Here is a 56,740-nt window from a genome sequence, read left to right on the forward strand (position 1 = left end):
TTTGCCGCAACACCCTCCCAAACGAAAAGACCTGATCATGCTGCAGCCGTGCAGGCCAAAATCGAAGAGGAGGCCAATCTCATTTTTTTATCGGGAACTGCGGCTCTCGACCTCTATCACCGCCACCCTCATGTGCCTCAGGATGAAGTCTTACCCTCCGACGCGGAGGCGCAAACGCATATGGCCTTACGTAACCTATATGAGGTGCTGCGGGTGGAAGGCCTGGAATGGACCAACATAACCAGCCTTATTTGTTACCAACAAAATATGGCTGACCAAAAGGTTATCCGGAAAGTCTTAAATCAGCACTTTCAAGGCTGGAGCCCGGCACTTTCTTTCGTAGAGATCCGAAAATTAAGCGCCCCCAACTCCTTATTGGAGCTGGAAGCCATCGCTATTGCGCCACGCCCAGCCCGCAAAGACAGGAGCACCGCAGACATGACCGACCTTGAAATCATACACACGCGCCCAAAACTTGCGGACAGCATGATTTTTGCGCCGGGCATTCGGGTCGATGCCCAATCTGATCTCATTTTTTTATCAGGAATCACGGCAGCAGACTTAGAAGAAACGGAAAAAAATGTGCCTTTGCCCAACGATTTTGGAGAACAGGTCCGCATGGCAACGCGCAATATCGATCGCATTTTACAGGCCCTAAATGTAGGCAAGGATCGAATCGTGCGAATCGTCTCATTTTATACAGATGATTTCGATGGGCGAGAAATGGGGCGCTATCTCGAAGGTTGGCGTCCATGCAGTTCCGCCATCGGCATTAGCGCCCTGCCCCAGCCCGGTGCCAAGATCATGTTTGATCTGATCATTGCAGCATGAAATAGCTTTCTGTATTGCCGCCAAGCATAGTCAAGGTGAAGCATCGGGAAAGGGGTGCCCCTAGCCCTTCAAATCCCCGGATTGGGCGCGCAAAAAGCCCAGCAGATCATCCGTTTCATGGTGCACCGCCGCTTTTACATGGTCCACATGCCCCCATTGATAAGCGGTTTTCAACCACACAGTGGTCATGCCCAATGCCGCAGCTGGCACCAGATTGCGGGCCATATCTTCAAACATCGCAGCTTTTTTGGCCTCCACCCCATAATGGCGGAGAAAGCGATCATAGGTAATGGCGGCGGGCTTGGGATGATAATCGGCAGCGGCAATATCGAACACATCCTCCATCAGATGGTCGATGCCCAGCCGCTTCATCACCCGCTCGGCATGGGGGACCGATCCATTGGTAAACACCAGCTTGCGGCCGGGAAGAGCGGCCAAAGCCTCTGCCAGATGCGGATCGGGCGGCACCGGCGACACATCGATATCATGCACATGATCCAGAAAATCTTCCGGCCGCACCCCGTGATTATCCATCAAGCCGCGCAAAGTGGTGCCATAAGTCAGGAAATACTGCTTTTGCAGTTTGCGGGCCTCGATCAGATCCAGGCCCAGAAGGTCCGCCACAAAGCCGCTCATTTTTACGTCAATCTGGCTGAACAGATCGCAATCCGGGCTATAAAGCGTGTTATCCAGATCAAAAACCCATGTTTCGATGCCACAAAGTCGGGGCGGCACCGATAAGCCCGCCTGACCGGCAGGGATGTTTCGATCTGTTTTTTTCACAAGGTCCTCATCAAGTTAAGCCGGTTTTAAGAACAGGCGGCGTATTTTCCGTACTATGAATGCACCTGATATCTCAACGAAAGTGGCGACCGACGTCTCCGCCTTCAAGGGCGAAGACAGAGATGCCCGCCATTTGATCGCGCGCGCCAGCGGTCCCGCCATGCTTGTGCATGCCAGCGGCAAAGTGATCGACCATAATCCCGATGCCGCCATTCTGGCCGAAGCCATGAAAGCGCGCGACCCCGATCTGCGCGGCCTGATCTTCAGTGCCGCGGCATGTGGTGCGCCGGTTGGCGGGCGGATCACGCTGGGCGAGGATGAAGCGGACCACCAAGCCTATGAGGTACAGGCCACGCCCTTTGGCGGTGACCATCTGCTGATCACGGCACGGGATGTCACCTTTGAAACCAATCTCACCCGCGCCCTTTTGAAAAGCCGCGATCTATACAAGGATCTGATGCATTGTTCCGCCGATTTTGGGTGGGAAACCGATGCCCATGGAACCTTTTCCTATGTGAGCCCCATGGGGGCTCTGGGGTGGTCGGCACAGGATATGAATGGCCGCAGCGCCCAATCCTTGCTGAAATTGGCCCCCGAAGATACCAGCATCGTTTTTTCCACCCGTATCCCCCAAAAAGCGACAAAGGTTTGGGCCAGCAACAAACAGGGTGAATCGGTTTTGCTCTTGGTGTCGTGCGTGCCGGTTTTTGACGCCCAGGGCGATTGGCGGGGCGCACGCGGTGTGGCCCGCGATATCACCCGCGAACATGAACGGGATAAAGCCTTAAAGCTGGATCAGGCCCGCCAAAGCCTGCTGGCACGCATTGTTCTGGATATCCGCACCGAAGCAGACCCCTTGGAAATTTTGAGTTCGGCAAGCGCTGCAGCGGCTCAGGCCCTGCGCACCGACAAGGCCTGGGCCTTACGCCGCCGCGATGCCGACAATGAAGACACGATCAATCGCAGCCCCGAAGACACACCGCTTGTCCAATTGGCCATCAAAGCGCTGGAACGCCCCGGCCATGAAAGCGACGAGGATGCCTTTGTGGAATTGGGCCAAGGAGACCATGCCAATTGTTTGATTGCTACGGCAGGATTGGCACAAGGTATTTCCGCCACTTTGGCTTTTTCCCGCGACACCATGACCGAGCCATGGCGCGCCCATGAAGTGGAACTGATCCACGGCATTACAGGCCATTTGGCCATTGCGTTGAAACAGGCAGAGATGATGCGCAAGCTGCGTATTCTGTCACGGGTCGATGATCTGACCGGACTGTTAAACCGCCGTGCGTTGTTTGAAGAAATGGCAAAGCGTCTGGGCCATCAAAAGCGCAGCCGCCGTCAGGGCTGTTTCTTGTTCATTGATCTGGATTATTTCAAACAGGTCAATGACAGACTGGGCCATGCAGCCGGTGATGCCGTCCTTCGCAAGCTGGGTCAATTGATGCGTGAACAAAGCCGGGTCGGTGATCTGGAAGGCCGGATTGGTGGCGATGAATTCGGCCTGTGGCTGGAAGATACCGATCTGGCTGGCGCCCATCACAAAGCCCATAGCTTATTGGCGCAGGTGCCTAACTTGCGCAAAGCGGCGGGTGATCCCGCCTCGCCCTTGTCCATGTCGATCGGCATTGCCCAAACCGCACCGGAATTCATCGAAACCCCCGACATGCTGGCGGATGCCGCCGATGAAGCGCTTTATAAGGCCAAGAAAAACGGGCGCTCCACCATCGTTGTTGCCGAACCGCGCTCTTATCCCGGCATGCCCGATACCAACAGCCAAGGCCGATGATATGACAGGAAATAACGATACCGGCCCAAACGCACCGGCGCAGCGCACACCCCAACAGCCTGCGCAAAAAGCACAAAAGGACCAGCGCTATCTGGAAGCCCGCCGCCTGCTGGAAGCCGGTGCCGTGGCCGACCGCCGGGCCTTGGCGGAAAATACGAAAACCCGCCCCGAAGTGCTTTATTATCTGGCGGAAGATGCGGATCGTCAGGTGCGCAAAAAGGTGGCGACCAATGACAATACGCCCCATCAGGCGGATATGATTCTCACAACCGATCCGGATGAAGAGGTGCGCGTTGAACTGGCACGGAAAATCGCCCGCCTTGTGCCCGGCCTGCCCGATCTGGAACAGGAAAAACTGCGCACCCGCATCTGCACAGTGATCGAACGATTGGCGCAAGACAGCCTGCCCAAAGTGCGCGCTATTCTGGCTGAAGAGATCAAGAATTCCACAGCCGTCCCCAAATCCGTGGTGCTGCAATTGGCCCGCGATGTGGAAGAAACCGTCGCCTGCCCGATCCTTGAATATTCGCCGCTCCTGAATGATGACGATCTGAAGGAAATCATCGCCGCCGGGCTGACGGAAAATGCGTTGGTTTCTGTGGCACGGCGCGAAACTGTCAGCGAAGACCTGGCCGATGATGTGGCCGCAACACTGGAAATTCCTGCCGTGGCCGCCCTTTTGGCCAATCCCAATGCCCAAATCCGCGAAGAAACGCTGGACAGCATTATCGACCAGGCCCGCGAGGTGAAAAGCCTGCATCGCCCCCTTGCCATGCGTCCATCCCTGTCGATCCGCGCGATGAAACGCATTGCCGGCTTTGTGGCCAGCGCCCTTGTGCATCATATGATCAATGCCAATGCTTTGGAAAACAGCGCCGCCGAGAATATTCTGGAGCGGGTGCGGGCGCGCATCATGTCCGAACGGGTGGACGACACGGAAGCGCAAAGGCTTTTGGAACAGGCCCGCGATTATCATGCACGCGGAATGTTGGACGATGCATTCATCGTGAACGGCATCGAAAACAACCAGCGCGAATTATTGATTCAATGCCTTGGGGTCATGGCCGACATAGATGCCAAAGTGGTGCGGCAGATCCTGCATTCCAAAAGCGGGCGCGCGGTCACGGCCCTTGCCTGGAAAGCGGGCCTCAGCATGCGCACAGCCTTTCAGATTCAAACGGAACTGGCGTTGGTTTCGCCGTCTCAGCTTGTGGCGGCCAAAAACGGCGAAACCTATCCTTTGGATGATAGCGAGATGGTCTGGCAGCTCAGCTACTTCACCGAATGAAGTGAATTAATCGGTGGGCAAAAAGCCTTCGATCGACAAATAGCGTTCGCCGGTATCATAGCAGAATCCGAGAACCGTGCTGCCATGGTCCATATCGGGCAGCTTTTTGGCAATGGCCGCCAAAGTGGCACCCGATGAAACACCAACCAACATGCCTTCTTCACGGGCGGCACGGCGGGCCATATCCATGGCTTCGGCTGGCGTTACCTGCACCACGCCATCCAGCAAGGACACATCCAGAATTTCGGGAATAAAGCCGGCGCCGATCCCTTGGATGCTGTGCGGGCCCGGCTTGCCGCCAGACAGCACCGGAGAACCATCGGGCTCCACCGCGAGAACCTGCAAATCGGGCATGGATTTCTTCAATGTCTCGGCACAACCGCCAATATGGCCGCCGGTGCCAACGCCGGTGATCACATAATCAAGGCCGTCGGAGAAATCGGCGAGGATTTCCTTGGCGGTGGTTTCCCGATGGACGGCGATATTGGCCGGGTTTTCAAATTGCTGCGGCATCCACGCACCGGGAGTTTCCACCACCAATTCACTGGCGCGGGCGATGGCCCCGGACATGCCCTTTTCACGCGGCGTCAAAATAAATTCCGCACCATAAGCCAGCATCAGGCGACGCCGTTCAATGGACATGCTTTCCGGCATGACAAGGATCAGCTTATAGCCCTTCACAGCCGCCACCATCGCAAGGCCAATGCCCGTATTGCCCGATGTGGGCTCAACGATCACGCCACCGGGCTTCAAAGCACCGGATTTTTCCGCAGCCTCTACCATGGACAATGCAATGCGGTCCTTGATGGACCCGCCGGGATTCACCCGTTCTTGCTTGATCCACACAGAATGGTTGTCACCAAACAGGCGATTGATCCGCACATGAGGCGTATTGCCGATAGTATCGAGAATGCTGTTGGCGCGCATAATTGGTTTCCTCTCATCTTCCGGTCATTTTGGCACCCATAAATCTGGGCACCGCTTCGTCAAATGGTAAAATCGTCTGCCCGTTCCGGCTCTGGCTCCGACAGGCCCTGCCACCCCACCGAGCGGTACATCACCCGGCTTCCCGGCGGCACACTTTTGGTCACCCACACATTGCCACCAATCACCGATCCACGGCCAATGACCGTATCTCCACCCAAAATCGTGGCATTGGCATAGATCACCACATCATCTTCGATGGTCGGGTGGCGTTTCACATGGCGCAATGTCCGCTTGACGCTTAAAGCGCCCAGCGTAACACCTTGATAAATCTTTACATTATTGCCGATTATAGCCGATTCACCGATCACAATGGCGGTGCCGTGATCCAGAAAGAGCCCCTGCCCGATGGTGGCACCGGGATTGATGTCAATGCCAGTCAAGCGATGGGCATATTCCCCCATCAGACGCGGCAAAAGCGGCACATCCTCATGGACCAGAAGATTGGCCAGCCGATAGCTGGCAACCGCATAAACGCTGGGATAGGCAAGAATCACCTCATCCAGAGAACCCGCTGCCGGGTCGCCATCCATCGCGGCTTGTGCATCAAGGCGCACCTGATCGGCAATTTTTGGCAGCGCCATGGCAAACCGCATGGCAATGCCTTCGGCCCGTGTGCATTGTTCGGGCATCACCTCGCACAAAGTATAGCGCAATTTCCCGATCATCTGGATTAGGCGCGCTTCCACCTCACGCGGGGATTTGGGGCGCTGGCGGGCCATTTGCGGAAACAGCAGGCCCAAACATTCATCCAGAAAAAGGCCCGCTTCTTCCATATGAATATCGGGCACGGCGCCATAGCTGCGCTGGCGTTCGATCAGCCCGGATGCCACGTCGAAAAGAGCAGAAGGATTGATTTTCAACGTCTTGTTCATAATCGTCAATCTTTCCGGGTTTTCTTTGATACACACCGCATGGGGAATACGCATCCAGCCACACGGTCCAATATGCAGCCCTTCTTGTTACTATGCATCACAACGGCGATCCGCAAGGCAGCCCACCCCCATCATCACGAGAGCGTGACCTCTGCCCTTTCTGGCAATGCTTTGGAAAAGCATCTTATCCTTTTGAATAGACAGGATCTTCTTGCATCAATTGTTCAGAGCGCATTATCACTTTTTCTTCCACCTCTGCCATGAAGGACGCTTTGTTTTTTGTATGGGCAAGCGGCGCCCCGATTTCATAGACCACCGTTCCCGGCATTCTCCGGAACCGGCCCTTGGGCCAATGCAGCCCGGAATTGGTGGCCATCGGAATAGCGGGTAATACCCCGTCTTCCTGCAAATAAAATGCCCCGCTTTTCAGTCGTTTCTTTTCACCAACGCGGGCGCGCGTGCCTTCAGGATACACCACCAAAGGCCGTTTGCCTTCCCGGATATTGCGCACCACACGGGGCATTTCCTGATGGGCCGTGCCTGATTGACGGTCGATCCGGGCCACTTTAAGCTTGCGCAACAAAAGGCCGATAACGGGAATCCGGAACAGCTCTTTCTTCGCCAGTGCTGTCATATTGGGAGCCACATTATAGGTCACGATCGGATCAAGATCGGACATATGTTTGGACACAATGATCAACGCCGTGTCTTTGGGTAAATGCTCGGTGCCGCGCACGTCCACCTTGATTCCGGCCACCACCCGCAACAACCACAAAACCATACATGTCCATAACCAAATGCCATAGGCCAGAGGTTTGCGGCCACGCATGGGCAAGGTGATCAACAACCCTGTCGCCCAGACCAGCGTAAGGATATAGAAACTTGTATTATATAGAAGTGAACGCACGGGGTTTCCTATTCAACTGCTGTCAAAACTGCACGCCGCCTCACATTCATCGCGCCCATCCCGGCGAATGGGCCAACAAGAAGGTTATGGCCCTTCTTGCAAAGCGTGTTTGATCAATGAAGGCAAATGTTTTTTAGATAACGAATGCCATAGAGATTAGAATAGAAGGCAAGGGCATGGAAACAAAAAGGCCGTCACGCTCCATCGACAGTCCCCGGATGGTTGCGGCCATATTCCGGCCTTTTGACCTTTTTGCCCGGCATTCCCAATGGCAATGGGGAAAGCCCTGGCCCAAAAGCTGGTGGCAATGTGGCTTACTGATAGCGGCTTATCTTCTTGTCCATGCCTTTTTTGATGCCCATGCAAAAGCCTTTCAAACGCCTTTGAATGTCACCACTTGGTATCCATCCATCGGCTTTACTTTAGCATTCATGCTGTATTACGGGCCAAAAAGCCTGCCGCTTGTGGCTTTTGGCTATCTGGCGCTCAATTTATTGATCTGGGAAAACGGGGCGTTCACTATCTATACGATTTTGCCCCCCCTTTTAAACAGCATCGCATCTTTGGCGGGCGCACAATATCTGCACAAACATATCGAACCCATCTCTCGCCCCTGGACCCTGCAGGTGCTGGCCCATTTCGGTGTGGGAACGCTTTTAACCTCGACTCTGGCTGGTATCAGCATCATCGGATTCTGGATTTCTTCCGGCTTGCACCCCAGTTCGGTGTTTTTTCCTTCTCTGGCAGAATGGATGCTGGGGGATGTGATCGGCATTTCAATCGTAACGCCGTTCATGCTGGTCATTTTCATCCCGGCCCTGACCTTATTGGCCCGGAACGGTATCCAAACCGTGCTGCGCCAGAATATCCGGTTTCTAAAGAAAAATTTACTTTTTCTTTTCGATCTTTTTGTCGGGGGAAGCTTACTTGTCTGTGTGGTCTATCTGGTGTTCTTTTCCAGTTTTGGCCAAACTTACAATCTATTATTCCTGAATGCGATCCCGGTATTGTGGGCCGTGCTGCGGCATGGCTTTCGCGCCGCAGTTCTTGTGGCGACAACCATTGCCATATCCGGTTTGGCCTCCGTCCTTTATCTGGATGAGAGTACCCGGTTTATTTCCAGCCGCACCGACATCTATATTTTCCAGCTTTTCACCATGATCCTGACTTTGGCCTCCTACACATTGGGGACGGCCATCGATGAATTACGCCGCGCCAAAAAATCCATCGAACGCCATCGCCGGGAACTGGAAGAAACGGTCCGGCATCGCACCATGGAACTGGTACAGGAAAATGCCGAACGGCGACGGGCTGAAGACAACCTGATACGGATCAATGACATGCTTGAACAGCGTGTTCTGGAGCGCACAAAGGCGCTGAATGAAGCCCGTTTGCACGCCGAAAATATGAGCGAAGCCAAAACGCAATTCCTGCAAAATATGAGCCATGAATTACGCACCCCCTTGAACGCAGTCATCGGGTTTTCACAACTTTTGACGCGAGAAGAATTGGGGCCTATCGGGCAGGCAAAATACCGCGATTATGCGCAAAACATCCATTCGGCGGGCAGCCATCTGCTGTCCCTTGTTGGTGATCTTTTAGACATGGCGTCGCTCACCGGCGAAGAGCGTCCTTTGCAAAAAACATCCCTGAACCTGCGCACTCTGGCGGAAGAAGCTTTATCTATGAGCAAGCCAAGAGCAGACGCCAAAAATATCCGACTTGTGATCTCCTCGCATGACACTGCCATTTATGTCGAGGCAGACCAGCACCGCCTGTTGCAGGTTTTGCTGAATCTTATCGGCAATGCCATAAAATTCTCGCCCGAAAACAGCGTAATAGAGATACACCTCTCTCAAGAAAACCGCGATGCCATTGCCCAGATCATCGATCAAGGCCCCGGCATTGCAGAAGCGGACCTGCCTTTGGTGTTTGAACGATTTTGGCGGGGCAATCGCAGCGATATATCCGGCGTAGGGGGTATGGGATTGGGATTGTCCATAGCCCATTCACTCATCCAGAAACACGGGGGCAGCCTATCGCTTGAAAACGTCCCCGATAAAGGACTTTGCGCCACCATACGCCTGCCGCTTTTGGCGCATCGGGCCGCATCATCCGATGCAAAAACGGCACACAAAACAATGCTTTCGTAACATCCCCATATGGCTGTGGGCGGCGAATACATGACAAAGAAGAGGCCAACACAGGCGTTTATGCGTTTACGGCCCGTGAGCCTTGCCCCTATGATGCCCAGAAGATGCCTCTTTATGGTGCCCTAATCGCACCGGATCAGGAATTCCCGGCAGGACCTTTATGACGAAAGAAAAGCTTATAATCGCTGTCATTTTCGGCGGTCGCAGCGTTGAACATGATGTCAGTATTCTCACAGGCTTGCAGTTTCTCGATGCGCTGGATCAGTCCCGCTATCAAGGTCTGCCCCTTTATGTGGACCCGGATGGCCAATGGTGGACCGGCGACCTGCTTTTAAAGCGCAGCCTTTATCCCCACAGCGCCGAGACGCGCGCCCGGCTAACCCCTGTCACCCTTCCCCTTGGCACCTCCATTCGTGGCCGCCCGCATCTGATGTCCAGCCAAAAAGGCCTTTTGGGCAACAAGATCATCACTATTCCGTTCGATCTGATGGTGCCCGCCATTCACGGTTCCAATGGCGAGGATGGCAGCTTGCAAGGCTTGCTGTCTTTTGCCGGTATTCCTTATGCCGGATGCCGGCCATTGGGGGCCGCGGCCACGATGGACAAACATGTCACCAAAGAAGCACTGAAAACCCGCAATATTCCGCTTTTGCCCCATATTCTGGTGGAAAAGCCCGCAGCCGGGACCTTCCTTTCACGCGATGCTATCTTGCCGCAAATGGAAGCAAAGCTGGGCGCCGATATGTTCCCGGTGATCGTGAAGCCGCGCCACCTTGGTTCCAGCGTCGGGGTGACCATTGCCCGCGATGCCGATGGGCTGGATGCCGCCTTATCCAGCATTTTCCGTATGGATACAGGCGCTTTGATCGAACCCTTGGTGCCCGATCTGGTGGAATATAATATCGCCGTCATGCGCAAAAACGGGCAGGTGATCACATCGGCCATAGAAAAGCCGCTCAATGGCAGCGATATGCTGGATTTCAATACCAAGTACCGGGCAGGCAGCAAAGGCACGCCGAAACTTGATGAAGCCCCAAGCGACGGTATGGCCTCGCTGAACAGAGAGCTGAACCCTGCGGAACTGAGCGAAGGGCAAGACAGCCTGATCCGCAGTGCGGCCAGCACCGCCTTTGATCTGCTGGATCTGGCAGGCACCGTGCGTATCGATTTTCTGTGCAACGCCAAAACCGGAGAATTATGGTTGAATGAAGTCAATTCCATCCCCGGTTCCTTTTCCTATTTCCTGTGGCAAGCCGCCCAAGACCCCCTGACCTTCACCGACCTTAGCCGCACCATCGTAGAAGAAGGCATCGCCCTTAGCCGCGCGGAAAAGGGGGAAACCGGTACCGCCACCGGCAATGCCCGGATCTTTGGCCGTGACTGACCGAGGCTGGTTCGAGCACCCGCTTCCCGCCCCCAAGGTTGCGGCAACAGAAATCCTTTGGTTGCATGGCTGGGGGCAAACGGGGGCAAGCCTGATGGGGCTGGCGGGGCTGTTTACAGCCAAGGCCCGCAATCGGGTGGTCGATCTCCCCGGTTTTGGGAACACCCCCATGCTGGCGAAAGGGGCAGGCACCGCCGATTATGCCGATGCCCTGCATCAGTGGCTTGATTCGGGGCCAAAGCGTATTCTGGTCGGCCATTCCTATGGAGGGCGCGTGGCGATCCAATATGCCGCCCGATATCCCGACAAGGTGGCCGCAGTGATCTTGATCGCCGGAGCGGGATTGAAGCGGCGGCGGTCTTTAAGCTTTCGCATCCGTGCCTTTTTCTTGCGCATGATGGGCAAGGCGGCGCGGGCCTGCGACCGGCTGTTTGGCACAAAGCTGGCCGCCGCCTATGCCGCACGCTTTGGCAGTGCCGATTACCGCAAGGCCGGAGATCTGCGCCCCACCTTCTTATCCGCCGTCAACGAAGATCTCAGCGAACAGGCCCAAAGCCTTCGCTGCCCCACATTGCTGATTTATGGTGCCCTGGATGATGCCACACCGCCTGAAATCGGTGAAAAATACGCGGCCCTGATTTCCGGAGCGGAGTATCATTGCCTTAAAGGCTTTGGCCATCTGGATATTCTGGGGCGCGGCATCTGGCAGTGCCAAACCCTGATCGACCGATTTCTGGAGCGACATAGTTCATGACCACGGCGTTTTTCCCATATAGTGCAGCGCTGATCCTGACGGCCCTTCTTGGCCTTGTCTTTGCCCATCAGCGCGGCAAAGCCTATCTGATGTACTTCCAACAAGAAGAATATGATGCCAAGCGCTTCCGGCACTGGTTGTCCGCCCATCATGGCCGGGACCGCGCCACCTCGATTTTTGCGCTGGTGGCAGGGGGACTATGCTTTGGCCTCAGCTATGGCTTTTTCTGGCTTGAAGCGCTGGGCTGGGCGGCTTTGATCATCGGGCTTCTAGACGGCATCCGCCGCAGCCGCCGCAGCCTTTTGCAGGCCAAAAAGCCCTTGGTGATGACCGATCGGGCCAAGCGCATTTTACAGCTTCATATTTTGTTTTCCGCGCTTTTGACCGGCCTTATATATGCCGGGGTCCGTTTTGGGGCGCCCACATCAGATCTTGCAGCAAGCCTGATTGCCATTGTGGTTCTGGCACAAGCCTCCCCCTATTTTCTCATGCTGGCCAATGCCGCATTGCAGCCCGTTGAAAACCGCGTCAAAGCCCGCTTTCTGGAAGAAGCCCGCCAAAAGCTGCGGCGGCTTGATCCTTATATTATCGGCATTACCGGTAGCTACGGCAAAACCTCTACCAAATCGATCCTTGCCCATATCCTGTCCAGCGCCGCCCCCACATTGGCAACGCCGGGCAGCGTGAATACGGAAATGGGCATCACCCGTGTGGTGCGGGAACAATTAGAGCCCGAGCACCGCTATTTTATCGTTGAAATGGGTGCCTATGGGCCCGGTTCCATCGCCCGGCTATGCCGCTTGGCACCGCCGAAACTGGGCGTGATCACAGCCATCGGCTGGGCGCATTATGAACGTTTCAAGCAGATTGAAACGGTGTTTGATGCAAAATTTGAGCTGGCCGATGCGGTGGCACAGTCCGGCGGCACCACAATCGTCAATCAAGATGCCATCCCCGGCCATCTGCTGAAAAAGCGCCTTTCGGATGGAATGCCTTTCATATGTGTCGGCAGCGATAAAGACTGCACTTTGCGGTTGGTATCTGCCGATCAAACGCCCGATGGGGTGCGGCTTGAAATTGTTGGGGATGATATGGGCGAAGTGGTATTGCATGCACCGCTTTATGGCTTGCATCAGGCCCATAATATCATGGCGGCCACCGCCGCTGCCCATAGCCTTGGCATGCCGATCGATGCGATCCGCGCCGCCCTTTCCTCGGCCCCCCAAAGCCGCCACCGGCTGGAGGTGGTCCGGTCTGGCGACATCACCATTATCGACGATGCCTATAATTCCAATCCATCGGGCTTTGCATCCGGTCTGGAATTGCTGGACATTTTAAAAGCCAAGGACGGACGGCGTATCCTGATCACCCCCGGCATGGTGGAATTGGGGGAAAAGCACGAAGAAGAGCATCACAAGCTGGGCGAACTGGCCGCCCGCCATGTGGATATTGCGCTGGTGGTCACGCCGGAAAGAATCCCGTCCTTTGTGGCCGCTTTTGAAGCGCAAAAACCGTCCCATGCCCAACTTTTGCGCTTTAACCGGCAAGAGGATGCGCAAAACTGGATCAAGGCCCATGCGCAAAATGGCGATGTGATTTTATATGAAAACAATCTGCCCGACCTTTATGAAAAACCGCCGGGATTTTAAGACAGGCCGCCTCCAAAGCCGTGCGATCTGCACAAAAAAGACGGCACAAACTGTGCCGCCTGCTTCTTTTCAGCCAAAAAGCGTGCTTGGCTTATTGTAACGCCCAGCTTAAAGGCAGGATGAATGTCAAATATTCATCGCCCATATCGCTTGGCGGCTTGGGAAGGGGATTCACCCGTTCCATCAGGCGCTCGACTTCATTGTCCAGAACGCGAACCCCGGTGGCCTGCACCACTTCATAAGATTTGATGGCCCCGGTGCGGTCCACGGTCATTTTCACCTTGGCCGTCCCTTCCATCTGACGCATCAAAGCGGATCGGGGATATACCTGCTTATCGGCGATGGTGCGGGCAACGGCCATTTGCCAATCAGAGGCCCCGGCAGCAAAGCTGTTTTTCGGCGTTGCAACAGTCGCAACCGCGACCAGTAGGCTGGCCGCCATCATAATACGAGCGAACATGTGAATGCTTTCTTATAGAGGGGAAATTGCGTGATGTGGCAGGACTTTATTCCCATCGCAACACGCCCCCTCCCTTAAGGCCAAGGCTGTAAATTCTTCCTTAGCAAAAATGGTTAATTTTTATTTTTTCGCACCTGCAGCATGAACAGGCGCGGCGGGGTCGATAAAAGGCTTATGCCTGAACGCACAAGCATGCCCCCTGACCGAACGGCCGTTCCCCGGTCACAGATAATGTGATGGAAATGTGAGCCAGAAACGATCTCGCGCTCAGCTTTTGTTAATGTGGCTTCCATATGGTTAACGCATCGCTTTTCATAAGGATGCGTTTGCCATGCCTCTTTCTGTCCGTGCCATCTCTGCCTGTATCAGCCTTGCGATAATGCTCCACAGCCCCATTGCCAAGGCGGATATGATGGAGGTGTCCCCCGATCAGCTTTTCCAGCAATTCGATGATGTGGTCTTCGGGCATGAGCATGGAATGGAAAACAACACCATCCGACGCTGGGGAGCACCGCTAGAGGTGGCTATTTTCTCGTCACCCGCTCTTGATACGCCACCGCCCCTTGGTCGCATCCAATCGGTGCTCACAGAAATTTCCCGGATCACCGGCATCGATGTGGCCCGCGCCGATGACAACACACAAGCCACATTGCGGCTCGGATATTTTCCGCGTCGGGATTTTGCCGCCCTGCCAGCAGCCGATAAAACCGATCCCCGTTATCATGATTTCATCAATAGAAGCGCATGTCTGGGGGTTTCCAACAGCGAAAGTGACCGCATCAAGGGCGGTGTTATCATGATCGGCAGCGATATTTCTCCGGCGCTGCAAGATCATTGTCTGGTGGAAGAACTGGTGCAGATCATGGGCCTGCCCAATGATGCCTGCAACTATCAGCCATCGCTGTTTTGCGAGGCCGACCATGTGACGGAATTGACCAAAGCCGACAAGGCCTTGCTGTCTATGCTTTATGATCCTCGCCTTCAAAGCGGGATGGAGCGCGCCGATGCCCTGGCTCATGTGCGGGAAATGATCCTGGAGCGGGTCACAGAGGCCGACCCCATGACAGAATGATCATAATGGCTTTTCAAAATACCGGATATCATCCAGCGGATTGTCATTATAAGCCGCGCAAGGGCTGAACCCCATCCGGTCATAAAGCGCATTGGCGGCCTTCAGCCGTGCCAAAGTGTCCAGCTTCATCATCCGGTAGCCGCGCATGGACGCTTCTGCTTCCAGCGACCGGCACAAGGCTTCGGCCACACCCGTCCCACGCGCCGAGGGCCGCACATAAAGCCGCTTCATTTCGCACATGCCGTGGCCCAGTTCTGAAAGCGGCTTCAAGGCCACAACACCCACGGGCAAGCCATCGCTTTCCGCCAGCAAGATCACCCCCGAAGGCTCCCGATATGGGCCGGGAAGATCCGCCAATTCCGCTTCAACTCCTTGAAAAGACAAATCCACGCCCAATTCGCGCAAATAGGCGGAAAAAAGCTGGCGGGCCGTTGCCATATCGGTCACGCCCACAGCGCGCCTGATGTCCATATCCAAGGCGTTCAAATCCATTTCAAAAACCGAAAAATCAACAGTTCCACAAAAATCAACACCACCATCCCAAGGCAGAAATATAAAAAGGCAACGGGGCTTTCCACTCCCGGCATACCGCCAATATTCACCCCGAACAGGCCGGTTAAAAAGCTGATGGGCAAGAACACGCCAGTGATGATTGTCAGAAGATAGACAATGCGGTTCATGCGGTCGGACAATTGCGAATAAAGTTCATCTTGCAAAACAAAGGCCCGCTCGCGGATCACATCCAGATCCTCCACATAACGGGTTACCCGGTCCACCTGTTCCAGCAGATGCTCCCGGTCTTCGCTTTCCAGCCATGGGGGTCGCGCCGCCGCCAATTCCGACAAAGCCTCGCGCTGGCTGGAAATATAGCGCCGCAAGGAAATGGCCCGCCTGCGAACCGCCCCCAATTCCTTGCGCAAACCCGCCCCCGGCTCATCCACCAGCCGCTCTTCCAAATCGCCCAATTCATCTTCCAGACTGTCAATGGCCGGCTCCATGCGCTCGGTCAGTCCGGCGGCAAGCAAGGCAACAAATTGCCCAACGCGTTTAGGCCCTGCCCCTTGCTCGATCTTGTCACGGATATTGGCAATGGCGGCGATCTTGTGCAGCCGGGCCGAGATGATGCAATGGGGCGTGATCCACAAACGAATCGCCACCATATTTGCAGGGTCCTGGGAAGGATTGAGATTGACGCCGCGCAAGTTCAGCAAAACGCCATCGCTGAAGGCGGTGCAGCGGGGCCGCGTATCTTCCGCCAACAGCGCCCGAATGGCCATGCTATCAAGCCCCGATCCGGTGTTCAGCCAATTTTGTGCGCGCGCATTGGTGCGGTTCACATGAATCCATGTAAGCGGACCGGCCTCATCCTCTATCGAACGATCAAGCGCCTCCCACCCCAACGCCACGCCGCCGCCAAGACCATCCAGCGCATAGGCACAAATCAGGCCATTGTCTTCCCCCATAGGACATTCCTTTTCATTGCCCACGTCCTGCCTTAAACAGAATAGCGGAAATCTCATGAAGGGACAGCGTCCATGATCCTCGATTATCTCGCCACCCCGGAAATTTGGGCCAGTTTTCTCACACTGTCTCTTCTGGAGATCGTTTTGGGTATCGACAATCTGGTGTTTTTGTCGGTCATCACCGAAAAGCTGCCCCCAGATCAGGCGAAAAAAGCCCGGCGTATCGGGCTTGCCGGTGCGCTTATCATGCGCATTGCCTTGCTTTTGATGCTGTCATGGATCATTGGCCTGACCGCCCCCATCCTGACCATTTATGATTTTATATTTTCCTGGCGCGATCTGATCCTTGGCGCAGGCGGGCTGTTCCTATTGTATAAAGGCACCAGAGAAATCCACGCCGTAGTGGAAGGCGAAGAAGAACACGGCTCCGAAAAAATGGCGCTTGGCATGGCCGCCGCCATTATACAGATCATGATTCTCGATGCGGTGTTTTCGCTCGATTCCGTAATCACCGCCGTGGGTATGACAACAGAACTACCGGTGATGGTCGCCGCCGTGGTCTTTGCCATTCTGGTCATGCTGTTTGCCGCTGAACCCGTGGCGGCGTTCATCAGCCGCCATCCCACAACAAAGATGCTGGCCTTGAGCTTTTTGCTCTTGGTCGGCGTGGCCTTGGTGGCCGATGGCATGCACTTCCACATCCCGCGCGGTTATCTCTATTTCGCCATCGCCTTTTCCTTGTTGGTGGAAGGGCTGAATTTGGCCGCAATGCGCCGCCGGACCCGCCTGCGCGCCGAAGGGAAAAAACAGTCTTGATCCCTCTTGGGTCTAGTCCAGAGGATGACCGTGATTGAGCGGCCCATGGCCCTTGCCAAAGCCCGGTGCTGTGGCAATGGCCTTATGCACATAAGCATGGGCGCGGCGCACCGCGTCTTTCAGGTTCAGGCCTTGCGCCAAGCCGGTGGCAATGGCACTGGCAAGGGTGCAGCCGGTGCCGTGGGTATGGCGGCTTTCGATACGGGATGCAGAAAACTGCGTCACCGTTTCAGCCTGCACCAACAGATCCACCAGCTCCACCCCGTCCAGATGGCCGCCTTTGGCCAGAACCGCCATTTTATTGGGAAGCAACTCCGCACATAATGTCCGGGCCGCCTTTTCCATCATCCCTGTGGTTTCAACAGGCAGATCGGTAAGGGCCGCAAGCTCCGGGGCATTGGGGGTAACAAGATAGGCAAGGGGCAACAAGTGCTGCTTGAGACACGCCACGGCATCAGGAGCCAAAAGCGACGCCCCCCCTTTCGCCACCATCACAGGGTCCAGAACAAGGGGGATCTGAGGCGCCTCCTCACGCAAGACATCCGCCACCGCCATGATGGTTTCCACAGCGCCCATCATGCCCGTTTTGATCGCATCGGCCCCAATATCACGCAGCACCACGCGGATCTGATCGGCAATCATATGGGGGGAAATGGCCTGCACAGCATGCACGCCCAGCGTATCTTGGACCGTAATGGCGGTGATGGCGCTGGCCGCATAGCCGCCCAGCATGGTGACAGTTTTTATATCCGCCTGAACACCGGCACCACCGCCGGAATCCGAACCCGCAATGATCAGCACCCGTCCCCGCATATCAGGCTGCCGCCTCAACCACTTGGCAAATATCGTGCACCACATGCGCCACAAGATCCGCATCGTCGCCTTCGGCCATCACCCGCACCAAAGGCTCCGTACCGGATTTGCGAATCACCAAACGCCCGTGATTGCCCAACTGTATTTTTCCTTGTTCGATGGCCGCCTGAATGCGGTCATGTTCCAAGGGATTTTCAACGCTAAAGCGCACACTTTTCAAAAGCTGCGGAACCTTTTCGAAACAGCGGGTCACTTGGCTCGCCGCATCGCCCGACGTCACAATACAAGCCAGAATCTGCAAGGCGGCGATCAAGCCGTCACCCGTGGTGGCATAGTCAGACAAAACGATATGCCCCGATTGTTCGCCACCAAGATTGAAGCCGTGGCTCCGCATATGTTCCACAACATACCGGTCCCCTACATCCGTGCGTGCCAGGCTTAGGCCGCGCCCTGCCAAAAAGCGTTCCAGTCCCAGATTGGACATGCTGGTGGCCACCAGCCCGCCGCCTTTTAACAGGCCGCGTTTATGCCAGTTATCGGCAATCAAGGCCATCAATTGATCGCCATCGACAATCCGCCCGGTTTCATCCGCCAAAATCAGCCGGTCCGCATCGCCATCAAGGGCAATGCCCAGATCCGCACCATGCTCCACCACCGCTTTTGCCATGCGTTCCGGCGCTGTAGAGCCACAGCCATCATTGATATTGAAGCCATCAGGGTCCACGCCGATGCGCACCACATCCGCACCAAGTTCCCACAGCACAGTGGGGGCAACCTTATAAGCGGCCCCATTGGCGCAATCGATCACCACTTTTACACCATCCAGCGTCAATCCTGCGGGCACGGTGGCCTTGGCAAATTCGATATAGCGGCCTTCTGCATCCGCAAGGCGGCTGGCGCGGCCCAGATCGGACGGCGCAACGAGCCCTTCATCCAGACCATTATCCATCAGCCGTTCGATATCGATTTCCACAAGGTCCGACAATTTATAACCATCGGGACCAAACAGCTTGATGCCATTATCATGATGCGGATTATGCGAGGCGGAGATCATCACCCCCAGATCAGCGCGTAAAGACCGGGTAAGCATGGCAACGGCAGGGGTCGGCATGGGCCCCACCATGATGACATCCATTCCCGTAGCGATAAAACCCGCTGTCAGGGCCGGTTCCAGCATATAGCCCGAAAGCCGGGTATCCTTGCCGATCACCACCCGATGGCGATGGTCGCCGCGCCGGAAAATGCGCCCAGCGGCCATGCCCACACGCATGGCAATATCCGCAGTCATTGGGGCGGTATTGACAGTTCCCCGAATCCCGTCCGTTCCGAAATATTTCCGTGACATGCAGCCCTCGACACTTTCAATTCTTTTGCAGGTGGCAGACCCAATGATCTCAACGCCCCGCATCTATCCCTTGTTCCATCACCGCGCTGGCTGCCAAGCCTTGAAGAACGCGCACAGCCTGTACGGTTTCGCGCACATCATGCACCCGCAGGATCTGCACGCCAAGCCCAAGCCCGGCAAGGCCCGCAGCCAAAGACCCGCCCAAGCGGTCCCCGGCCGGTTCTTCCGCGGACAAGGCCCCGATGAACCGTTTTCTCGATACGCCCAAAAGCTGCGGCACCCCAAGGCTGTGCAAGGCCCCCAAGCCATTGATCACATCCAGATTGTGCCGCACGGTCTTGCCAAAGCCGATACCGGGATCGACCATCAACCGTTCCCGCCCCAGCCCTGCCGCTTCACATGCGGCAATGCGGTGCAAAAGCCAGATATATATTTCAGCCAGCACATGATCATAGACCGGCGCATCTTGCATGGTTTGGGGCGTGCCCTTGGCGTGCATCAGAATCACCGGCGCATCGCTGGCCGCGGCCACAGCCAAGGCCCTGTCGTCATAGGTCAGGGCCGATATGTCATTGATGATATGCGCTCCGGCTTCCAAAGCCGCTTCCATCACCGATGCCTTGCGGGTATCCACCGAAAGCACCGCGCCACTTTTCGCCAGACCTTCGATCACCGGCACAATGCGCTGGCGCTCTTCTTCTTCCCAAACGGGCTTGGCACCGGGCCGTGTGCTTTCACCACCGATATCCAGAATATCCGCTCCCGCGTCGATCAGCGCCTGACCATGTGCAAGAGCTGCATCCACATCGGAAAACCGCCCGCCATCGGAAAAACTATCGGGTGTGACATTCACAATGCCCATCACCATGGGGCGGCCAAAGCCCAAAGGCATCGCGCGGCCCGGTATGGTCATGGGCGGACGAGGTGCCGTCAACGCCGTCAACCGGCTATCAAATTTTTCCAAAAGCGCCGGATCAAGATCAGCCCGCCACTCTGCAAGCTGCCCAACAGACACCTGCTCCATCGCCACCGGCGCATCGCCATCAAGAAGCGTCACAAGAAGGCGAGAAAACCCATAAGGCCCCCCCGCCAAAGGCAAAAACGGGGCACCGGCAACAAGCGCCGGTGCCACAGGTTTAAGAAGAAACTCGCTGTCTTGACACGCCGAGGCGTCTTTCATCCGCATGGGTCACTTTTGTCCCGGCGCTATTCCCGTCAGCATGGACTTACAGTCAGCCTTGTGGCTGAGGCTCGGTATCAGGCCCTTGTCCAAAGCCCGGCCGTCCCGCTTTGGGCACAGTGCCCGCAGCCGGAGCCTTGGGTGCTGGCGGCTCTTCATCCGCAGAGGGGCGGTCAATAGGTTCACCGCGCAACAGCCCTTGGATATCATCGCCGGACAAGGTTTCATATTCCAACAACGCATTGGCGATTTTGTGCAAATCATCCAAATGATCGGTCAGGATGGTTTTGGCCCGCTCGTGGGCATCATCCACAAAGCGCCGCACTTCCCGATCAATTTCCTGCGCCGTGGCTTCCGAAATATTCTGCTGGCGCGCCACCGAATGGCCCAGAAAGACCTCTTCCTCATTTTCGGAATAAAGCAACGGCCCCAACTTGTCGGACAGACCATATTTGGTCACCATCGCCCGCGCCAAACGCGTGGCCATCTGAATATCGCCCGAAGCGCCAGAGGTGACGGCATCATGACCGAAAATCAGTTCTTCTGCCGCACGTCCACCCATGGCAATGGCCAGATTTTCATGCATTTTCTGTCGTGACTGGCTGTATTCATCCCGCTCAGGAAGGCGCATGACCATCCCCAGCGCCCGACCACGAGGAATGATGGTGGCCTTATGCACCGGGTCCGATACCGGACAATGCAGCGCCACCAAAGCATGGCCGCCTTCATGATAAGCGGTAAGCTTTTTCTCGTCGTCGGTCATCACCATGGAGCGCCGTTCGGCCCCCATCATCACTTTATCCTTGGCTTCTTCCAGTTCCTGCATCGAAACCAGACGCTTGCCCTTACGCGCCGCCAAAAGCGCCGCTTCATTCACCAAATTGGCAAGATCGGCCCCGGAAAAGCCCGGCGTACCGCGCGCAATCACCCGCGCCTTCACATCAGGGGCGATGGGAACCTTGCGCATATGCACAGTCAGGATTTTTTCACGGCCCAGAACATCGGGATTGGGCACCACCACCTGACGGTCGAAGCGGCCCGGGCGCAGCAAAGCCGGATCCAGCACATCGGGGCGGTTTGTGGCCGCCACCAAAATGATGCCTTCATTGGCTTCAAACCCGTCCATTTCCACCAGAAGCTGGTTCAAGGTCTGTTCACGCTCATCATTGCCGCCACCAAGGCCAGCCCCACGATGGCGGCCCACAGCGTCGATCTCGTCGATGAAGATGATGCACGGCGCGTTTTTCTTCGCTTGCTCGAACATGTCGCGCACGCGGCTGGCGCCCACACCCACAAACATTTCAACAAAATCGGAACCGGAAATGGTGAAGAACGGCACATTGGCCTCACCTGCAATGGCACGGGCCAGCAGGGTTTTCCCGGTACCGGGAGGGCCAACGAGCAACGCCCCTTTGGGAATCCGCCCGCCAAGCCGCTGGAATTTTTGCGGATCACGCAAAAACTCGACAATTTCTTCCAGTTCTTCCTTGGCTTCGTCGATTCCGGCCACATCCTCAAAGGTTACGCGGCCAGATTTTTCCGTAAGCAACCGCGCCCGCGATTTGCCAAAGCCCATGGCCCCGCCGCGCCCGCCCGATTGCATTTGGCGCATGAAGAAAATCCATACGGCAATCAGCAAAAGCATGGGGAACCATGCCAGCAACGTGCCCAGAACCGCATTGGATTCTTCTTCCTTCGCGGTAAAGCGCACCCCGTTTTGCTTCAAGGTGGGAATCAGCGTGGCATCATCGGGCATATAAGTGGAAAACCGCCCGCCATCCCGCGATTCGCCGCTGATGGTCTGGCCCTGAATGGTAACAGACTGCACCTGCCCTTGCTCCACCCGCGACAAAAAGTCGGAATACGCCAATTGCGGTGCACCGGTGCCTGCAGGCCCCTGAAACAAATTAAAAACAGCCACCAATACAATGATGATAACAAGCCACAAAAGCGCATTGCGGGCAAAATTGCTCACGCCAGTTCCTTCCATTCGCCGCACGCAGGCCGAAAACATAAACTGCGCGCACAGATAACAGCCTTATTAAACCACTCTTCAACGCCTGTTGCTAGAGTGTGAACCCATAAATTGCAGCTTAGGGTCAGCTTCTAGCAAATAAGCACTCGCCCCCCATCTACAAGGACAATTCTCCATGGAAGGGGCCCGTCTTACTCTTGTTCAACATCTGGCATGGCCTCGAACACCGATTGACGCGCCATAAGTTCAGTGGAAAATCCTGCTCCATACCCACGCCATCCTAAGAAAGGCACCGCCACCACCCGCCCATCGCGCCACAAGGCGGGCAGGCTTAAACGCACGGGATAGGGCAGCGCTTTATCAATGTCTTGGCCTTCTTTGCATAAATACCGCCACCCCGCATCCCCCAAGGCCCCCACCATAGCGGGTTTTTGCTTCGCGTCTAAAGACGCCCTGATCCGGCCATCCCAAAACACCGTCTCGCCCGGCTTTATCGGAAGAGGGGCCGCGCAAGCGGCTTCTTCGCGGCAGATAATCACCTGCTCCCCATCTTGCAAGAAAACCCGGCAGCCGCGCAATGTTGCCCCTTTGAAACCGGCTGCGCCCATCTCTGCCAACAAGGCTTCAAGGCCAGTGAGCCGGGGCGGATAGATCGCCCCCCCCACAAACATCAGCAATCTGGACAGCAGCCGCAATTGAATTTCCAATGGTGCCGTCTGGAAGCCGGTCCGCTGAACCGTCACATATCCTTGGGCTGAAAAGACAACACAGCGCGCCATCAGATCTTGGGCATAATGATCCAACGCCTCTCCCGCCCGACGCATATGCTGCGCCGTTTGCGCCAAGCGCCGGGCCGTCAATCCGGACAAGGGCGGATTGTCCAGCAATGCCCGCGCGTGGCTGCGGTCATAAGACAGGTTCCGGTTTGATGGATCTTCAATCCATTCTTGGGAAAAGGCTTTGCAGGTGGCAATAAGCCGCGCCTTGGGTAGCGACAAAAGCGGACGATAGCGACGCAAAGGGCGCCCGTTCTGCAAAGAGATATGCGTCAGGGCCGGGGCGACCGCCGCCATCCCGCCAAGCCCCCACACACCGGACCCGCGGGCCAAACGCAGCAAAAGCGTTTCCGCCTGATCATTCTGATGATGGGCCAGCAACAAGGCATGGATGCCGCGCTCCCGGCATCGCTCTTCCAACAACCGATACCGCGCCGCGCGGGCCGCCGCCTGCAGATCACTTGCGGGTTTCGGGCCATCCCAGTGCAGGCGATCATGGAGAATCCCCAAAGGCTTCAGCCAAGCCCCGACCCGATCCAGTTCCAAAGAGGCTTCCGGACGCAAGCCATGATCCACACTCAGCGCCACCACAGCCCCCCAGCGGGCTGCCAAGCGCACAAGGGCCATGCTATCCGCCCCGCCTGACACAGCAACCGCCACCGGACCGTTTTCGGGCCGCAGCCCCAGCCCCACCATCAGATGGGCGAAGGTCTTATCGGAAACAGGCGCATTATCGACCATGCGCCCGCCTTTTAGTTACAAGACAGCCGCGCACGCTCTGCCGCCATCCTTTGCTTGATGCGGCTTTCCGCCTTTGGATATTTTTGATCCAATTCATCAAAGGCTGCACAGGCATCGGACGGCTGATCCAAAGCCGCCAGTGTCATCCCCAGCTTCAAAAGGCTGTCCGCTGCCTTGGCTCCGTCACCATAATCCTGATAGCCGGTGAGAAATGCCTGGGCGGCGCGGGGATAATCCTGGCGCACATAATAGCTTTCCCCCAGCCAATATTGAGCATTGCCCGCCAAAGGATGGTCACGATGATCGGCCAGAAACTTGCGAAAAGCCGTTTCGGCCTGAGGGAACTGGCCGCGGCGCAGCAGATCATAAGCCCGTTGATATTGCTCGTCGGGGCTTAAAATATCGCCGCTGGTTGAGGCAACCGTGTCAGGCAAGCTTGTGGGATTGGCAAGCAAGGCCTGCGCGTCTTCCGGCGTGGGAGTTTTGACCAACCCCGCGGGTGCCGATTGTTTCACCCCCAAATCCCCACGGCTGTCAGGCACAGACCCGGCGACAGTCGCGCCGGAGACGCCACGCCCCTCCAGCATTTGCAACCGCAAGGCCGTATCTTTTTCAAAACGGGAAAGCTGGTCCGCCATTTGGCGATTCTCGAATTTCAGCTCTTCGATTTTTCCGGTCAGCGCACCCAACTGGCTTTCAAGCGCGTCCACCCGCAAGGACAAATCCGCCAGCAAACCGCGACCCCCGGCCGTTGCAGGCATTTGGCTATCCGCCCTCGATGATGCAGGACCAACGGCACGATCCTGTTGTGGAAATGCCGTGTCATCACCATTGAAAACCCGGCGCTGTACCGCCCGCAATTGCTTTTCAAGCGTTTCGATCTTGTCGTTAATTTCGGCCCGGGTCTGCGCGAAAGACGGGGTCGCTTGGAAAATAAGGCTTAAAAAAACAAGAAAAACCAATTGCCTGTACATAGGAACTCCCTTGATCCCGCATCAGCACGCCCCTGCATGGGGCGGAACGCTGAAACGCCCCGCACTCCCCCAACCAACCATAAAGGTTTGGCAAAAGAGAGGCACGGAGCGCTTCGGAGAAGAAACCGGCCTTTCAAGAAAGCCAGCGCCGGCGCAAATTACGCGCCAGCACGATCAATTTTCAAGACAGCGCGGCGGTTTTGACGCCACACGCTTTCACCCGATCCCAAAACAGCAGGGCGCTCTTTGCCATAGCTGATGGTCGACAGGCGATCCGGGGAAATTCCGAGTGCCACCAAATAATTCTTGGCAGCCGTGGCACGGCGTTCACCCAGCGCCAGATTGTATTCGCGGGTGCCGCGTTCATCGGCATGGCCTTCCACAACAGCCTTTACAGACCGATGGTTTTGCATCCATTCCGCCTGACGTTGCAGCGTTTGGCGTGCTGCAGGGTTCAATTCAGAACTGTCAAAAGAAAAGAACACCCGGTCACCGGCATAATTTTCCAGTGCCGATTGCGTTGCGTCACCGAATGGATCGGTGATTTGTTCCTGCTCTACCTCGGCAGAAGGTACGGCCTGAGGCTCTGTCTGTTCACTGACAACTGGTGCAGCCGTGGCGGTGGCCTCTTCGTCAGCCGGGTTTGTGCTCGCACAAGCGGCGAGAAGGAAGGCGGCCGCGGCAACAGTCAGTGCCTGCAGACCAAATCGTTTGGCGATCATTTTTCCGTCGTCTCCATGAATTTGAAGCTGAGGCCCGAGCTTATTTGGGTTGTGGGGCACGGGCAGCCCTTCGACCCGCGCACATCGATCCCTATGATCTTTTGCAACCCTACTTATATCCATCCCCCATGTGACATTCAAGGCTGCTAATTGGTCGAAATTACAGCAATTTTTGACAGACTGCTCTTATTTTTCCAAAATTGGCGACCACGCAGGGTCCGAAGCATCCAAGGGCGTGGGGACCAGACGTTCATTATAGCCTGTCAAATCCACGGATCGCAATGTGGTTTGGCCGCTTTCCGGCGACAAACGGAAAAACATCAAAACACGGCCATTGGGCGACCATGTAGGGCCTTCATCCTGATAGCTGTCGGTCAAAACCCGCTCGCCCGAGCCATCGGGCTTCATCACACCAATGCGAAATTTCGAATCACCGATCTTGGTAAAAGCAATCAGATCGCCGCGTGGCGACCAGACCGGCGTTGCATAACGCCCGCCCCCGAAAGAAATCCGCTCTACATTGGAACCATCGGCGCGCATCACATATAATTGCTGACTGCCCCCCCGGTTGGAATTGAACACCACATGGCGCCCGTCGGGAGAATAGGACGGCGAGGTATCAATGCCGGGATGGCTGGTCAGACGGCGAACCCGGCGCGTGCGCAGGTCCATTTCATAAATATCGGAATTGCCGTTTTCCGCCAAAGACATGATTACACGGTCCCCGTCAGGGGAAAAGCGCGGCGCAAAGGTCATATTGGGGAAATCGCCCAGAACCTCGTGCTTGCCGGTATCCAGATTATAAAGATAGACCCGCGGCTTATCGTTATAATAGGCAAGATAGGTGATTTCCTGTCGGTTGGGCGAAAAGCGCGGTGTCAAAACCAGATCGTCGCCATTGGTCAAAAACAGATGATTGTGGCCATCCTGATCCATGATGGCGAGCCTTTTGCGCCGATTGATGCGGCTCCCACTTTCAGCGATATACACCACGCGGCTATCGAAATAGCCGTCTTCTCCGGTCAGGCGTTCATAAATAGAATCTGCAATTTTATGGGCGATGCGCCGCCAGTCACCCGGCTGGGCCGTATAGCGCAGGCCCGTCAATTGCGCTTCGCTCAGCACATCCCAAAGACGAAACTCTGCCACCATCAGGCCATCGCTGCGCATATCCACCTGGCCCGTCACCAAAGCTTGCGAGGCAATGGCCCGCCAATTGGCAAAGCGCGGGCGAATATCTGCCGATTGCGGTTGGGAAATAAAGGCCGAACGATCAAGGGGGCGGAACAGCCCGGACCGCAGCAGATCGGCCGAAACCACCGAAGCGATCTGCCCGCCAATCGCCTCTAAGCTTCCGTCTGTGGTTTGTACCGGACGCACCGGAATGAAATCGGGAATGGCAATGGGCAAAGGCTCCACATTCCCGCGGGAGACATCCACCTGCAAAACTGCCCATGCCCGGTTGGCGGGGCTTAATGTAGCCAAAAAGGCCAAGGCCAGAAAAACCGCACTGCTCCAGCGCTTGAAGGTCGACATCACCACGCTTTTTCACTCCTGTTTTCGCCCCACGGCCACAAAGGGGTGCACATAATCGTTTAACCGCCCAGCATGTCTGCCGCATCAAACGTAAAGTCAATTTCACGCCATTTGTCATATTGCGCCAATGGCAAGCTGTCATAAGGCTCGCATTTCTGGACCGCGCGCCGCGCACTTTCAGCAAAAATGCGATAAAATTCATTGCCCGGCTTGGAAAGATCCCCCGCATCGATGAACTGCGGCGGCCGCAACAATTTCCCGTCCTGACGCAACTGGATGCGAATACGCACACGCATATTGGCCACATCTTTGCCACCGCTGGGCAAATACCAACATTCTTGCACCCTTTGACGAATCGCCGCTTGCAAAGTGGCCGTGGCAATCCGGTCCGCAAAAGCCGAAGGCTGAGGCGTTTCAGCATCTTTCTTTTCGGATTTTTCCACAGGGTCCGGCACAGATTGCGGGCGGTCCTCCTTGATGGAACGATCGATCAATGCCGCCACCTTGCTGGAATCGAAACGCGAAGGCGGGCGCGGCTTGGTGCGCGGGGCCACAGTCAGTCTCGGCTTTACGGGCTCCGGTTTCGCTTCCGGCGCAGGGTCTGGCTTTTTATCGGGCGGTGCGGGTTTGTCCTCGGGAAGCGGCACATCCAATTCAGCCATATCGATCTGTTGCGGTTCATCGCGGGCATACAGATCCTCCGGCTCGGGGTCCGGTTGCGGTTCCGGCTCGGATTGCGGCTCGTTACTGCGGGTTACATCAGAGATTTCCACAAATGATACCGGCACAATATCGGGCATGTCCGGCTCGGGGCGCGACAAATGCGGCAAGCCGAAATATCCCACAGCCAACAGCCCCAAATGCACTGCAGCGGACAGCGCCAATCCCTCACGGTAGAACCGTTTTACATCGCTCATATCAAATGACCGTACACCGAAAATGGCATCATTTGTACAAAGTCAGGGAACATGGGTCTGCAAATGCACAACATCAGCGGTCCGTCTCTCCTGCACTTATTGGGGGCGATCGGCAACCAGCGCCACTTTTGTAAACCCAGCCCCGTTAATGGCCGACATCACCTGCATGATACGCCCATAATCCAGGTTCCGGTCCCCGCGCACATAAATTCGGGTTTCCGTTCGATCCCGGGTTTCCGCAATAGCGGCAAGGCGCGGTACCAATTCCTCATATCCGATCTCAGTGTCTTCGATGAATATGGCACCAGTTTGATCAACGGAAATGGTCAGCGGTGTATTGTCCTGTTGCAGCTTTTGCGCATCCGCACGGGGCAGGTCCACCGGCACCCCGACCTGCAATAAGGGCGCAGTCACCATGAACACGATCAGCAAAACCAGCATCACATCCACAAAGGGCGTCACATTGATTTCCGCCAAAGGCTTATATTGGGCGACACCCCGGCGATCCCGCCCGCGCAACTGTATCTGCATGCCCGCCATTATGCGCTCCTGTCATCAAGCTGCCGCGACAAAATCGCCGCAAACTCATCGGAGAAGCCTTCTAGACGGCCAGCAAAACGCGACAAATCGCTGGCATGTTTATTATAGGCGATCACCGCCGGAATCGCCGCCACCAGCCCAAGGGCCGTGGCCAAAAGAGCCTCGGCAATCCCCGGTGCCACCACCGCAAGGCTGGTATTGGATGTGAGCGCAATGGATTGAAAGCTGTTCATGATACCCCACACCGTACCAAACAGCCCCACAAAGGGCGCCGCCGAGCCAAGCGTGGCCAAAAATCCGACTTGCCCTTCCAACCGCTCCATTTCGCGCGAAACGGCGATACGCATCACTTTATTCACCCGGTCTTCAATGCTCAAGCGCTCTGCAAAGCCCCGACCTGTGCCCTTCAAAGACCGTTGCCATTCACGCATGGCGGCCACGAAAACCATTGCCATGGGGTGGCTTATGCGGTTTTTCAGCCCATCATATAATTCTTCAGGGGACGCACCGGACCAAAAGCGATCTTCAAACGCATCAGCGGCGCGGCTGACCTTGCGCACCCGCAGCCATGTGGAAAAAATGATTGTCCAGCTCCAAAGCGAGGCAAGAACCAAGGCCATCATGACCGCTTGCACCACGATATCCGCTTGGCTGAACATGCCCCAGACCGAAAAATCGGAACGGCTTCCCGCCAAAATTACTTCATCGACCTGTCCGTCCATCTCACAACCCTTTTCAATCCGTCACTCGGTATTGGCACGCGCAAAAAGCCGGTCCTCTGGCGGAACTTCCAGCGCCTTCAAAATCGTCCGCCACGCCGGGGGCAAACGACAAGGTCTTCCATTATCATTGACCAAAGCCACACGCAAATCAGCACGCGCCAACAAAACCCCGTCCCGTAAAACAGCTTGCTGCACATCCACATAGGCGGCTGCTGTGGCCAGAACGATGCTCTGGATATCGAGGGAATCATCCAGAATGGCGGGCCGGAAATACTCCAGCTCCACCCGGCGCACAGCAAAGCCCATGCGTTCTCCCGCAGGTTGATCGCGCCATGCGGTCACATGGTCAATCCCCACAAGCCGCAGCATTTCACCCCGCGCCCGTTCGAAAAACCGTAAATAATTGGCGTGATAAACGATCCCGCCCGCATCGGTATCTTCATAATAGACACGGATGGGAAGATGATGCCGCCGACCCTTTATCCATCCGGTTTGCGGTCCGTCCGTTCGACCGGTCGCTGTCATATATCTTGTTCCTCATCGGAAAACAGATCCCGCCCGCTGGCAGATGGTGCGACAAGGCCCAGATGGCTATAGGCGGCGGGGGTAAGCAGCCGCCCGCGCGGTGTGCGCTGCACCAATCCGCGCTGGATCAAATACGGTTCGATAATATCTTCAATGGCATCCCGTGGTTCCGACAGGGCAGCCGCCAATGTTTCCACGCCCACAGGCCCCCCCAGATAGGTTTCCCCGATACAGCGCAAATAGCGGTGATCCATCGCATCCAATCCAAAGCCATCCACCTCCAAACGGGTGAGAGCGGCATCGGCAGCCAGCTTATCCACCACATCCTTGCCTGCCACAGCGGCAAAATCGCGCACCCGACGCAGCAGTCGCCCGGCAATACGCGGCGTTCCTCGGGATCGGGCGGCAATTTCGCGCGCCCCATCTTCGGTCAACCGCAATCCCAAAATCCGCGCGCCCCGGCTCACCACCTTCACCAGATCGGCCACATCGTAAAAATCCAGCCGTGTCGGAATACCGAACCGGTCGCGCAAAGGATTGGTCAGCAGGCCCAGCCTTGTGGTGGCCCCCACCAGCGTAAAGGGAGGCAAATCGATTTTCACCGACCGCGCCGCCGGGCCTTCGCCAATAATCAGATCCAGCTGAAAATCTTCCATAGCCGGATATAAAATCTCTTCCACGGCAGGATTAAGGCGATGGATTTCATCAATAAACAAAACATCATGGGCTTCCAGATTGGTCAAAAGCGCCGCCAGATCCCCCGCCTTGGCGATCACCGGCCCCGATGTGGACCGAAAGCCCACGCCCAATTCCCGCGAAACAATCTGCGCCAAGGTTGTTTTGCCAAGGCCGGGCGGCCCGAACAACAGCACATGATCCAGCGCTTCCTGACGCGACCGGGCAGCTTCAATGAACACACGCAAATTGTTTCTGGCCTGTGCCTGTCCGATGAAATCATCCAGCTTTTGCGGCCGCAATCTGCTTTCGCCGGCGTCCTCTTCCCCTTCCACCGGAGCCACCATCCGCTCGCTCATCGGCCCAGCTCCCGCAGGCCGGCGCGGATCAATATTTGTAAGGGCGGCATGTCATCTTGCTGCCGGGCAACGGTGGAAATAGCGGAAAAGGCTTCGGTGCGGCCATAGCCCAGATTCACCAAAGCACTCACCGCATCATTGAACAATTCCGACCGCGCATCACTGTCATCGGGCGCGGCTTTTGCACCAGCCGCCTTCGACGGCGCGGAGGGTGAAGCGGGAGCCGTGCTTGCCGACACAGCAAAGCCCGCCACTTTATCTTTCAATTCGGTCACGATCCGCTGGGCAAGGCGAGGCCCCACCCCCTGGGCGCGGGCCACCGCCCCCTTATCCCCTGCCGCAATGGCCTGAGCCAAAGCATCCGGTGCCAAAACGGAAAGAATCGCCAGCCCCACCTTGGCCCCCACTCCGGACACCGAGGTCAAAAGCCGGAACATGTCCCGCTCGGCCACGGTGGGAAAGCCATAAAGATGGATATGATCTTCGCGCACATGGGTTTCGATGATCAGGGAAATCGCCCCGCCATTGGCCGGTAAATTCCCCAAAGTGCGCCCGGATGCAAACACCAGATAGCCCACGCCGGACACATCGATGATCAGCCAATCCGTGCCCGAAGAATCCAAAAGGCCCTTTAATTTGGCAATCATGAACGCCTCCCGATCCGCTGCCCGGCCCACCGCTTGCCGCCAGCATGGCTTTGGGCCGCGACCGAACTTTCAACAGCTTTTATTTGGGCCAACCGCCCGGCGCGGTTATGGGCATGGCAAATGGCCACCGCCAGCGCATCGGCGGCATCGGCTCCATGAATGGCAACGCCCGGCAACAATACATTCACCATGGCATGGATCTGCTCTTTTGCTGCATGCCCAGCCCCCACAACCGATTTCTTGATGTGATTGGGGGAATATTCCGCCACGAGCAGCCCCTTCAAGGCTGGCACCAGCAAGGCCACGCCACGCGCCTGCCCCAGCTTCAAGGTGGAGGTGGGGTTCTTATTGACGAAGGTTTCTTCAACGGCGGCGTCTGATGGCCGGTACTGTTCCACAACCGCCATCAGACCATCATGTATTTCCACCAGCCGCGCCGATAAAGGGAGCGATGCGGTGGAGCGCACGGTGCCATTGGCCACATGGCGCAAATGCAGCCCATCGCTTTCAATAATGCCCCAGCCGGTTGCCTGAAGTCCCGGATCCAATCCCAAAAGCCGCATGACGCTCCCTTTATGAAAATTTCGGGAAAAGGATCAGGCAAAGACGCATCCCAAAGATCAAGCCGCTTCCAGCTTGGCCATCACCTCGTCGGAGATGTCGTAATTGCCGTACACTTCCTGGACATCATCATTATCGTCCAGCGCATCAAGCAATTTCAAAAGCTTTTGCGCATCCTCTTCCGAAACGGAAATCAGATCCTTGGCTTTCCATGCCAGCTTGGCACTTTCCGGCTCGCCAAACGTGCTTTCAAGCTGCTTTGCCACCGCATGCAGGTCTTCCAAAGACGTGATGATTTCGTGGGTTTCATCATCGCTTTCCACATTTTCCGCACCGGCTTCTACCGCTGCTTCAAAAATGCTGTCCGCATCGCCCACATCCACCTTGTAAATAATCATACCCACATGATCGAACATGAAATTGGCCGAGCCGGTTTCGCCCATATTTCCGCCGTTCTTGGAAAAGGTGGCGCGAATATCGGATGCCGACCGGTTTTTATTGTCGGTCAAAACCTCAACGATCAGGGCCGTGCCACCGGGCGCGAATCCTTCATAACGCAGCTCGTCATAATTTTCCGCGTCGCCACCTTGTGACGAAGCAATGGCCCTTTCGATACGGTCTTTCGGCATGGATTGCGATTTTGCTGCCAGAATCGCCGTTCTAAGCCGTGGATTCATATCCGGATCGGGCAGGCCCATTTTGGCTGCCACGGTGATTTCACGCCCCAGCTTTGCGAAGATTTTCGCACGCTTGGCGTCTTGTGCACCTTTACGATGCATGATGTTTTTAAACTTGGAATGTCCTGCCATGATCACCTCTCGCGGGTTTGCGCGATTTTCCAATGGCCGCCAAAGCGACCCATTCCGTTGTTTTCTATACCAATCACAGAATCCGGCAAGACCCAGCGAACGCCCAGAACAAGAACAAAACAAGATCATAGCCCACAAATCAAGCCATCATCGCTTTTTCTTTTATAATTGCGCCCCCGATTTTTGCCTTGGCCCTGTCTGTGCGTCTCAAATTACTTCACATATCAATTTCACAAATATGTTATGGTAAATTTATCAAAAAACAGGAATTGGAAGTGAATCATGCACCGTCCTTTCGCAGCGACGCTGTGCGCAGCCTTGGCGGGCGTTGTTATTTTCAGCGCCCCGCCTTTTATGCCTTTGGATGACCAACCAGTGGATCTGCGCGCCCAAAGGCTGGCAGATTATCTTGATCCATCCAAAACGGCGCGACTGGCCTGCAAAGGATCGCGCAAAAACGCACTGGCTGCCCTGTTCCAGGCGGGAACGGCCCATGCGGCGGACTCTGGGCCCACAGATGGTGGCGCGTCCCCTATCTTGTTTGAAGGGCTTGGCGATCACAGCGTCCCCATCAGCACAGATCATGCCGGCGCCCAGGCCCTTTTCGATCAGGGCCTGAAATTTGCTTATGCCTTCAATCATGAACAGGCGGCCCGATCGTTCCGCGCAGCACAGATGCTGGACCCCACATGCGCCATGTGTTTTTGGGGCGAAGCGCTGGTTCTTGGCCCCAATATCAACGCCCCCATGGGAGAAGATGCACGGGTGCCCGCCCTGAAAGCGCTGGCCATGGCGAAAGCCAATATCGGGAACGCCCTTCCCTTGGAAAAGGCCCTGATCGAAGCGCTGGACCACCGCTATAGCACCGACCTGTCCACAGAACGGGCAGACGCCGACATGGCCTATGCCACCGCCATGCAAGACCTTGCCGATCGCTATCCCCAATCGGATCTGGCACAAACCTTGACTGCGGAAGCCATTATGGACAGTCAGCCCTGGACCTATTGGGAACCGGATGGTCAAACGCCCATGGGCAAGGCCGGCGACGCCATCACGCGCATTGAAACGGTTTTGGCACGCACCCCCAATCATGCGGGGGCCATCCATCTTTATATTCATTTGGTAGAGGCATCCGCCAAGCCGGAAATTGCCGAACCCTATGCCGACAGGTTGGCCGCCTTGATGCCTTCTGCGGGCCATATCGCCCATATGCCATCACATCTTTATTATCGGCTGGGCAAATACAAGCAGTCCCTGAGCACCAATATCAAGGCGATCGCCGCCGATGAAGCCTATTTCGATCAAGTAGGCCGCGAAGGCATTTATGGTTATGGCTATTATCCGCATAATGTCCATTTTCTGCTGGTCTCCGCCCAAATGGCAGGGGATGCGATCACAGCCCTTGAAGCCGCAAAAAAGCTGGAAAGCCTGATCCCTGTGGAAGCCGCTTTGGCCGCACCGGCCTTCATGCAGCCCATCATGGCCGCCCCCCTTTATGCCCACGTCCAGTTTCTCTCGCCCGACAAGCTGCGAACCATTCCCAAGCCCGATGCCCGCATGCCCTTTGTTCTGGCTATCTGGCATTATAGCCAAGGCATGGCCGCCGCCCTTGATGGCGATGAAAACAGCACCAAAGCCGCCGTTTCCGCCCTGCGCCAAACCGCCCGGAGCGACCAAATGGCTCCCTTGACCGACAATAATGTGCCCGCCGATAAGATTTTGGGCATCGCCGCCCATATTCTGGAAGGGCGCTTGGCGCTTACCCAGAAAAAGAGCATGGCCGCCGCAGCGCATTTCAAGGCCGCCGCCGAACTGCAAGACAGCCTGCCTTATATGGAGCCGCCTTTTTGGTATTATCCCGCACGGCAATCGCTGGGCGCAGCCCTTATGGCAGCAGGCAAGGCCGATGAAGCGGTGGTGGCCCTCAACCAAAGCCTGTTGAGCGCCCCCAATAATGCCTATGCGTTGTTTATGCTCAGAAAAGCAGAAACCGCACGCGGCAATGAAGCAGCGGCAAAAGCGGCCCAAAAAGCCTATGAAGCGGCATGGGCGGGGAAAGGAGCACCGCCCGAAGACCGCATCTGACCGCCCGCCCCGAAAAAGCGGGTCAAATGGTTTTCACCCGTGCCACGGCATCTTCCCAGCCCGCCACCAAGGCTTTGCGGGTTTGGGCCGGCATTTTTGGAGAAAAGCGGGCATCACGCGCCCAATTGCGGGCAATATCGGCAGGCGATTCATAAAGACCCATGTGCAGCCCCGCCAGATAGGCAGCCCCCAATGCGGTGGTTTCGCTGACCACGGGGCGTTCCACCTCGATACCAAGAATATCGCTGAGAAACTGCATCACCCAATCATTGGCCACCATGCCGCCATCCACCCGAATGGATTTGGGCGACAGGCCATCGGCTTCCATGGCGGCCAACAGATCATGGGTTTGATAACAGACGGATTCCAAAGCGGCGCGAGCCAGATGCTGCGGTCCCGTATCGCGGGTGATGCCGAAAATCCCGCCGCGCGCATCCGGGTCCCAATGGGGCGCACCAAGGCCCGTGAAGGCGGGCACCATATAGACGCCTTGATTATCCGCCAGATTCGCCGCCAAAGCCTGTGTTTGTGCGGCGCTTTTGATGATGCCCAATCCATCGCGCAGCCATTGGACCGCCGCCCCGGCAATGAAGATCGAGCCTTCAAGGGCATAGGCCACCTGCCCCTGCATCCGGTAAGCCACCGTGGTCAAAAGCCTGTTTTGCGACCATTTGGGGCTATCCCCCGTATTCATCAACACAAAACAGCCGGTGCCATAGGTGCTTTTGATCATTCCGGGGATGAAACAACACTGGCCAATGCTGGCTGCCTGTTGATCGCCCGCCAAGGCTGCGATGGGAAGGGCACGCCCAAACAGGCTTGGATCGGTTTCACCGAAATCATCGGCGCAATCCATGATTTGTGGCAACAGGGCACGCGGAATTTTGAACAGCCGCAACAATTCCTCGTCCCATTCCAATGTCTCGAGCGACATCAATCCGGTGCGGGCTGCATTGGTGACATCGGTTTTATGCTTTTTGCCGCCGGTCAGCTTCCATAGCAAAAAACTATCCACCGTTCCAAAAGCCAGATCCCCTTTTTCCGCCCGGGCGCGTGCGCCTTCCACATGATCCAGAATCCAGCCGATCTTGGTCATGGAAAAATAAGGGTCCAGCAACAGCCCGGTGCGCTCATGCAACGTTTTTTCCACCCCGTCCGCTTTCATGGCCCGACAAATATCGGCGGTGCGCCTGTCTTGCCAGACAATGGCATTATAGATGGGCTGCCCCGTTTCACGGTCCCAGATGATGGTGGTTTCCCGCTGATTGGTGATGCCAATGGCCACCACCTCACAGCCTTTGGCCTGAGCCTCTTGGAAGGCTTTTTGCGCTGTTTCAAGGGTGGTTGCCCAAATATCATCCGGGTCATGCTCGACCCAGCCTTGCTTGGGGAAGTGTTGGGGAAATTCTTTTTGATGAAGAGCGATTTTCTCGGCCTTACGATCAAACACAATCGCCCGGCTGGACGTGGTCCCCTGATCCAAAGCCATCAATCCTGTCGTTTTGCTCATATCGCTCCCCAATTTTTTATCTTGGATATAGGCCTTATGGGAGCACCCTACGCCCATACAGGCAAGAGGGAAGCGACTTATTCACCGCCATATGCTTCAATTTTATCAGAGCCATTTTTGACCCGCAGGCTTGAAGGGGCACATTTTGGGCTGTGCTTTTCAATTTCACCCTTTCCCTGGCCATTTGTTCTGATGCACATCACTGGAATGCGACAAACGGACGTTAATCTGTTATTTCGGCAAGGATACATCTCTCTCACGCATAGCCTGTACGGAACATCTTATGACCGCTGATCTTCTTATTTCCCGCGATGGAGCCATTCTGGAAATCGGCTTCAACCGCCCGGCCAAAAAAAACGCCCTCACCGAGGCCATGTACAAAGCCATTGCCGATAGCCTTGAACAGGCGTCCGACGACCCGGACATTCGCGTTGTGCTGTTTTACGGAGAAGGCGGCATTTTCACCTCTGGCAATGATCTCAATGATTTTGCCCAGGTGGCCACCGGCCAGCGCCGCGCCGAAGACATGGAAGTGATGCGGGTTCTGCACATTCTGGCCGGCTTCCAAAAGCCGGTAATTGCCGCGGTGGAAGGCTTGGCGGTGGGCATCGGCCTTACCTTGTTGTTGCATTGCGATCTGGCTTATGTGGCGCAGGATGCCCGCCTGACCGCACCCTTCGTTGATCTGGCACTGGTGCCCGAAGCGGCTTCCAGCCTGTTGATGCCAGCCTTGATCGGCCACCAAAAGGCCTTTGCGCTTTTTGCCTTGGGAGAAGCCCTCAGCGGTGAGGATGCCGCCCGTTTGGGCCTTGCCAATGCGGCTCTGCCCGCTGGCGATGTATTGGCGCAGGCACGTCTATCGGCCCAGACCTTGGCCAAAAAAGCCCCTGGCGCCCTTGCCACCACCAAGGCTTTGATGCGTGACAGCGCCACCATCCGCGCCCGGATGGACAAGGAGGGGCTGGAATTTGCCCGCCGGCTGGTTTCACCGGAAGCGCGGGAAGCCTTCATGGCCTTTGCCCAGAAACGTGCGCCGGATTTTTCGAATTTGGCCTGATCCCGTCAATCCGATCTGACATTGCCCCATAAGGAGATACCCATGGATGTAAGAGCGGCCATCGCCTTTGAAGCCGGAAAGCCTCTTGAAATTGATACGGTTCAGCTTGAAGGCCCGAAAGCCGGTGAAGTTCTGGTGGAAATCAAGGCCACCGGCGTGTGCCATACGGACCAATTCACCTTGTCGGGTGCCGATCCGGAAGGGGCATTCCCGGCCATTTTGGGCCATGAAGGCGCGGGCGTGGTGGTGGATACCGGCCCCGGCGTTACCAGCCTGGACATTGGCGATCATGTGATCCCGCTATACACGCCGGAATGTCGTGAATGCGACTATTGCCTGCATCCCAAAACCAATTTGTGCCAGAAAGTGCGCGCCACCCAAGGGCAGGGACTGATGCCCGACGGCACATCGCGCTTTTCCTATAAAGGCAAGCCGATCCTGCATTATATGGGCACCTCTACCTTTGCCAATTACACGGTGCTGCCAGAAATTGCTCTGGCGAAAATCCGCAAAGATGCCCCCTTCGACAAGGTTTGCTATATCGGCTGCGGGGTCACCACCGGCATTGGAGCCGTGATGTTCACCGCCAAGGTAGAACCGGATACCGCCTGTGTGGTGTTTGGGCTGGGCGGCATTGGGCTGAATGTGATTCAGGGCCTTAAAATGGTGGGGGCGCGGCAGATCATCGGCGTTGATATCAACCCGCAAAAACGCGCATTGGCGGAAAAGTTCGGCATGACCGATTTTGTCAATCCCCGCGACATCAAGGGCGATATCGTAGGCCATCTGGTGGAGCTGACCGGCGGCGGGGCCGATTACAGCTTTGAATGTATCGGACGCCCCGACACCATGCGCCAAGCCCTTGAATGTTGCCATAAAGGCTGGGGAGAGAGCGTGATTATCGGTGTGGCGGGGGCCGGTGAGGAGATCTCCACACGCCCCTTCCAGCTTGTCACCGGCCGCGTATGGCGCGGATCAGCCTTTGGCGGCGCCCGTGGCCGCACCGATGTGCCGAAAATCGTCGATATGTATATGGATGGCCGCATCAATATCGACGATCTGATCACCCATCATTTGCCATTAGAAGAGATCAACACCGCGTTCGACCTGATGCATAGCGGTGAAAGCATCCGTAGCGTTGTGGTTTATTGAACAATGATGGAGATTATTTCGGAAAATCTGTGCTTTGGCGGGGTGCAACGGGTCTATAGCCATGAGAGCCGCACCTGCAGCGGCTCCATGCGGCTGGGCGTTTATCTACCACCCGCTTGCGATCACAGCACCGCCCCGGTTTTACTCTGGCTTTCGGGGCTGACCTGCACCGAGCAGAATTTCATCACCAAAGCCGGGGCGCAAAGGGTGGCGGCAGAGCTGGGTATGGTTCTGGTCGCCCCCGATACCAGCCCACGCGGCGACGGCACACCCGATGCGCCTGATGAAGCCTATGATCTGGGCTTGGGGGCTGGTTTTTATGTGGATGCCACCGAAAGCCCTTGGGCGCAGCGTTACCGCATGTATAGCTATATTGCCGATGAACTGCCCCAAATCCTGTCGGAAACCCTGGGCCTGAACACCAAGAAAATGGGCATTTCCGGTCATTCCATGGGCGGCCATGGGGCTTTGATAATGCACCTTAAAAATCCCGGCCTGTTCCAAACCGTATCGGCTTTTGCCCCCATCGTCGCTCCCATGCAGGTGCCTTGGGGGAAAAAAGCCTTCCAAGCCTATCTGGGCGCGGATCAAAAGGCATGGGCGGATTATGATGCAACAGCACTGGTGATGCAGAACAAAAGCACCGCACATATTTTGATCGATCAGGGCGGAGCCGATGCCTTTTTAGAAGAACAATTAAAGCCGCACCTGTTTGAAGCGGCCTGCGAGAAAGCCGGACAAGCGCTGACCTTGCGCATCCAGCCGGGCTATGATCACAGCTATTATTTCATCGCCAGCTTCATCGAAGACCATTTAAGGCATCATGCAAGCGGGCTTTCCTGATGACAGGCGCACTTGGCTGGTCTGAAGGTTAATCGCCCGCCAATTGCGCCATCGACTCTCCTAGCCAGCTTCGTGCGGTTTGGGCTGCCGTGAATTGAGGAAAGGACAGGAAGGCGTGGATCGCGCCTTTGAAACAGCGGTAGCGGGTCTTCACCCCGGCATCCTTGAGACGTGCAACGAAAGTTTCATTCTCGGAACGCAAAGGATCATGGCCGGCAGCGATCAGAAAAGTCGGTGGCAGGCCTGAAACATCCTCGATAAAGAGAGGGGAAATGGCCGGATCGTCACGGCGGATGCTGCGATCGGGCACATACCAGTTCGCCGTGGTATCGATGGCCCCCAGATCCAGAAGATAATCGCCGCCCCCCCAGTCTATGCGCGATGGATAGCTTTCATGCGGACGGCTGATATCCAGCATCGGATAAATCAGATATTGCGCCTTGATCGCCAGTTCGCCGCCGCCATGCAGTTGATGCGCCACCACAGCGGCAAGATTACCACCGGCGCTATCACCCATCACACCAAGCCGCGTAGGATCGACGCCAAGCGACGCTGCATGGCGCACCACCCAATGCAGGCTATCGATGCAATCATGAAGACCGGCAGGATAGGGGTGCTCCGGCGCAAGGCGATAATCCACAGAGAGCAGCGCAATACCGCTGCGGTCACACAGATCGGACACAAGTTCATGATAGCTGTCCAGATCACCCATCGCCCATCCGCCTCCATGAAAGAACACAACCAGCGGGATCGCCCTCTCGGGGGCCACAGGGTTGGCAGGCCGATAGAGCCGGGCTCCGATCGGGCCGTCACGCCCCTCCAAAATCAGGTTTTCGCTATGGCAGGCGGGCTCCGTGGACGGCACGAAACCGGTAAACAGGGCTTGGCTCATCTCGCGCGCCGCAATGATACCAAGCTCGGAAAAGCTCGGCGCATCCGCCGCTGCCGCATTCAGTTCCCGCAGAAAAGCCGCGGCATCTTCATCCAACGTCATCGAGCATCTCCTAGAAATGGTAGAACAGCCGCAGATCCCAGCTCCGACGATTGCTGAAGAATGCCGTTTCCACGCCCGGGAATTCCGCCAGATTAAAGCCTTGCACGCGGATCTCCCGACCGGTGATATTCTTTCCACCAGCACGCAGTTCCCAACCGGCATCATCTGACTTCACCGAAATAAAGGCATTGAGCAAAATATATTCGTCTTGGCGCAGAATGGGGGAATCGGTGATCTCATTGGCCACATCGCCACGATAGGCGCCATCCACATGAAAAACGCCCAGCAAGCCATTGCCGACAGGCTGTTCCCATGTTGCGCCCAGACTGGCATTCCATTTCGGCGAGTTGATCAGATCGCGATCACTGACATCTTCCGGCACGCCATTCACCAATGTGATGAACTCTTTGTACTCGGCATCCATAAAGCCAACTGTGGCATTGATGGAAAGGCGATCAATAGGGCGCGCCGCCAGCTCGAACTCCACGCCTTGAATACGGGCTGCGGCTGCGTTGCTAAACAAGCTTTGGAAAAAGCCTGTCTCGGCATCCCGCCCGAAAGACGTTACCTGAAGGTCGCGGTAACGGCTGTAAAAATAGGTGCCGTTAACGGCCAAACGATTATCAAGCCAGCTTGACTTGACGCCCCCTTCGAAGGTCCAGACCTTCTCCGGTGAAAAAGGCTGGAACTCGAACTCCGTGGAACCACGCCCGTCAAACCCGCCGCTTTTGAATCCTCGTGAAACCGATGCGTAATAGAGCAACGTGTCCCTTGGAGCATATGACAAAGCAATTTTCGGCGTCAGAGCATCCCAGTCCTCTTTACCGGAAATAGTATTAAGTGGCGTGCCAAAACCTGCGAGAAAAGGCGGAAAGTCCTGTGCCACCCGGATATCGGGGGCAAATAGTTCGAACCGTCTGCGAGAGCTTTTCTCATCATACGTATAGCGCAATCCCAGCTCCAGGCTGAGTGTGTCGGTCAGATCAATGGTGGACTGGCCAAACACGGCGATGGAGTCCGTCCGCTGGTCGGTATCGGCGAGTTGGCTATTGGGAGAAAACAGTGCCAGCGGCAGTCCGAAAGCCGGCAGTGCCCCCGCCTGCGCATCGAAACCCGATAAGGTGAGATCAGAATCATGAAAGTAAAAGACGCCGCCCGTGAAGGTAAAGCCCTTGCCATTGTCATAGCTGGCACGAAGCTCCTGACTGACCTGCCACTGATCTTGAAACAACGATATATCGAGCACCGGCAAGGGTGAGCCATCGGTGTCCAGTACCAGATCGAAATCCATTTTCCGATAAGCGGAAATGGACTCCAAAGACCAATCTTGCGAAATCTGCCAGTCAGCTTTCAAGGTAAAACCAAAGCTGGTCAGATCATTCAGTCCGTTGGCGTTGGTATCAACCACGAAGGGATCGTCATTAGGCGGCAGGATCACCGGCACATCTGGCGCAGTGAAGGCGTCTGGAAAGGCCAGCAAAGGTGTTTCGCGAATTGGGCTTTTCGACGTATCGGGGCGGTCAAGCTTGCCATCAGCCGTCAACGTCAGGGTCAGGTCGTCACTGGGCGTGAAAGTCAGCGCCCCGCGCCAAGCGAGGGATTCGGTATCGCCGTCACGTCGCCCGGTAAAACTGTTACGGTTGATGCCATCATGATTTGTCAGTGCGACCGCCAGCTTGGCATGCAGTTTATCCTGAATGATGGGGCCACCAACCCGGCCCTTCAAGGTCAGGAATTCAAAACGGCCACCGCCAATCTCGAAATCTGCCTCGAACTAGTCTGGCGGGGCGGTAGAGATGAACTTGATGGCTCCGCCGGGCGAATTGCGACCATAGAGTGTGCCTTGAGGGCCACGCAAAACCTCCACCCGTTCCACATCGAACAGATCAAGAAAAGCGGCTTGTGTCCGGGAAATAAAAACATCATCCACATAAACCGCAACACCCGACTCGACGAATGCAAGGGAATCGTTCTGCCCCACACCGCGTAGGAAAATAACGGCATTCGATGCATCGCCCTCTTCCAGATACAAATTGGGGACGGCATATTGCAGGCCGCTGATATCATCGGCTTGCAAATCCCCGATCAGAGTGTCCGAAAAAGCGGAAACCGCCCCCGGCACATCCTGCAGCGTTTCCGAACGCCGACGTGCTGTGACAATGATTTCTTCAAGAACCGATTGCCGTGCGGACAAATCCTCTGGCTGCTGCGCTTCCGCAATCACCGGGAAAAGCGCAATGGCAGCACAGCCCAAACCCGTCACGGATAAAATGCAGTGGCCCAGATGGCCATTTGCCCGGCGGCATCTCATATCATCCTCCCCTGTTTCATTTGCACGATCCCCATCGAGATCGCGTATGATTAAACACACCATAAGCTGGTGGATATGGCTGCGGCGAGGACAGCCCGGATCAAACAGGGTGTACAATTTCGCTCATATCGCCAAGATTGCGTAAACAAGAGAGGATCAAATGGCCCGAACCTTGCGCTTCGACGGTGAGTATACCGTACCGATCATAACGCTGAAATCACTCTCCACCATGACAACGGCGTCGGGGGATGTTGTCGTGCGGATCATGCGCAATCTGGGCCTGCCACAAGATCTGGAGCTTGTCGGTCCGGAAGACGAGATCGATCTGGCTGATTATTTCCGTGTGCTTGAACAGGTATCGCGGGAAATCGGCGACGAAACCTGTAGGCTGTCGCAGCGCTCGCTGATGCCGGGCTCAACGCATTTCGTCTGGTCGGGCGCGGCAAGCGAAGGTGACTTGCGCGCCGCAATGAAACGTGTAGCACAAGCCTATAACATGCTGCATGGCGGGCATTATAATTACGTGCGCGAAGACGCGGAAAGCATCACATATCTGATTGATGACCGTGGCTTTCCCTATACGCGACAGGATGAACAGGACTATATCCATGTCTTTTTGGAATGTGTGCTGATTTTCTTGCACTGTACGCTGATATTGCTCACCGGCGACGATCTGGATGGTAAGTTGCACAAGGTCTGGACGCGGCGTCCACGCCCCAAGGGGCACAGGGCGCATCTTGAATTTTTTGGCGTTCCGGTCCGGTGGAATGCGGGCACCTATGCCCTGAGCTATGATATCTCCGCTGCCGGCCTTCGGGTGACCGGCAGTCCGACCGGCCTGCCAGCGGAAAATGCCGTATACCGCAAAATCGTTGATCTGATCGAGACACGCGGCCTGAAAAAGCCAATGCAACTATCCATAGCCGACCGGGTTCACGCGCAGTTTGAAACCGGCATATACGAACAATCACAAATCGCTCGCGCCTTGGGAATGAGTGTCGCAACCCTGCGCCGCAGACTTGCTGATGAAGGCGTAGATTTCCGTAGCCTGAAACAAAAAGTGCTTGATGACAGGGCAAAGACCCTGCTGCGCCAAGGCTATGACCTCGCCGAGATCGCAGAATTACTCGATTACGCAGATTTTCGCAGCTTCACCCGCGCTTTCAAGGCACAAAATGGCGTGACCCCTGCGCAATACAAACAGGGATGAGCGCGCCATAGAGGCGCTAAGGAGCGTGCCATATAATTGTGGGAAAAGTGGCGCGCTCGGGAAGATTCGAACTCCCGACCCCCAGATTCGTAGTCTGGTGCTCTATCCAGCTGAGCTACGAGCGCATAACCATCTTTTGTACGACCGCATAACGTTGCGGTGCGGTGGCGGACCATATAAACATCGCTGGGGGCTGGCAAGCCCCTAAATTCAGGAAAATCGATATATCTTCATTTTCCGCTGATAGATGGACCGTTTTATGACTGCAAAGCTTGGTTTTTTGGGACGCACCTTGCCCCTTACCACCTTATTTTTCGTGGCCGGATGCGGTGCGATGGAAGGATCATGGCCCAATCTGGCTGGTGATCCCCCTGCCGAGCCTGTGGCATTGCTTGATCCCGTGCGCCTTCCTGAGCCTCGTACCGAGGTGGCCGCCATAAGCCCCCAAGAGGCACGCGCCCTTCTGGAAGCCCTGCCGCAACGCCAAAATGCCTTGTCACAACAGCTTCACGATGCCCGGTCACGCTATGAAACAGCAAAGGCGACCATCGGCACACAGCAGCCGGAGCGTTTGCAAGGGGTGGATTACCGCACGGCGCAATTTGCCCTATCACGGTTAAGCGCCCTTGAAACGGACCTGACACAGCTTTCAAGGCAGGCGCAAAGCGCGTGGGCGACCCTTAGCCCCCAAGACCGCAGCAATGAAACACAAAGCCTGATCGATAAACTGGTACAAACGGCGCAGACACTGACAGCCTATTTGATAGAAGAGCGGAGCGCACTGACGCAAATGGCCCCATAAAGCCGGTTATGGCCGAAAGAAAGCGGCCCGATCCATAAAAAGACCGGGCCGTATTTTAAGCTGCAGCTGCTTTGCGTAACAACAAGGCATGAAGCGCATCGGCGCCTTCGGCTCCGCGCAGTTTTTCACATATGGCTTTATCACGGAACAAACGCGAAACCCGCGCCAGAGCTTTCAAATGATCCGCTCCGGCATTCTCCGGTGCCAGCAACAGGAAAAACAGATCCACAGGACGATCGTCCATCGAATCGAAATCCACAGGCTCGACAGTCCGTCCAAACAGGCCAAAGACCTTATCGAGCTCTGGCAATTTTCCATGGGGAATGGCCACGCCCTGACCAACGCCGGTTGTGCCCAGGCGCTCGCGTTCGATCAACACATCGAATATAGCCCGCTCCGGCACTCCAATCAGCGTCGCTGCATGCGCCGCCAATTCCTGCAGAACTTGCCTTTTGCTCTTTGCTTTGAGCGCAGGAAGAATGCTTGCAGGACCGATCAGGTCGTCGATATCCATCCCGATCAAACCTATTCCCTTATTGCGCGGCCTTAAATTCGCCGCGACCTCATTAGCGCTTCAGTTCGGCGGGATCAACCCAACCGATATTTCCATCCGACCGCCGATAGACCACATTAAACTGGCCGTTTCGGCTATTACGAAACATCAAGGCGGGTTGTTCGGACAAATCCATCAACATCACCGCATCTCCCACCGAAACATGCGGAATTTCCATACGCGTTTCAGCAACAATCACCGGCTGATCGTCTGCAAATTCGGCGGACTTGCCATTGGCCTGTCCGCTATCGTCGCCAGCCTCTTCGGCCAGAGAGTCCGTTTCTTCAGGCTGCAAAACATAAGCCTGCGCCATCAGCGCCGCTTCTTCTTCCTGAACAGCCCGGCCAGTGATGTGGCGATCCTTAAGGCGTCGCTTGTGCCGACGCAACTGCTTTTCCAATTTGTCTGCCGCCAGCTCAAACGCCGCATGGGCTTCATCGGCCTCGCCGTGGCTTTGCATATGAATGCCCTGCCGCACATGCAACGAGCAATCCACATGGAAGAAAGGGCCTTTCTTGGAAACGGTGACATGGGCCTCGATAGAGCGGCTAAAATACTTCTCCACAATCCCTTCAAAGCGTTCGTTAATGTGCGCCTTTAATGCATCTCCGACATTGATTCTCCGTCCGGAAACATTGATTTGCATCCTATCCGCCTTTCTTTGGAATTATGAGAGACCCCTTGTCGCGAACCGTTGAAAACCATGCGGTGCACAGCTCTCACCCCATATCCCGAACTGTAGCACAGATGGAGGACCAACTTGCAATCCTCCACTCTCATTTGGGATCAAAGATGCAAAAGTCCAGATCAGGCGCTCATGCGTTTTTCACGACGACGCTGCACACTGGATGGAATACGCATGGCTTCACGATATTTCGCAACGGTTCGCCGGGCGATATCAATGCCTTCCGCCTTCAAAAGCTCGACGATTCGGTCGTCGGATAAAATCTTCTTGGGGTCTTCGGCATTGATCAAGGCCCGGATCGTGTCGCGCACCGATTCGGACGAATGACTATCGCCCCCCTCCGAAGACTGGATCGCCGAAGTGAAGAAATATTTCAGTTCAAACACACCGCGATTGGTGGCCATGAATTTCGCCGATGTCACCCGGCTGACGGTGCTTTCATGCATCTCGATGGTATCGGCGATATCCCGCAAGGTTAAGGGACGCAGATGCCTTACACCATGGGTGAAAAAGCCTTCCTGTTGGCGCACAATTTCTGTTGAAACCTTCAAGATCGTCCGCGCCCGCTGATCCAGCGCTTTCACCAGCCAATTGGCGTTGGACAGGCAATCCGACAAAAATTGTTTGTCGTCCTTTCCGCTGGCCCGAGAGCTTAGCGCACTGAAATAATGCTGATTCACCAAAACCCGCGGCAAGGTTTCACTGTTCAGCTCAACCGTCCAGCCGCCTTCGGGGGTGCGGCGCACGAACACATCGGGCACCACGGTTTGTGTCTCTTCACTGCCAAAGGCAAGGCCCGGCTTGGGATCAAGCGCCCGGATTTCACCGATCATCTGCGCAAGATCCTCATCATCCACACCGCAAACACGCTTGAGGGCCGCCAGATCACGCCGCCCCAATAGATGCAGATTTTCCACCAGTTTCGCCATGCAGGGATCGAAACGGTCTTTTTCCTTCAGTTGCAGGGCCAGACATTCCGCCAGATCACGCGCGAAAACCCCCGTTGGCTCCATGCCCTTCAACAGGGCCAGAACCCGATCCACATCCTGCGGTTCCACACCAAGACGGTCTGGCATGTCGGAAAGATCGGCACTCAAATACCCGGCCTCATCCACCAGATCGATCAGGTTGCTGGCGATCATCCGGTCGGCGGCATCATGGATCAAAAGCTGCATTTCCCTATTGAGATGGGTACGCAGATCCGGCACGTCGCTTAAATTTTGCTCGAAGCCTTCTTCATCGCCATTGCCGCCCAAGCGCCCACTGCCACCGGAATTGCCCCCGCTAAGGCCCAACTGACCAGAGCCCCCTGCTGCCTGTGCAATCCCGTCATTGGGGCCATCATCAAAAACATTGACGGAAAAATCCGCATCCAAAGGCGCGTCACTCGCTCCCACAACACCAGAACCGTCCATGCCCGCATCGGCACCATAAACGCCACTTTCCGAATCAAAGCCGGAAATCTCGCCCGCCCCCATATCGGCCGCATCGCCACCGGGCTCATCGGCGCCGCCTTTATCCCCTTCCCCCAGTTCCAATAGGGGATTGCGCTCCATTTCCTGCTCGATAAAGCCCGACAGTTCCAGATTCGCCATCTGTAACAGCTTGATCGCCTGCTGGAGCTGAGGAGTCAGAACCAGCTGCTGACTTTGTCGCAGATCTAAACGCGGTGACAGGGCCATGATCTAAAGACTGAACGCCTCTCCCAGATAAACGCGGCGCACATCGGGGCTTGCCAGAATCTGCTCCGCATTGCCTTCCATCAAAACCCGCCCATCATGGATGATATAGGCACGGTCGATAATATCGAGGGTTTCCCGCACATTATGATCGGTAATCAGCACGCCGATTCCACGATCTTTCAAATGCACCGTCAAGTGCCGGATATCGGCAATGGCAATGGGGTCGATACCAGCAAAGGGTTCATCCAGCAGCACAAAGGACGGTTCCGACGCCAATGCCCGGGCAATCTCGCACCGTCTACGCTCGCCGCCGGACAAAGCCAGCGCCGGAGAATGGCGCAGATGCGAAATGGAAAACTCTTCCAAAAGTTCATCCAGCTTCTGGTCGCGCCGACGATTTGACGGCTCGTTCACTTCCAGAACAGCCAGAATATTCTGCTCCACCGTCATGCCGCGAAAAATCGAGGCTTCCTGTGGCAAATACCCGATCCCCAGCCGCGCCCGGCGATACATGGGCAATTTGGAAATATCGCGCCCATCCAGGCTGATGGTGCCATGATCCCCTTCCACAAGCCCCACCAAAGTATAAAAACAGGTGGTTTTGCCCGCGCCATTGGGCCCCAAAAGTCCCACAACTTCGCCACGCTGCACATGCAAGGAAAGGTCCCGCAAAATAACGCGGCCGCCATAGCTTTTGCCAATAGCATGCGCCACCAAACCCTCGGCCATCATCCCTTGCGGGCGCTGGTCGCGTTCCGTGGCTCCTTTATCCTGGCTGGCATTTTCTTGTTCAATTACGGTCATAGTCCCCGGACTTTGCACGTACTGTGCTTAACAAATAATGAGTTTGTGAGTTTGGCGCAAATCTTGCCTGACGCACAGACCAAAGCAGAAAAATCAAGCACAAAGGCCCGGCCAGAGCCCCGGACACAGACCTTTGTTCCCGACCTGCCTAGAATCGTCCATGCACATCAGACTGTCCAGCCCTCAATTCATAAGGGGGACGCGTATCCCGCCTTCAAGGGCACGTTTATTGTGGAGAGTCGTTGGTTTTCGGTGTCCCGTTTTCGGGGCTGCGTTCAGGGAGAACGAAGCGGCCACGCACCCGTGCGCCTTCACCGTCCATATCTTCGCCATCCAGCTTGGTCACGCCGGACACCAGATCAATTTCCAGCCGGTCGCCAGCCAGCCGGGTATCGCCGCGGGTAAGCACCACGCCGCCACCCAGAGTAATGATCCGCTTGGGAATATCATAGACCGCCCATTGCGAAAGAGCGCGCTCGGACGGGCTGACAATTTCCACATTTCCGGTCACATCCAGCCGCTCCACATTGGGATCAGTCTGCCCTTGGGCGATGGTGTAAAACACATGCAGCCGGTCGGAATGTAGCTCCAGAGCCCCTTGCTTCACCCGCACATTGCCCATGAACAGGGCCACATCATCACGGCCCAACAATTCCGAGCGCTGCGCCTCCCATTCGATGGGCTGGTCGATATCATGGTCCTTCAAAGCGGAAATGCTTTGTGCCAATGCCGTTTGGCCCACCAGCAGTGCCGACAAGACAGCCAGCCCCCGCAAGCCGGACAGCCTTTTGAAAGCCGCGCCCCACCCCAATGGCCCCATCTTGTAAAAGACTGCTGTCATCGCTTCGGTTCCTTTTTCGGTGTGGCGGCTCTGCCCTCTCTTGGGGCCGGCTGGCTTTTGGCAGGGATCGTTTTCATTTTCACAGCACCTTCCAAAACGGCTTTTTGCTCATTCACATCCAGCATGATCCGGTCCCCCCGCATCTGGCCCAATGGCCCCACGCCTTCCACCGGCTGGTCGCTGGTTATGATCTTGTTCTTGAGATCCAACATCGCGCCGGTACCCTCAAGGCTGTAGCCGTCACTGGTTTCCAGATGCATCGGTCCCACCACCTCCACCGATTCCGTAGAGGTGTCGTAAATGCCCTTTTCCGCCGCAACAAAGGCCGTGCGCCCCTCGCCCAGATCCATATTGGCCTTCAGGCCCGTCAAGGCAATGCGCGGCGCATCGGGCGATGTTTGTACGGCTTCATCTGCCTGAATGCTGAACAGCCGGTTGGATTCATCGGTGCCGCGATAAACAGGCCCCAATACCCGCACTTCGCGTTCACCACGCTGCATGGCTTCGCGGTTGAACACAAAGGAGCTGTCTTTTTCCACAAACAAAGGCCACAAAAAGCTCAAGCCGGCACTAACGATCGCCAACAGAATCAAGGCCGGGCGCATGAACGCCACATAGCGGTCATAGGCCGTGGTCACACGGAAAATCTGCCCCGGCGGGGATTGCGGCAAAGGTGGCTTGGATAGGGACGGCTCAGCCATGGGCATGTCCTGCCTGATCAGGAATGGGCAAACAGATCGTAGTCCTCGCCCGCCATCAAATCCAGTTCGGCACGGATTGGAAGAAACTCAAAAGCGGCCTGCGCAATATGCTGACGGTTTTCACGCTGCAAAACGGGGTCCAGCGCCTCTTTCAGACGGTGCAGATAGAGCACATCCGAAGCTGCATAAGCCTGCTGTGCGTCCGACAAGTCGTCCGCGCCCCAATCGGAGCTTTGCTGCGCCTTGGAAATATCCACCGACAGCAATTCACGGCACAAATCCTTCAAGCCATGCCGGTCCGTATAGGTGCGGGTCAGCTTGGAAGCAATCTTGGTGCAATAAGCGGGCGTCGGCATCACCCCCAGCGCGTGATATAAAACCGCAAGGTCAAAGCGGGCAAAATGAAACAGCTTGGTGACCGTGGAATCCCCCATCAACGCTTTCAGATTCGGTGCGTCATAGCTGCTGTCATGGTTGAATTTCACCAGATGTGCGGTGCCATCGCCAGACGATAATTGCACAAGGCACAAGCGATCCCGGTGCGGTTTCAGCCCCATGGTTTCCGTATCCACCGCCACGATCGGCCCAAAATCCAGTCCATCGGGCAAATCGCCATAATGCACGCTGATGCTCATAAAAGGGTCCGCTCCTTGCAGGGTTTTCGCATTTGCTGGCTGTTTATAAAGCGAATAGGCGGCCCGACGCCATGATGCAAGGGCGCAGTGCGTGCCCGCCTTGTCACAGAACGGTCTTCATCGGGCCAAGCCTTCGGCTGTAAGCCTTAAAACACCACGCGATAAAAGAGCCCGCCTAAAAGCCCGCCAATACACGGCCCCGCCACAGGCACCCAGGCATATCGCCAGCCCGATGGGCCTTTGCCGGCAATGGGCAGCAACGCATGGGCGATGCGCGGCCCCAGATCACGCGCCGGATTGATCGCATAGCCGGTTGTACCGCCCATGGAAAGGCCAATGGCAAAAACCAACAGGCCAACAACCAGCGGGAACATGCCTTCGGTGAACTGATTGGCGCCAATGGCCAAAACACCCAACACCAGAATGAAGGTGCCCAGAACTTCGCTAAACAAATTGGCAGGTCCATGGGCGATGGCAGGGTCGGTGGAAAAAACGGCGCGTTTCGCCGCAGGATCAGGCGTTTTTGCCCAATGCGGGTAATAATGCAGCCAAACCAGCACCGCGCCGATAAAGGCCCCCAGAAATTGCCCTGCAATATAAAGCGGCACATCGGCCCAAGGAAAGGCATCGGCAATGGCCAAACCCAAAGTCACCGCCGGATTGATATGCGCACCGGAAATGCCGCCCACCATATAAACGGCAACCGCCACGCCCATGCCCCACCCCGCCGTAATAACGATCCAGCCTGCCCCTTCGGCCTTGGACTGACGGAGCACAACCCCGCCCACAACGCCGCCCCCGAAAAGGATGAGAACCATTGTCCCGATAACTTCGCCCAGAAAAGGTGTCATACAGTGCCCCCGCCTATCATACGAATATGTGTTATCTCTCTGCTTTGCCGGGCATTTGCTTGGCCCGATGCCATTGCAACTCTAATTGCACCCGGCAGTCTAGACACTTTTTCCAGCCCTGTCCGCCGCCCTGTTCGGCAGGGCGTTTGGATATGGATTGGCCATGGGAAAGAGACGCACAACCGCCTTGAAGGCATGACAGGGGCAAGACCTGCGAAGCGGAAACAAGGAAAAATGACGCGCCCGAGAGAATTCGAACCTGTGCCCCCCAGATCAGGAATCGACAGACCCCATCATCAACCACCTGATATTACACAACAAAAAATAAAAAATGTGAAAATGTGTAAGGAAGTGTGGAAATTTCGGTAATTTGGGGAGGGGATGGCCTCCCCGACTGGATTCGAACCAGTGGCCTCAGGATTAGGAATCAACAGGTCCCATAGCTAAAATATTGATATTAAACAATAAAAAATTTCAAAATGTGAAAGTGTGTAAGAAAGTGTGAAAATTTTGGCGATTCGGGGTGGGGTGGCCTCCCCGAGAGGACTCGAACCTCTGACCTACGGTTTAGGAAACCGTCGCTCTATCCTGCTGAGCTACGGGGAGTCATCGAATATAGATACCTGTCTGCATCGAAAAGTGGAAGTTTAAACTGTTCGGCATCTCCCTGACCGACACCTGAGAGAGCAGTTTAACAGCTTCCGTCAGTCATCAATCTCCCCCTTCGTCCATCAAGGCTCGCGTCCCGCGCGGGCCTTTTTTCCTGCGTTCTGGCGCACCGCCCTGGGTGCGCCGCAACTGGCTGCCGCGTGAGCGGGACCAGTCCTTCTCTTTCGTTCCGGTCCTGACGGATGCGGCTTAAGGGCAGCGCGCTTCTTCCGGGCGTCATCAAGGCCGCGACGGTCGCGGCCCGAGAGACGAGAAGGAGAAGACCAATGACCTACCGGATGAGCTGCGAACAACTCCACGGCCTGTCGATCAGGGAACTGAGCGCAATGTTCAAACTGGCACGCAAGGCAGTGATCTCGACACGGCCCTGCACCGCCGAACACGCCGAAGCCGTCGCGGCAATGCGCCGGATCGCCAAAGTCATCGCATACAAGGATGCACAGATGCGCGCCTTCATCCCGGCACCCCGCCGGATCAAGGCACCGAAGCCGGGGCTGCGATAAGCCCCGGCCTTATGGCGCTGTCACAACAGCGCCATTTGGGTGTCGGTAGGGTCTTTGATGCCATAGACCTCGCGGGCCATGCGGATAGTGGCTGTGCCCTGAAAGATCGGCTTGCAGTCACGGTCGGGAACGACCGTGTTCCAGTCGGCCCAGATTTTTAGGCCAGCGGCCTGGAAGGTCAGCGACATATCGCCGGGGCCGCCACTGCCGCCATAGATGCCGAGTTCGTATTCCAGTGCAGCCTTCAGTTCTTCATCGGTCAGTCCACGTTCGGCGCGTTCCCTCCAGCGGCCTTCGGACTGCGAGAATCCGTTGGTGGCGCGTTTGAAGGCATAGAGCTTGTCGTCCTGCGATAATTCACGGGGTTCTTTAATGGTCATGATTATTCTCCATTCATGAATATGAAGGGGGCCGCCTAAGCGGCCCCGGTGAAGCGGTGGCCCTGCCTGATGCAGTTGTTCAGCCACAGGTTCAGAAAATCGTTCAGCTCACGCTTGAGCTGCGGCACGACCTTGCCGGGTGCGGGATAGACTTCTCTGTAAATCGGCGGAATCGCCTGCTGGAAGGTCAGCGCCTCGGCCATGTTCCGCTCGGGATAGATGCGGATTTCCATGTCCGGGTCGGCGCAAAGGTCGCCGTTCCGCTGGAAGTAGTGCGAGAGCGCGATGACATCGGCCCGGCGTTCCAGCACGTCCATGTTCAGGTCCATGAACGGTTCGCCGATATGGCTCTTGTCGTAGTCCTTGCCGGATTGGATGGCCGCGATTGCGCCGAGCCGGTCCAGCTTCCTGTAGATGGTCTCGTAAAGCATTGGTGTTTCCTCCTTGTTGTTGGGGGCCGCTTATGCGGCGGCCCCGGCTTTCGGTTGATTGCGGCAGACGAAGATGCGGCCCGGTGCGCTGGGAACGACGGTGAGCACCTGGCGGAAGCTCTTGCCGTTCTTGGTCGGCCACTGCGCCCCGATGCGGGTCCAGGGCGCGTTCTCCCTGTCTGGCGCGAACCACACGATGTGGCTGGGGGCGCTGGTGTTGTTGGTGTTCTCGCTCATGTCGATGTCCTCCATCGTTGGGGTTGAAGTCCGAATACGGCTCAGAGGAAGCCGTCGTTGGAGGACTGGACGGCAAGGCCGCGCGCGCGAGTTGGTGCGGGCAACACGGTCGCGGTGAAGCGCGCCGCCTGCTATGCTGGCGGGCAGCCTTGCGGACAGTCCCAGACGGCTAGAACAGGCCGTTTCAGGAGGACGAAACCCGGCGGTGGACGGGCATATGAGCGAGAACCCAACACCCGCCGCCGCGAGGCAGGGCGTGAAAGGCCAGACAGGTGACGGAAAACGCGGCCCAGCTCGGTGCCAGATTGTGGAAGGCGATAAAGGAAGGCGACCTTCAAAGGTGCCGTGCGCTCGTCCTGGCCGGGGCCGATCTTGCCGTAACCAATGACGAAGGCTGGACGGTGCTGCACGTGGCCGCCACGGTGGAACACCCGGCGATCACGCGGCTGCTGCTGGAATCAGGCGTGCCGGTCGGCGCGCGCATCAAAAAGGGCGGCTGGACACCGCTCCATGTGGCCGCAGCGAACGGCCATGCGGAGACGGCAAAGGCGCTGCTGGATGGCGGGGCCGATGTCAACGCCAAGGCAAGCGCGGACTTCACGCCGCTGCATGTGGCGGCCTGGTACAACCGGCTGGGGGCCGCAACGTCGGTGCTGATGCAGCACGGCGCGGACCCGGAGGCGAAAACCGAGAAAGGCCGGACGGCTGCGGAGCTGGCCCGCCACAAGGATCACCCCGGCGTCGAGGTCCAGATCATGGCGCTCGATGCGGCGGTGCGGAGCGGCTGGATCGAGTCGGAGGCGACGGGCGGCGGCGCGGACAAGAGCCGGTCATGAGAATCCCATTCACGCACGGCGGCACGCTTCTACACGTCGCCGCAAGACGGAACCTCACCGGACTGTGCAGTTGGCTGCTGCGGTGCGGGGCGGATGTGAACCGGACGGATATCCTTGGCCGGACAGCGTTGCACCACGCGGTGCGGGATGGCGCGGCAGACGCGGCCCGCTTCCTGATCGCGCAAGGCGCGGACCTCGATGCCAAAGACTGGCAATGTCGCACGCCGCTGTACCTCGCTGAAAGCGATGACGACGAAGCGCTCGCGCGGGTGATCCGCGAGGAAATCAGCCTGCGCCATGGGCAGCGCGTAAAGGCGGTGCATCAGGCACTGGCTGGAAAGGCTGGCGATGCCGGATGAGAAGGACTGCGAGGGAAAGGCCAGGCTGAATCAGCGCCTGTTCGAGGCCGCAACGGAAGGCGCAGCCGATGTGGTGACTGAGTTTCTTAAACAGGGCGCGGAAGTGAACGCGATGGACACTGGCGGCTGGGCGGCGCTGCACTTTGCAGCGACGAACGACTCCCCGGACACGGCACTTGTCCTCATACAGAACGGCGCGGAAGTAGACATTCGGGAAGACGGGATAGGAGACACGCCCCTGCATCACGCGGCCATGCGGGGGAAAGAGCGGGTCGCACTGGCCCTGCTGGAACACGGCGCAGACGTGAACGCCGTCAACGCCTTTAACGCGACGCCGCTGCACGAGGCGGCGGTGGGCGGACATGCGGAACTGGTCAAAGCGTTGATCGCGCGCGGCGCGGACGTGAACGCGAAGGACGGACAGGGGCGCACGCCGCTGGAACGCGCCGATGAACAGGGGGAAAGCGAGGCCGCCGAAGTGATACGCGAAGCAATCAGCCTACGGCACGGGCAGCGCGTGAAGGCGGTGAAGGTGCTGCGTGACCGCAAGAAGAAGGAGCGCAGCTAGAACAAGCGAGCCTGATCAAAAAATATATACTGTCTCGGTTTTTCACTTTCTGAATTTCACATTAAGCACGACGGATCATCACCAGACACACGACGGACCATCGCCAGCTTTGAGAAAAGTATTGATTTGTTCGGCAAACGCGCCAAAAGGAGGCACTAGATTTTCATCAACAGCCTCTTTGGAACAGTTTCCGGACAATCTATTCACGCAATCAGTAAACTTGGCTGAGCTGCCTGGACCAGAAACAAGGCTATTAAATAGATCAAGGGCTACTTTTTCGCGGTAAAATGGGGCAAACGCCTCATATGGGTGACCTTCAGGAATCGTCACCATATAGTTCCAGGAGAAAACGGCTAAAATAGTTTTATCGCGGATGCGTGACGCGCGGTCACCAGCCCTTCCGGGTAAAACCAACCTTGGCGCATGCATGAACCCTGTAACCCACGTATATAGAATAAACCGTGCCTCTTCATCGCCCTCTTGAGCCTTGGGCCACAATAGATTCCAGCGCTTATTGCACCACTTCTCGCGCCCCTCGGCGGTTCCATGGATCCCTCCCGGTGGCCCCATCTCGTAGACATCGAGTGTTTGCGCCTGCGCGGGCCCACACATCGTCACTAAGGCAACGACAGCAACTAACAGGATACGAATCGATCGAAGCCGCGTTTCAGATGCTGCTCTCACGAAGAGCCGTGAAAAGCCGGGCAAAAAACCGGGACAATTTATGTTTTCTCGTAGAAGCTCCACACAAGAAACGCCTGAGCGTAGAGTACTGATCAGACAGTTAAGATGCCGGTTAGGACAAACCGCCATCATTTGTTTTATAGACAGGGAGCCAAGAGAAATTGACATAGGGAAAAAACCGGGACAGTTTATATTTTTAATTCACGCTTAATCGTGAAAACGACAATTCTATACTACTATAATTTTTTGAATTCTCGCAGCTCTTCACGCGATTAACTCGTCGAAATGGTCGCGGGCGGTCAGGGCAAGGGGAGATGGTTGCGAGGCCCGGT

At 56.3% G+C, this 56,740-nt stretch carries 58 protein-coding genes and 2 tRNA genes (1 of these 60 cut by a window edge); 19 read left to right on the forward strand and 41 right to left on the reverse strand.

The features are described from left to right. A protein-coding gene (locus IEX96_RS06270) for a RidA family protein (RefSeq protein WP_188873637.1) crosses the window boundary here: on the forward strand, positions 1-831 show its 3' portion. 84 nt of this gene lie to the left of the window's left edge; only the last 831 of its 915 coding nucleotides appear in the window; its start codon lies beyond the left edge, outside the window; the stop codon is at positions 829-831. Between the two features lie 60 nt (positions 832-891). Here IEX96_RS06270 and IEX96_RS06275 read toward each other — a convergent pair whose 3' ends face one another. Continuing rightward, positions 892-1,614, reverse strand: a complete 723-nt coding sequence (locus tag IEX96_RS06275; protein ID WP_229773570.1) for a pyrimidine 5'-nucleotidase — start codon at positions 1,612-1,614, stop codon at positions 892-894. Positions 1,615-1,669: 55 nt separating this feature from the next. On the opposite strand from IEX96_RS06275, the gene IEX96_RS06280 reads away from it, so the two are divergent. After that, complete coding sequence (locus tag IEX96_RS06280) at positions 1,670-3,403, forward strand: sensor domain-containing diguanylate cyclase (RefSeq protein ID WP_150004895.1); 1,734 nt, start codon at positions 1,670-1,672, stop codon at positions 3,401-3,403. 1 nt (position 3,404) lies between these two features. Then, positions 3,405-4,691 (forward strand): DUF2336 domain-containing protein, encoded by a 1,287-nt coding sequence (locus tag IEX96_RS06285; RefSeq protein ID WP_188873638.1) that lies wholly within the window; start codon positions 3,405-3,407, stop codon positions 4,689-4,691. Positions 4,692-4,697: 6 nt separating this feature from the next. Here IEX96_RS06285 and cysK read toward each other — a convergent pair whose 3' ends face one another. The 3 genes from cysK to IEX96_RS06300 all read right to left on the reverse strand — a co-directional run bounded on the left by cysK (position 4,698) and on the right by IEX96_RS06300 (position 7,457). After that, positions 4,698-5,618 (reverse strand): cysteine synthase A, encoded by a 921-nt coding sequence (gene cysK / locus IEX96_RS06290; RefSeq protein ID WP_188873639.1) that lies wholly within the window; start codon positions 5,616-5,618, stop codon positions 4,698-4,700. 59 nt (positions 5,619-5,677) lie between these two features. After that, positions 5,678-6,550, reverse strand: coding sequence for a serine O-acetyltransferase (locus tag IEX96_RS06295; RefSeq protein WP_229773571.1), 873 nt, complete (start codon positions 6,548-6,550; stop codon positions 5,678-5,680). 184 nt (positions 6,551-6,734) lie between these two features. Then, entirely contained in the window at positions 6,735-7,457 is a 723-nt protein-coding gene (locus tag IEX96_RS06300; RefSeq protein ID WP_150004893.1) for a lysophospholipid acyltransferase family protein, read from the reverse strand. A gap of 176 nt (positions 7,458-7,633) precedes the next feature. Between IEX96_RS06300 and IEX96_RS06305 the strand changes: the two genes are divergently transcribed. The 4 genes from IEX96_RS06305 to IEX96_RS06320 all read left to right on the forward strand — a co-directional run bounded on the left by IEX96_RS06305 (position 7,634) and on the right by IEX96_RS06320 (position 13,397). Continuing rightward, on the forward strand, positions 7,634-9,610 hold the full coding sequence (locus IEX96_RS06305) for a sensor histidine kinase (protein ID WP_188873640.1): 1,977 nt from the start codon (positions 7,634-7,636) through the stop codon (positions 9,608-9,610). Between the two features lie 160 nt (positions 9,611-9,770). Then, a complete protein-coding gene (locus tag IEX96_RS06310; protein ID WP_150004891.1) occupies positions 9,771-10,994 on the forward strand; it encodes a D-alanine--D-alanine ligase in 1,224 nt (407 codons plus the stop codon). Then, positions 10,987-11,748 carry an alpha/beta fold hydrolase gene (locus IEX96_RS06315; RefSeq protein WP_188873641.1) on the forward strand — a complete coding sequence of 254 codons (762 nt, stop codon included), beginning with the start codon at positions 10,987-10,989 and terminating at the stop codon, positions 11,746-11,748. The genes IEX96_RS06310 and IEX96_RS06315 overlap by 8 nt, the downstream gene beginning before the upstream one ends. Continuing rightward, complete coding sequence (locus IEX96_RS06320; RefSeq protein ID WP_150004889.1) at positions 11,745-13,397, forward strand: UDP-N-acetylmuramoyl-tripeptide--D-alanyl-D-alanine ligase; 1,653 nt, start codon at positions 11,745-11,747, stop codon at positions 13,395-13,397. The genes IEX96_RS06315 and IEX96_RS06320 overlap by 4 nt, the downstream gene beginning before the upstream one ends. Before the next feature lie 91 nt (positions 13,398-13,488). Here the strand turns inward: IEX96_RS06320 and IEX96_RS06325 are convergent, their stop codons facing one another. Continuing rightward, entirely contained in the window at positions 13,489-13,857 is a 369-nt protein-coding gene (locus IEX96_RS06325) for an energy transducer TonB (RefSeq protein ID WP_150004888.1), read from the reverse strand. 331 nt (positions 13,858-14,188) lie between these two features. On the opposite strand from IEX96_RS06325, the gene IEX96_RS06330 reads away from it, so the two are divergent. Next, complete coding sequence (locus tag IEX96_RS06330) at positions 14,189-14,929, forward strand: DUF2927 domain-containing protein (RefSeq protein ID WP_150004887.1); 741 nt, start codon at positions 14,189-14,191, stop codon at positions 14,927-14,929. On the opposite strand, the gene IEX96_RS06335 is transcribed toward IEX96_RS06330, so the two are convergent. Together IEX96_RS06335 and IEX96_RS06340 are read right to left on the reverse strand one after the other, a co-directional pair. Then, on the reverse strand, positions 14,930-15,400 hold the full coding sequence (locus IEX96_RS06335; RefSeq protein WP_229773572.1) for a GNAT family N-acetyltransferase: 471 nt from the start codon (positions 15,398-15,400) through the stop codon (positions 14,930-14,932). 11 nt (positions 15,401-15,411) lie between these two features. Continuing rightward, the gene (locus tag IEX96_RS06340) at positions 15,412-16,392 is read right to left on the reverse strand and encodes a zinc transporter ZntB (protein WP_188873642.1); all 981 of its coding nucleotides are present in this window, start codon (positions 16,390-16,392) and stop codon (positions 15,412-15,414) included. Positions 16,393-16,467: 75 nt separating this feature from the next. On the opposite strand from IEX96_RS06340, the gene IEX96_RS06345 reads away from it, so the two are divergent. Beyond that, positions 16,468-17,208, forward strand: coding sequence for a TerC family protein (locus IEX96_RS06345; RefSeq protein ID WP_150005029.1), 741 nt, complete (start codon positions 16,468-16,470; stop codon positions 17,206-17,208). Positions 17,209-17,220: 12 nt separating this feature from the next. On the opposite strand, the gene thiD is transcribed toward IEX96_RS06345, so the two are convergent. The 16 genes from thiD to IEX96_RS06425 form a co-directional block, all read right to left on the reverse strand. After that, on the reverse strand, positions 17,221-18,021 hold the full coding sequence (gene thiD, locus IEX96_RS06350) for a bifunctional hydroxymethylpyrimidine kinase/phosphomethylpyrimidine kinase (protein ID WP_150004884.1): 801 nt from the start codon (positions 18,019-18,021) through the stop codon (positions 17,221-17,223). A 1-nt stretch (position 18,022) separates the two neighbouring features. Beyond that, positions 18,023-19,387 carry a phosphoglucosamine mutase gene (gene glmM, locus IEX96_RS06355; RefSeq protein WP_373293756.1) on the reverse strand — a complete coding sequence of 455 codons (1,365 nt, stop codon included), beginning with the start codon at positions 19,385-19,387 and terminating at the stop codon, positions 18,023-18,025. A 28-nt stretch (positions 19,388-19,415) separates the two neighbouring features. After that, positions 19,416-20,552, reverse strand: coding sequence for a dihydropteroate synthase (gene folP, locus IEX96_RS06360; RefSeq protein ID WP_229773574.1), 1,137 nt, complete (start codon positions 20,550-20,552; stop codon positions 19,416-19,418). Positions 20,553-20,598: 46 nt separating this feature from the next. Then, the gene (ftsH, locus tag IEX96_RS06365) at positions 20,599-22,521 is read right to left on the reverse strand and encodes an ATP-dependent zinc metalloprotease FtsH (protein WP_150004882.1); all 1,923 of its coding nucleotides are present in this window, start codon (positions 22,519-22,521) and stop codon (positions 20,599-20,601) included. 191 nt (positions 22,522-22,712) lie between these two features. Next, a complete protein-coding gene (gene tilS, locus IEX96_RS06370; RefSeq protein ID WP_150004881.1) occupies positions 22,713-24,038 on the reverse strand; it encodes a tRNA lysidine(34) synthetase TilS in 1,326 nt (441 codons plus the stop codon). Positions 24,039-24,049: 11 nt separating this feature from the next. Beyond that, a complete protein-coding gene (gene ybgF / locus IEX96_RS06375) occupies positions 24,050-25,012 on the reverse strand; it encodes a tol-pal system protein YbgF (RefSeq protein WP_150004880.1) in 963 nt (320 codons plus the stop codon). 158 nt (positions 25,013-25,170) lie between these two features. Next, a complete protein-coding gene (pal, locus tag IEX96_RS06380; protein ID WP_150001267.1) occupies positions 25,171-25,734 on the reverse strand; it encodes a peptidoglycan-associated lipoprotein Pal in 564 nt (187 codons plus the stop codon). Between the two features lie 186 nt (positions 25,735-25,920). Next, positions 25,921-27,270 carry a Tol-Pal system beta propeller repeat protein TolB gene (tolB, locus tag IEX96_RS06385; RefSeq protein ID WP_150005027.1) on the reverse strand — a complete coding sequence of 450 codons (1,350 nt, stop codon included), beginning with the start codon at positions 27,268-27,270 and terminating at the stop codon, positions 25,921-25,923. A gap of 59 nt (positions 27,271-27,329) precedes the next feature. Further along, positions 27,330-28,187: a cell envelope integrity protein TolA gene (tolA, locus tag IEX96_RS06390; protein ID WP_150004879.1), complete on the reverse strand. Its 858-nt coding sequence runs from the start codon at positions 28,185-28,187 to the stop codon at positions 27,330-27,332. A 96-nt stretch (positions 28,188-28,283) separates the two neighbouring features. Continuing rightward, positions 28,284-28,727 carry a protein TolR gene (tolR, locus tag IEX96_RS06395; protein WP_150004878.1) on the reverse strand — a complete coding sequence of 148 codons (444 nt, stop codon included), beginning with the start codon at positions 28,725-28,727 and terminating at the stop codon, positions 28,284-28,286. Then, complete coding sequence (tolQ, locus tag IEX96_RS06400; RefSeq protein WP_150004877.1) at positions 28,727-29,449, reverse strand: protein TolQ; 723 nt, start codon at positions 29,447-29,449, stop codon at positions 28,727-28,729. Before tolQ ends, tolR begins: the two co-directional genes overlap by 1 nt. 21 nt (positions 29,450-29,470) lie before the next feature. Then, a complete protein-coding gene (locus IEX96_RS06405; protein WP_150004876.1) occupies positions 29,471-29,974 on the reverse strand; it encodes a YbgC/FadM family acyl-CoA thioesterase in 504 nt (167 codons plus the stop codon). Beyond that, entirely contained in the window at positions 29,971-31,008 is a 1,038-nt protein-coding gene (ruvB, locus tag IEX96_RS06410; RefSeq protein ID WP_188873644.1) for a Holliday junction branch migration DNA helicase RuvB, read from the reverse strand. Before ruvB ends, IEX96_RS06405 begins: the two co-directional genes overlap by 4 nt. Further along, complete coding sequence (gene ruvA / locus IEX96_RS06415; RefSeq protein WP_150004875.1) at positions 31,005-31,655, reverse strand: Holliday junction branch migration protein RuvA; 651 nt, start codon at positions 31,653-31,655, stop codon at positions 31,005-31,007. The genes ruvB and ruvA overlap by 4 nt, the downstream gene beginning before the upstream one ends. After that, positions 31,652-32,218, reverse strand: a complete 567-nt coding sequence (gene ruvC / locus IEX96_RS06420; RefSeq protein ID WP_150004874.1) for a crossover junction endodeoxyribonuclease RuvC — start codon at positions 32,216-32,218, stop codon at positions 31,652-31,654. Before ruvC ends, ruvA begins: the two co-directional genes overlap by 4 nt. A gap of 57 nt (positions 32,219-32,275) precedes the next feature. Further along, the gene (locus IEX96_RS06425) at positions 32,276-33,025 is read right to left on the reverse strand and encodes a YebC/PmpR family DNA-binding transcriptional regulator (protein ID WP_188873645.1); all 750 of its coding nucleotides are present in this window, start codon (positions 33,023-33,025) and stop codon (positions 32,276-32,278) included. Positions 33,026-33,307: 282 nt separating this feature from the next. On the opposite strand from IEX96_RS06425, the gene IEX96_RS06430 reads away from it, so the two are divergent. Beyond that, on the forward strand, positions 33,308-35,110 hold the full coding sequence (locus IEX96_RS06430; protein WP_188873646.1) for a tetratricopeptide repeat protein: 1,803 nt from the start codon (positions 33,308-33,310) through the stop codon (positions 35,108-35,110). A 22-nt stretch (positions 35,111-35,132) separates the two neighbouring features. Here IEX96_RS06430 and glpK read toward each other — a convergent pair whose 3' ends face one another. Then, positions 35,133-36,620, reverse strand: coding sequence for a glycerol kinase GlpK (gene glpK, locus IEX96_RS06435; protein ID WP_150004870.1), 1,488 nt, complete (start codon positions 36,618-36,620; stop codon positions 35,133-35,135). A 283-nt stretch (positions 36,621-36,903) separates the two neighbouring features. Here glpK and IEX96_RS06440 point away from each other — a divergent pair, with 283 nt between their 5' ends. The 3 genes from IEX96_RS06440 to fghA are packed head-to-tail and all read left to right on the forward strand — an operon-like array spanning position 36,904 to position 39,672. Further along, positions 36,904-37,677 (forward strand): enoyl-CoA hydratase, encoded by a 774-nt coding sequence (locus IEX96_RS06440; RefSeq protein ID WP_150004869.1) that lies wholly within the window; start codon positions 36,904-36,906, stop codon positions 37,675-37,677. 42 nt (positions 37,678-37,719) lie between these two features. Next, positions 37,720-38,829 (forward strand): S-(hydroxymethyl)glutathione dehydrogenase/class III alcohol dehydrogenase, encoded by a 1,110-nt coding sequence (locus IEX96_RS06445; RefSeq protein ID WP_150004868.1) that lies wholly within the window; start codon positions 37,720-37,722, stop codon positions 38,827-38,829. A gap of 6 nt (positions 38,830-38,835) precedes the next feature. Further along, positions 38,836-39,672, forward strand: coding sequence for an S-formylglutathione hydrolase (gene fghA / locus IEX96_RS06450; RefSeq protein ID WP_188873670.1), 837 nt, complete (start codon positions 38,836-38,838; stop codon positions 39,670-39,672). Positions 39,673-39,700: 28 nt separating this feature from the next. On the opposite strand, the gene IEX96_RS06455 is transcribed toward fghA, so the two are convergent. Genes IEX96_RS06455 through IEX96_RS06465 form a run of 3 tightly spaced genes read right to left on the reverse strand, consistent with a single transcriptional unit; the run spans position 39,701 to position 42,977 of the window. Then, entirely contained in the window at positions 39,701-40,666 is a 966-nt protein-coding gene (locus tag IEX96_RS06455; RefSeq protein WP_188873647.1) for an alpha/beta hydrolase, read from the reverse strand. A 10-nt stretch (positions 40,667-40,676) separates the two neighbouring features. Beyond that, on the reverse strand, positions 40,677-42,392 hold the full coding sequence (locus IEX96_RS06460) for a TonB-dependent receptor (RefSeq protein ID WP_188873648.1): 1,716 nt from the start codon (positions 42,390-42,392) through the stop codon (positions 40,677-40,679). Between the two features lie 48 nt (positions 42,393-42,440). After that, on the reverse strand, positions 42,441-42,977 hold the full coding sequence (locus IEX96_RS06465) for a TonB-dependent receptor plug domain-containing protein (protein WP_188873649.1): 537 nt from the start codon (positions 42,975-42,977) through the stop codon (positions 42,441-42,443). Positions 42,978-43,137: 160 nt separating this feature from the next. Here IEX96_RS06465 and IEX96_RS06470 point away from each other — a divergent pair, with 160 nt between their 5' ends. After that, on the forward strand, positions 43,138-44,187 hold the full coding sequence (locus IEX96_RS06470; RefSeq protein ID WP_150004864.1) for a helix-turn-helix domain-containing protein: 1,050 nt from the start codon (positions 43,138-43,140) through the stop codon (positions 44,185-44,187). A gap of 48 nt (positions 44,188-44,235) precedes the next feature. Here the strand turns inward: IEX96_RS06470 and IEX96_RS06475 are convergent. Beyond that, positions 44,236-44,312: transfer RNA gene (locus IEX96_RS06475), tRNA-Arg, on the reverse strand. A gap of 134 nt (positions 44,313-44,446) precedes the next feature. Here IEX96_RS06475 and IEX96_RS06480 point away from each other — a divergent pair. After that, positions 44,447-44,989, forward strand: coding sequence for a hypothetical protein (locus tag IEX96_RS06480; RefSeq protein WP_150004863.1), 543 nt, complete (start codon positions 44,447-44,449; stop codon positions 44,987-44,989). 55 nt (positions 44,990-45,044) lie between these two features. Here the strand turns inward: IEX96_RS06480 and ptsN are convergent, their stop codons facing one another. From ptsN to IEX96_RS06525, 9 genes are all read right to left on the reverse strand, one after another. Beyond that, positions 45,045-45,503, reverse strand: a complete 459-nt coding sequence (gene ptsN / locus IEX96_RS06485) for a PTS IIA-like nitrogen regulatory protein PtsN (protein ID WP_150005026.1) — start codon at positions 45,501-45,503, stop codon at positions 45,045-45,047. Between the two features lie 52 nt (positions 45,504-45,555). Then, positions 45,556-46,188, reverse strand: coding sequence for a ribosome hibernation-promoting factor, HPF/YfiA family (gene hpf, locus IEX96_RS06490; protein ID WP_150004862.1), 633 nt, complete (start codon positions 46,186-46,188; stop codon positions 45,556-45,558). Positions 46,189-46,349: 161 nt separating this feature from the next. Beyond that, positions 46,350-47,909: an RNA polymerase factor sigma-54 gene (gene rpoN, locus IEX96_RS06495; RefSeq protein ID WP_150004861.1), complete on the reverse strand. Its 1,560-nt coding sequence runs from the start codon at positions 47,907-47,909 to the stop codon at positions 46,350-46,352. A 3-nt stretch (positions 47,910-47,912) separates the two neighbouring features. Then, positions 47,913-48,641 (reverse strand): LPS export ABC transporter ATP-binding protein, encoded by a 729-nt coding sequence (lptB, locus tag IEX96_RS06500; RefSeq protein ID WP_150005025.1) that lies wholly within the window; start codon positions 48,639-48,641, stop codon positions 47,913-47,915. 298 nt (positions 48,642-48,939) lie between these two features. Then, positions 48,940-49,554: an LptA/OstA family protein gene (locus IEX96_RS06505; RefSeq protein ID WP_150004860.1), complete on the reverse strand. Its 615-nt coding sequence runs from the start codon at positions 49,552-49,554 to the stop codon at positions 48,940-48,942. Beyond that, a complete protein-coding gene (lptC, locus tag IEX96_RS06510) occupies positions 49,551-50,255 on the reverse strand; it encodes an LPS export ABC transporter periplasmic protein LptC (protein ID WP_188873651.1) in 705 nt (234 codons plus the stop codon). The genes IEX96_RS06505 and lptC overlap by 4 nt, the downstream gene beginning before the upstream one ends. Before the next feature lie 17 nt (positions 50,256-50,272). Continuing rightward, positions 50,273-50,890, reverse strand: a complete 618-nt coding sequence (locus IEX96_RS06515) for a ribonuclease D (RefSeq protein ID WP_150004858.1) — start codon at positions 50,888-50,890, stop codon at positions 50,273-50,275. Between the two features lie 146 nt (positions 50,891-51,036). Then, complete coding sequence (locus tag IEX96_RS06520; RefSeq protein ID WP_188873652.1) at positions 51,037-51,741, reverse strand: MIP/aquaporin family protein; 705 nt, start codon at positions 51,739-51,741, stop codon at positions 51,037-51,039. Positions 51,742-52,270: 529 nt separating this feature from the next. After that, positions 52,271-52,347: transfer RNA gene (locus IEX96_RS06525), tRNA-Arg, on the reverse strand. 329 nt (positions 52,348-52,676) lie between these two features. Between IEX96_RS06525 and IEX96_RS06530 the strand changes: the two genes are divergently transcribed. Further along, positions 52,677-52,913, forward strand: coding sequence for a hypothetical protein (locus IEX96_RS06530; RefSeq protein ID WP_150004857.1), 237 nt, complete (start codon positions 52,677-52,679; stop codon positions 52,911-52,913). Between the two features lie 20 nt (positions 52,914-52,933). Here IEX96_RS06530 and IEX96_RS06535 read toward each other — a convergent pair whose 3' ends face one another. Genes IEX96_RS06535 through IEX96_RS06545 form a run of 3 tightly spaced genes read right to left on the reverse strand, consistent with a single transcriptional unit; the run spans position 52,934 to position 53,961 of the window. Then, complete coding sequence (locus IEX96_RS06535; protein ID WP_150004856.1) at positions 52,934-53,293, reverse strand: hypothetical protein; 360 nt, start codon at positions 53,291-53,293, stop codon at positions 52,934-52,936. A gap of 35 nt (positions 53,294-53,328) precedes the next feature. Next, positions 53,329-53,724, reverse strand: a complete 396-nt coding sequence (locus tag IEX96_RS06540) for a DUF1249 domain-containing protein (RefSeq protein WP_150004855.1) — start codon at positions 53,722-53,724, stop codon at positions 53,329-53,331. Positions 53,725-53,754: 30 nt separating this feature from the next. Further along, a complete protein-coding gene (locus IEX96_RS06545; protein WP_150004854.1) occupies positions 53,755-53,961 on the reverse strand; it encodes a hypothetical protein in 207 nt (68 codons plus the stop codon). A gap of 272 nt (positions 53,962-54,233) precedes the next feature. Between IEX96_RS06545 and IEX96_RS06550 the strand changes: the two genes are divergently transcribed. The 3 genes from IEX96_RS06550 to IEX96_RS06560 are packed head-to-tail and all read left to right on the forward strand — an operon-like array spanning position 54,234 to position 55,724. Further along, on the forward strand, positions 54,234-54,797 hold the full coding sequence (locus IEX96_RS06550; protein ID WP_150004853.1) for an ankyrin repeat domain-containing protein: 564 nt from the start codon (positions 54,234-54,236) through the stop codon (positions 54,795-54,797). Further along, positions 54,794-55,156, forward strand: coding sequence for an ankyrin repeat domain-containing protein (locus IEX96_RS06555; RefSeq protein WP_150004852.1), 363 nt, complete (start codon positions 54,794-54,796; stop codon positions 55,154-55,156). The genes IEX96_RS06550 and IEX96_RS06555 overlap by 4 nt, the downstream gene beginning before the upstream one ends. Further along, on the forward strand, positions 55,146-55,724 hold the full coding sequence (locus IEX96_RS06560; RefSeq protein ID WP_150004851.1) for an ankyrin repeat domain-containing protein: 579 nt from the start codon (positions 55,146-55,148) through the stop codon (positions 55,722-55,724). Before IEX96_RS06555 ends, IEX96_RS06560 begins: the two co-directional genes overlap by 11 nt. Before the next feature lie 78 nt (positions 55,725-55,802). On the opposite strand, the gene IEX96_RS06565 is transcribed toward IEX96_RS06560, so the two are convergent. Continuing rightward, positions 55,803-56,471: a hypothetical protein gene (locus IEX96_RS06565; protein WP_150004850.1), complete on the reverse strand. Its 669-nt coding sequence runs from the start codon at positions 56,469-56,471 to the stop codon at positions 55,803-55,805. Between the last annotated feature and the right edge of the window lie 269 nt (positions 56,472-56,740).

The organism is Iodidimonas muriae, assembly GCF_014647255.1.
Lineage (GTDB): Bacteria > Pseudomonadota > Alphaproteobacteria > Sphingomonadales > Rhodothalassiaceae > Iodidimonas > Iodidimonas muriae.

Bases quoted from the DNA above. Each gene is read 5' to 3' on its own strand.
- IEX96_RS06305 (WP_188873640.1), top strand. From the start codon at position 7,634: ATGGAAACAAAAAGGCCGTCACGCTCCATCGACAGTCCCCGGATGGTT.
- IEX96_RS06445 (WP_150004868.1), top strand. From the start codon at position 37,720: ATGGATGTAAGAGCGGCCATCGCCTTTGAAGCCGGAAAGCCTCTTGAA.
- IEX96_RS06560 (WP_150004851.1), top strand. From the start codon at position 55,146: ATGCCGGATGAGAAGGACTGCGAGGGAAAGGCCAGGCTGAATCAGCGC.
- pal (WP_150001267.1), bottom strand. From the start codon at position 25,734: ATGATCGCCAAACGATTTGGTCTGCAGGCACTGACTGTTGCCGCGGCC.
- ruvB (WP_188873644.1), bottom strand. From the start codon at position 31,008: ATGAGCGAGCGGATGGTGGCTCCGGTGGAAGGGGAAGAGGACGCCGGC.
- tolR (WP_150004878.1), bottom strand. From the start codon at position 28,727: ATGGCGGGCATGCAGATACAGTTGCGCGGGCGGGATCGCCGGGGTGTC.
- ptsN (WP_150005026.1), bottom strand. From the start codon at position 45,503: ATGGATATCGACGACCTGATCGGTCCTGCAAGCATTCTTCCTGCGCTC.
- tolQ (WP_150004877.1), bottom strand. From the start codon at position 29,449: ATGGACGGACAGGTCGATGAAGTAATTTTGGCGGGAAGCCGTTCCGAT.
- IEX96_RS06425 (WP_188873645.1), bottom strand. From the start codon at position 33,025: ATGGCAGGACATTCCAAGTTTAAAAACATCATGCATCGTAAAGGTGCA.
- IEX96_RS06430 (WP_188873646.1), top strand. From the start codon at position 33,308: ATGCACCGTCCTTTCGCAGCGACGCTGTGCGCAGCCTTGGCGGGCGTT.
- ybgF (WP_150004880.1), bottom strand. From the start codon at position 25,012: ATGTACAGGCAATTGGTTTTTCTTGTTTTTTTAAGCCTTATTTTCCAA.
- IEX96_RS06280 (WP_150004895.1), top strand. From the start codon at position 1,670: ATGAATGCACCTGATATCTCAACGAAAGTGGCGACCGACGTCTCCGCC.
- IEX96_RS06455 (WP_188873647.1), bottom strand. From the start codon at position 40,666: ATGACGTTGGATGAAGATGCCGCGGCTTTTCTGCGGGAACTGAATGCG.
- IEX96_RS06520 (WP_188873652.1), bottom strand. From the start codon at position 51,741: ATGACACCTTTTCTGGGCGAAGTTATCGGGACAATGGTTCTCATCCTT.
- cysK (WP_188873639.1), bottom strand. From the start codon at position 5,618: ATGCGCGCCAACAGCATTCTCGATACTATCGGCAATACGCCTCATGTG.
- IEX96_RS06295 (WP_229773571.1), bottom strand. From the start codon at position 6,550: ATGAACAAGACGTTGAAAATCAATCCTTCTGCTCTTTTCGACGTGGCA.
- IEX96_RS06320 (WP_150004889.1), top strand. From the start codon at position 11,745: ATGACCACGGCGTTTTTCCCATATAGTGCAGCGCTGATCCTGACGGCC.
- tilS (WP_150004881.1), bottom strand. From the start codon at position 24,038: ATGGTCGATAATGCGCCTGTTTCCGATAAGACCTTCGCCCATCTGATG.
- tolB (WP_150005027.1), bottom strand. From the start codon at position 27,270: ATGTCGACCTTCAAGCGCTGGAGCAGTGCGGTTTTTCTGGCCTTGGCC.
- IEX96_RS06480 (WP_150004863.1), top strand. From the start codon at position 44,447: ATGACTGCAAAGCTTGGTTTTTTGGGACGCACCTTGCCCCTTACCACC.
- IEX96_RS06325 (WP_150004888.1), bottom strand. From the start codon at position 13,857: ATGTTCGCTCGTATTATGATGGCGGCCAGCCTACTGGTCGCGGTTGCG.
- IEX96_RS06330 (WP_150004887.1), top strand. From the start codon at position 14,189: ATGCCTCTTTCTGTCCGTGCCATCTCTGCCTGTATCAGCCTTGCGATA.
- IEX96_RS06535 (WP_150004856.1), bottom strand. From the start codon at position 53,293: ATGACCATTAAAGAACCCCGTGAATTATCGCAGGACGACAAGCTCTAT.
- IEX96_RS06545 (WP_150004854.1), bottom strand. From the start codon at position 53,961: ATGAGCGAGAACACCAACAACACCAGCGCCCCCAGCCACATCGTGTGG.
- IEX96_RS06285 (WP_188873638.1), top strand. From the start codon at position 3,405: ATGACAGGAAATAACGATACCGGCCCAAACGCACCGGCGCAGCGCACA.
- IEX96_RS06515 (WP_150004858.1), bottom strand. From the start codon at position 50,890: ATGAGCATCAGCGTGCATTATGGCGATTTGCCCGATGGACTGGATTTT.
- IEX96_RS06555 (WP_150004852.1), top strand. From the start codon at position 54,794: ATGAGAATCCCATTCACGCACGGCGGCACGCTTCTACACGTCGCCGCA.
- thiD (WP_150004884.1), bottom strand. From the start codon at position 18,021: ATGCGGGGACGGGTGCTGATCATTGCGGGTTCGGATTCCGGCGGTGGT.
- lptB (WP_150005025.1), bottom strand. From the start codon at position 48,641: ATGATGGCCGAGGGTTTGGTGGCGCATGCTATTGGCAAAAGCTATGGC.
- IEX96_RS06530 (WP_150004857.1), top strand. From the start codon at position 52,677: ATGACCTACCGGATGAGCTGCGAACAACTCCACGGCCTGTCGATCAGG.
- glpK (WP_150004870.1), bottom strand. From the start codon at position 36,620: ATGAGCAAAACGACAGGATTGATGGCTTTGGATCAGGGGACCACGTCC.
- IEX96_RS06465 (WP_188873649.1), bottom strand. From the start codon at position 42,977: ATGAGATGCCGCCGGGCAAATGGCCATCTGGGCCACTGCATTTTATCC.
- tolA (WP_150004879.1), bottom strand. From the start codon at position 28,187: ATGAGCGATGTAAAACGGTTCTACCGTGAGGGATTGGCGCTGTCCGCT.
- ruvA (WP_150004875.1), bottom strand. From the start codon at position 31,655: ATGATTGCCAAATTAAAGGGCCTTTTGGATTCTTCGGGCACGGATTGG.
- IEX96_RS06505 (WP_150004860.1), bottom strand. From the start codon at position 49,554: ATGACAGCAGTCTTTTACAAGATGGGGCCATTGGGGTGGGGCGCGGCT.
- IEX96_RS06335 (WP_229773572.1), bottom strand. From the start codon at position 15,400: ATGGACATCAGGCGCGCTGTGGGCGTGACCGATATGGCAACGGCCCGC.
- IEX96_RS06440 (WP_150004869.1), top strand. From the start codon at position 36,904: ATGACCGCTGATCTTCTTATTTCCCGCGATGGAGCCATTCTGGAAATC.
- IEX96_RS06310 (WP_150004891.1), top strand. From the start codon at position 9,771: ATGACGAAAGAAAAGCTTATAATCGCTGTCATTTTCGGCGGTCGCAGC.
- IEX96_RS06340 (WP_188873642.1), bottom strand. From the start codon at position 16,392: ATGGGGGAAGACAATGGCCTGATTTGTGCCTATGCGCTGGATGGTCTT.
- ruvC (WP_150004874.1), bottom strand. From the start codon at position 32,218: ATGCGGCTTTTGGGATTGGATCCGGGACTTCAGGCAACCGGCTGGGGC.
- IEX96_RS06540 (WP_150004855.1), bottom strand. From the start codon at position 53,724: ATGCTTTACGAGACCATCTACAGGAAGCTGGACCGGCTCGGCGCAATC.
- fghA (WP_188873670.1), top strand. From the start codon at position 38,836: ATGGAGATTATTTCGGAAAATCTGTGCTTTGGCGGGGTGCAACGGGTC.
- IEX96_RS06470 (WP_150004864.1), top strand. From the start codon at position 43,138: ATGGCCCGAACCTTGCGCTTCGACGGTGAGTATACCGTACCGATCATA.
- hpf (WP_150004862.1), bottom strand. From the start codon at position 46,188: ATGCAAATCAATGTTTCCGGACGGAGAATCAATGTCGGAGATGCATTA.
- rpoN (WP_150004861.1), bottom strand. From the start codon at position 47,909: ATGGCCCTGTCACCGCGTTTAGATCTGCGACAAAGTCAGCAGCTGGTT.
- IEX96_RS06405 (WP_150004876.1), bottom strand. From the start codon at position 29,974: ATGACAGCGACCGGTCGAACGGACGGACCGCAAACCGGATGGATAAAG.
- folP (WP_229773574.1), bottom strand. From the start codon at position 20,552: ATGCGGATGAAAGACGCCTCGGCGTGTCAAGACAGCGAGTTTCTTCTT.
- lptC (WP_188873651.1), bottom strand. From the start codon at position 50,255: ATGGCTGAGCCGTCCCTATCCAAGCCACCTTTGCCGCAATCCCCGCCG.